Genomic DNA, 57,671 nt, shown 5'->3' with positions numbered 1-57,671 from the left:
GATACGCTGAGCCCTCAGCAGTGGTGGCTGGTTATTTCTAATCATCGCAGCTGGACCGATATCTTTATCCTGATGATGGCCTTGCATCGCCGTATCCCAATGCCACGTTTTTTCCTAAAGCGACAGTTAATCTGGATTCCCATTGTAGGGCTTGCCTTTTGGGCGCTTGAGTTCCCCTTTATGCGTCGCTATAGCCGGGAACAGATCACCAAACAGCCTAAGCTGGCCACCATTGATCGGCACTCCACAGAACAGATGTGTCGGCAAGCGCGCCATGCCCCCATCACTATTATCAATTTCATTGAAGGCACTCGGTTCACAGCGGTTAAGCGCGATGTGCAGCAAAGTCCCTATCAGCACTTATTGCGCCCTAAAGCGGGCGGGGTTGCACAGGTACTTGGCCTGCTTGGCGATCAATTGAATGGTATCCTTGACGTAACGATCAGTTACGCTAATCCGTCGCCGACTTTTTGGGGATTTTTATGTGGTAAGGAAGCGCCCATCACACTAAACGCGCACCAATTAGCCATTCCCCAATGGATGTACGAATCCAACTACCACGATGAAAAGCAGCACAAGGAACGCTTCCACGCATGGATCAATTCACTTTGGATGGAAAAAGATGCCCTGTTGGACAGCCAAACCGACCACGCCTAGCTGGCTGGCTTTGCACCTGTTTACTGATTAGCCTTTTGGCGGGGTGTGCGAGCTCTCCTTCTTCAAATCAACGCGCCGCTATACCGACTAACAGCACCAGTCAGCTGAACGGCAACTGGGTGGAAGTTCAGCGTGGGGATACCCTTGGAAAACTGGCTAACCGCGCCAATGTGCCTCTTGAACGCCTTGAGCGCTTTAATCCGGGGGTAAATACCCGGCGCTTGGCCGTTGGACAGCGATTGCTGATACCTACGCAACAAGAACGTGCTCCCTCAGGCGGCCCTTATCGCTATCAGATTCGCGCCGGTGATACCTATTCAAGTATCGCCCGCCACTTTGGTACGACCAGTGGGCGCATTCAGAGTGCCAATGCAGGCACGTCACCTACGGCCTTGAGAGTGGGCCAAATCGTGAGCGTACCGCTTAGCAGCAGTGCCCCGCGTAGTACGCCTGCCAGCAGCTCCGCTTCTTCAAGCTCAAGCCCAACGCCCCCACCGGCGGCTACTTCATTGCCTGCCTCCGCGCGCCGCTGGCCCTGGCCGCTTGAAGACTATCGCGTGGTTCGACGCTTTGGCACGGATAGCCGAGGAACATTACAGCCAATGTTACTCGCCACCCAGGCAGGTGCTCGCGCAAAGTCGGTCGCTGCCGGCGAGGTACGCTTTGCCGATGGCATGCGCCAGTTAGGTGAAGTCGTTATCGTGCATCATGCGGATAATCTACAGACGGTGTATGCGCTTTGCTCGCGCACGCTGGTTTCCGTAGGCCAGCAGGTGAAAGCGGGTGATGAGCTTTGCGAAATAGGTAAGAGCAACGACAGCCAGCGCTATGATCTGCTGTTTGACCTACGCCAGGGAGGTAAGCCTATCGACCCACGCCAGGTACTGCGTTAAGCGTTTGAGCCTCAAGTAAACCTTGAAAAGCCCTGGAAATATTCCGGGGCTTTTTTTGGCTTAAACTTTTGCGCTTTTAATCATGTAAGGCTTAATTAGCTGCGATAGATTGACGGAACCGCGATAAACTGGCTTAACCGCGAAAGTAGCTGGGCTTGATAAATGGCATGGACGTCACGGTTACGGGCAGCTGTTTACCACGAACTTCCGCAAATATGTTACTTCCCTGACTTTCCCACTCACGGCTGACATAGCCCATGGCTACCGGCGTCCCAACGCTTGGGCCAAATGTACCCGACGTCACCACACCAATTTCATTACCTGCTGCATCCAGCAGTATGGCACCTTCACGAATAGGCGCCCGGCCTTCGGCCTGAAGCCCAACGCGCTTACGTGAGTGATCTTTAGCATCAACTTGATGAAGAACCAGGTCAGCCCCTGGGAACCCCGCTGGGCGCTCACCGCCATGACGACGAGGCTTGCCAATGGCCCATATCAACCCGGCTTCCACAGGCGTCGTTGTGGTATCCATATCATGCCCGTAAAGACACAGTCCGGCTTCCAGACGCAACGAGTCGCGGGCACCCAGGCCGATGGCCTCGACTTCCGGCTCAGCCAGCAACCGCTCTGCAAATGCTTCACAAGCATCTGCTGCGATGGAAATCTCAAATCCGTCTTCACCAGTATAACCACTGCGGCTCACCCAAACCTCGTGCCCGTCAATGGTAAAGCGCTGATGCTGCATAAACACCAGTTCGCACGCTTCTGGGCAGAGTCGCTGCATAACCACATGTGCCTGCGGTCCTTGCAATGCCAGTAAACCGCGGTCTAGCGGCTCAATCTCATGAGTGGCGCCCAGATTGGTACGTAAATGTGCTAAATCTTGGTCTTTACACGCGGCGTTAACTACCAAATAAAAGTGATCGCCAGCGTTAACTGCCATCAAATCATCAATAATCCCGCCGTCCGTGCTGGTAAATAACCCGTAGCGCTGCTGGCCTTCTTGTAGGCCTACCAGGTCCGCCGGAATAAGCGTTTCGAGTGCGCTTGCCACATCAGGTCCTGACACCAGGATCTGACCCATATGCGATACATCGAACAAGCCGCACTGCTGGCGCGTATGTTCGTGCTCTTTTTTAACTCCCAGCGGGTACTGCACAGGCATGGCATACCCGGCAAAAGGCACCATCTTGGCGCCTAATTTAAGGTGCAATGCATGAAGTGGCGTATGCTTTTGATCAGTCATGAAATTTCCTTGGTTAAAGCGAGAAACGGGAAGCCATGGCCATAGCTTCCCGATTCAGTTACTGCGTAAGCACTAGCCGAGCAAATGTCAGACGCGGCTTATTTGTCATGATCCAGTTCTTCGCCTGCTAAAATCTCTTTACCGGCAAAGTAGTCTTTAGTCAGCTTGAATACCACGGGCGACAGCAGCGCCAAGGCAATCAAGTTGGGAATCGCCATCATGGCGTTGAAGGTATCCGCCATTAACCATATAAAGCCCAGTTGCGCGATGGCGCCCAGCGGAATGGCCAGTACAAACAGTACGCGATAGAGCATGATCGAGCGTGTTCCAAACAGGAATTGGAAACACTTCTCGCCATAAAACGACCAGCCTAGAATCGTCGTGAATGCGAAGATAGCCAAGGCAATGGCCACAATTTGGTTACCAAAGCCGGGGAGCGCCTGGTCAAACGAGAGCGCGGTCAGCGAGGCCCCCTCTTCGCCCGTTTGCCATACCGTTGAGGTCAAGATAACCAGCGCGGTAATCGTACAAACGATAATGGTATCAATGAACGTTCCCAGCATCGCAATAAGACCCTGGCGCACTGGGTTTTTAGTATTGGCGGCCGCATGGGCAATGGGCGCGCTACCTAGGCCTGCTTCATTGGAGAAAATCCCCCGCGCGACACCAAACCGAATAGCGGCCATCACCGCAGCGCCTGCAAAACCGCCGGCTGCTGCGATCGGGTTAAAGGCATAATAGAAAATCAGGCTGAACGCTTCGCCGATTTGGCTCGCATTGACGATCAGCACCAGTATCCCGGCAACTACATACGCAATGCCCATGATGGGCACCAGCTTACCGGCCACCTTGGCAATACGCTTGATCCCGCCAAGGATAACGGCCCCGGCCAGCACCATGATAACCACACCGGTCAGCCAGTGTGGAATACCAAACGTGGCATCCATGGCATCCGCCACCGAGTTAGACTGCACGGTATTGCCAATCCCGAAAGCGGCTACCGCGCCGAAAAACGCGAACAGACCGCCGAGCCACAGCCATTTTTTGCCCAGGCCATTTTTGATATAGAACATGGGGCCGCCCACGTGATAACCGGTACTATCGGTTTCCCGGTAACGTACGGCCAGTACCGCTTCAGCAAACTTGGTTGCCATGCCGACAAGCGCGGTAATCCACATCCAAAACACGGCGCCAGGGCCACCTAAGGCGATAGCAGTGGCTACCCCCGCGATGTTGCCTGTACCAATCGTAGCTGATAGCGCCGTCATTAATGCGTTAAAAGGCGAAATCTCACCGTCTTGACCGGCTTTTTCGGGCACGCTTTTCTGGGTCGATTTAGCATCACGCCCCTGCCAAAGCAGACTGAAGCCCATACCCAGCTTTCGAATGGGCATGAACTTTAGACCAATTTGCAGATAGATACCCACACCTAACAGCAAGATCAACATCAATGGGCCCCAAACCACCCCATTGATCGCCCCAAAAAGGCTATTTAAAGTTTCCACATGTCTCTCCTTACCCTGTTAATTCGCTTGTTTTATAAGTGTTTGACGGTCGAATCACCGACATTCGCTTTTATTTTGTCTAGCAAATCTAGCGCTGTCACGAATAACCCTTTCATGGGTATAACGCATGAAAGAGATGCTTCACATACTTAAGATCTATTGAGGGTTGCCGCAGCCTTGAGCGAAACAACAAAAGCCCTTAGCTGCCTAACCTGACTGTTTTACACCATTTCATAAGGGGTCTTCCATGCCTATGCTGCTTATACATGGCAGATGCGTAAGAGACCTCATCGCCTATTAGCCGGATGAGTAGCTAAAAATGCGCTCTTTTAGCCTCAATGGCGCATTTAAGAAATTTGTTTCCGATGAGAAACACGTTAACATGCTTAAAAATTCGCTTATTGCCTGGAAGGCTGACAGTCGCAAAGGCGACCGACAAGCGCTAGTATTCACCAGTCCAGACAATTGTTTCATAAAGGGAATCATCATGAGCAACCTTCCTGCTAACCTTCGTTACGCTAAAAGTCATGAATGGGTACTTGATCATCAAGATGGTACGGTCAGCATTGGCATTACTGATCATGCCCAAGAGGCGCTTGGCGATGTGGTATTTGTTGAACTGCCCGAAGTAGGCCAAACCCTTAGCCAGGGTAAAGAATTCGGCGTTATCGAATCGGTCAAAGCGGCCTCGGATCTCTACTCGCCGGTTAACGGTGAAGTCATTGAGGTCAACGAAGCGCTCGAAGACTCACCTGAAACGGTTAATGATGCGCCCTATGAAGGCGGCTGGATGATGAAAGTCCGCCTGACCGACCAAAACCTGGATGGTTTGCTTGATGCAGATGCCTATCAAGCCACTATAAGCGCTGACGATTAATTATGTTTGCTGAGCCTGCCTAATTGGCAGGCTTTGTATTTAGCCCCCCTGCAAAGCTTCTCTTTCACGCTCGGAATCTTCTCATGCCTTTTGAAACACGCCGCTTGGCCGAACTGGCCGACCACGATGCTTTTATCAAACGTCATAATGGCCCTAACGCCGCCGACGTAGATACCATGTTGAACGTGCTCAATATGCAGCGCATGGAAGATCTGATTGAGCAAACCGTGCCCAGCGACATACGCCTTGGCCGCGAACTCAATCTGGATGACCCCAGCAGTGAAGCAGAAGCACTGGAATACCTAAGCCAGCTGGCCCGTCAAAACCGTGTAGCCAAGAGCTATATTGGCCAGGGCTATTACGGCACCTATATGCCGGCGGTTATTCAGCGTAACGTGCTGGAAAACCCAGGTTGGTATACTGCTTACACACCTTATCAGCCGGAAATTTCTCAGGGTCGCCTGGAAGGGCTGCTTAATTTCCAGCAGGTCGTTATGGACTTGACCGGTATGGAGCTGGCTAACGCTTCCTTGCTGGATGAGGCCACCGCAGCAGCCGAAGCGATGGCGCTATGCAAACGGGCAAATAAAAAGAGCAAGTCAAACGTCTTTTTCGTTGCCGACGACATCTTCCCGCAAACCTTGGATGTGGTAAAAACCCGCGCCACATTTTTCGGTTTTGAGCTGGTGTCAGGCCCGGCAGATACGCTGGCCGACCACGATGTATTTGGTGCGCTGCTCCAATACCCATCGGCAAGCGGTGATGTGCGCGATCTAGCGCCCCTGTTAAAAGCGGCCGCTGAACGTAACATAATGACCTGCGTTGCCTCTGACCTACTCAGTCTGGTGCTTCTCAAAGAGCCGGGCGCACTAGGTGCCGACATTGTGGTTGGCAACTCGCAGCGTTTCGGTGTGCCCATGGGCTTTGGTGGCCCGCACGCTGCTTTCTTTGCTACCTCTGACAAGCTCAAACGCTCAATCCCCGGCCGGATCATCGGCGTTTCAAAAGATAGCCGGGGCAACACGGCGCTGCGCATGGCGATGCAAACTCGCGAACAGCATATACGTCGTGAAAAGGCCACTTCGAACATCTGCACGGCGCAGGCGCTTTTAGCCAATATCGCAGGCTTTTACGCGACCTACCATGGCGCTGAAGGGCTACGCAAAATCGCCGGACGCGTCCACCGCTTAACCACGTTGTTAGCCGAAGGCTTAACGCAAGCGGGTATCACTTTAGCGCATGACAGCTGGTTTGATACGCTGCGCTTAGCGCAGGTAGATGCAGGTAAAATCCATGGCCGCGCCATGACACACGATATCAACCTACACTATTTCGCCAATGGCGATGTAGGCATCAGCCTGGATGAAACCACGACTGCACAAGATGTTGCTACGCTATTTGACGTGCTGCTGGGCAACGAGCATGGGCTTTCCGTGGCAGCTCTTGACGAGCAGGCGATTGCCAAAGGCGCAACAGGCATTCCGGAAGCCTGCCAGCGTGAAAGCGATTTCCTGAGCCACCCCACGTTTAATCGCTATCGCAGCGAAACAGAAATGTTGCGCTATCTAAAGCGGCTGGAAAATAAGGACCTGTCGCTTGCCCATGCGATGATTCCGTTAGGCTCCTGCACCATGAAGCTAAACGCTACCAGTGAAATGATCCCGGTTTCCTGGCCTGCGTTTGCCCACCTGCATCCGTTCGCGCCTCGCGACCAGGTGGCAGGCTATCATCAAATGATTGATGAGCTCGCTGCGTTTCTGGTGGAAATCACAGGTTACGATCATATCTCGATGCAGCCTAACTCAGGTGCTCAGGGTGAATATGCGGGTTTGCTGGCCATTCGTCGCTATCAGGATGCCCAGGGTGAAACGCACAGGACTGTGTGCTTGATTCCAAGCTCTGCCCATGGCACCAACCCGGCAAGTGCGGCCATGGTCGGCATGGACGTCGTGGTGGTTGAGTGTGACCAAAACGGCAATATTGATATTGATGACTTAACAGCTAAAGCTGCGCAGTACAGCGACAAGCTTTCGGCAATTATGATCACCTACCCCTCTACTCACGGCGTCTTTGAGTCTCACGTGCGTAAGGTATGTGAAGTAGTACACCAGCACGGCGCGCAGGTGTACGTAGATGGTGCCAATATGAATGCCCAGGTAGGGTTGACGCGCCCCGGCGATTTCGGAGGCGACGTATCACATCTTAACCTGCATAAAACCTTTTGCATTCCTCATGGCGGCGGCGGCCCGGGCATGGGGCCCATCGGCGTTAAAGCCCACTTGGCGCCTTATGTTTCCAATCACGTGGTTACCCCTATTAACGGGGTTAACGCTGATAGCGGCGCCGTTTCAGCGGCGGCATTTGGCAGCGCCTCAATCCTGCCTATCTCGTGGGCCTACATCAAGATGATGGGTGCGCGCGGCCTGCGTGAAGCGACGCAGTTAGCCATCCTCAATGCTAACTACATCGCCAAGCGTTTGGAGGAGTCCTATCCCATTCTCTACCGTGGAACCAGCGGACACGTGGCCCACGAATGTATCATCGATATTCGCCCGCTTAAGGCTACGTCTGGCATTAGCGAGGAAGATATCGCCAAACGTTTGATGGACTATGGCTTCCACGCACCCACTATGTCATTCCCGGTGCCGGGAACATTGATGATCGAGCCCACGGAATCCGAGTCCCTTTACGAAATCGACCGCTTCTGTGATGCCATGATTGCCATTCGTGAAGAAATCAAACGTGTCGAAAATGGCGAGTGGACGCTGGAGAACAACCCGTTGGTTAATGCTCCGCATACCCAGGCAGACATTATGGACAGCCAGTGGGAGCGGCCTTACGACCGCCAGCTGGGCGCGTTTCCGTCAGAGGCGGTGATGGGAGCCAAGTACTGGCCAACGGTCAACCGCGTGGACAATGTATTTGGGGATCGCCAGCTTATCTGCTCTTGCCCCAGTATCGATGAATATCGCCGCTAAGAGTACGGCAAACCAGTAAGCAGCTAATGAACGCCTTTGATCGCTTTTATTCGGATATCAAAGGCGTTCTTTCTTGAATACGCTGCCTATAAAAGCCGTCTAGCAGCTTTTCATAGCGTTTAGGCAGCACAGAGTCACGGCGACGCAACAGATACAGCTCTTCATTAACCGCATTGGGCAATGTCAGCGCCTTTACCTGGCGCTGCCAGGGTGAGGTTTCAAGTACCAATAGTGATACCACCGTGAAACCCAGCCCCCTCGCGACAGCGTCCAGCACCATACTCACCTCATTGGTGAATCCTTGATGGCGAAAATGCGTCATTGAGCGAAACTCATCCGGATAGTTAGCTCTCAGCAACGCATTAGCGTGGTTAATGCCGTCGTAATAGTTGAGAAATCCTATCCCCATGAGATCGGACAGCGTATTACCAGCAAAATCCGCCGGCACTACCAAGCATAAAGGCTCTTTATGCCAGAGAGTGCAGGTAAGCTCAGGATTGTTAACCGCTTCGGTGACGATTCCAATATCGTAGCGCCCCTCCAGCAGGTCATTCACAATCTCATGATTAAAGGCAAAGCTATAGTTGACGGTTAAATTAGGGTGCATTTGCTGCTGCCCTAAAATATACGGATAAAACATGAGCCCGACACTGCCCGGCGAAGCAATCCGGCAGTCGCCGCTATCCAGCGAGTCATCATCTAAACCGTGGCGAAACTGCTCATGTTCGGCAAATAACTTTAAGGCGTAATCGTAAGCGCGACGCCCTGACTCGGTTAACGTGAAACTGCGCCCTTTGCGTTCCAGCAGCGTCTTATCGAGATACGTTTCCAATTTACGAACGTGTTGACTGACCCCCGGCTGCGTCATTTCCAGGCGGTGTGCCGTTCGGGTAAAACTACCAGTCTCTACCAAGGTAATAAATGTCCGAAAATACAGGGCATTAAACATAATAAAACGCCATCTTCTTTAGCCACCATGTGCGCGCATTTTGCGCATAGGGTAGCACAGTAAGGGTTAACGCTGGTGGCGCTGTACCCTCTGCTATAGCGTGGTAGTATGCGATAAGATGAAAAATGACCAGGAAACGATGCACTAATGACCTTACCTATAACACCTCGCGCCACTATCTCTAGCATTATTTCTCCCGAAGGGAGCTTGGAAGTATTGTCTCAGCAGGAGGTCAATCGCCTTCAGAATACGTCGCAAAATGGTTTACACGACTTACTGCGTCGCTGTGCGCTTGCGGTATTAAATTGTGGCCAGCCTACCGATGATAGTGTCGCCATTCTTGAGGCTTACAAGGATTTCGATATAGAAGTGCTGCAGCAGGATCGCGGGATTCGCTTAAAGCTGACCAATGCCCCGGCAGAAGCCTTTGTCGATGGTCAGATGATCCGCGGTATTCGCGAACATCTCTCGTCTATCATTCGCGATATTGTCTACGTCTATAATGAAATTCAGCACCATAATCGGTTTGACCTTAGCACTGCAGAAGGTACGACTAACGCCGTTTTTCATATCTTACGCAAGGCAGGTACCTTAAAGCCGGGCCGCGACCCCAGCCTGGTAGTTTGCTGGGGTGGTCACTCTATTTCTCGTGAAGAGTATGAGTACTCAAAAGATGTGGGCTATCACTTAGGCCTACGCGATTTAGATATTTGTACTGGCTGTGGCCCTGGCGCCATGAAAGGGCCCATGAAAGGTGCGAACGTCGCCCATGCCAAACAGAGACGTAAGGATGGCCGCTATCTAGGGATTTCGGAGCCGGGCATTATTGCCGCCGAAGCGCCGAACCCCATTGTCAATGAGCTGGTGGTAATGCCCGATATTGAAAAACGCCTGGAAGCGTTTGTTCGCCTAGGGCACGGCATTATCGTTTTCCCCGGTGGTGTGGGTACAGCCGAAGAAATTCTCTATCTACTCGGCATACTTCTGCATCCGAATAACAGCGATATCCCCTACCCGCTTATTTTTACAGGACCTGCGGACTCAGCGGCGTATTTCCAGAAAATAGATGAGTTTCTGGTTTATACCCTGGGCGAGGACATTCGTCGCTATTACACGATCATTACCGGTGACCCAGTGGCGGTGGCCCGAGCAATGCGTCAGGGCATTGACACTATCAAGGAGTTTCGTCGTAACCAACAGGATGCCTTTTACTATAACTGGCGCTTGACCATCGCCCAGGACTTTCAGGCAACGTTTGAGCCCACCCACGAAGCCATGCTTGGGCTTGCTCTGCACCGTCAGCAACCCAAGCACGAGCTTGCCGCGAATCTGCGCCGGGCGTTTTCGGGCATTGTGGCCGGTAACGTTAAAGAGCAGGGAATACGCGCCATTGAAGCGCATGGCCCCTTTGTACTCACGGCAGAGCCAGCTTTAATGCAGCGCCTGGATGAGCTACTTACCTCGTTTGTCGCTCAAGGGCGAATGAAGCTGGATGGTCAGCCCTATACACCCTGCTACGTTCTTAAATAATACGTTCTCAAAAAACGTACTATTGCGCGATAAACCTTACGCATTGCAGCCGTGATAACGGCTGTAATGCGCTATAGAAGCCAGGACAAAACCTTGTTAATCGCTCTGCTGACTCTTTTTGCCGCCGGTATTGTAAAAGGCGCTATTGGTTCTGGCGTACCAGTACTCGTAGTTCCGGTGCTAACAATGCTTTATGACGTCAAGCTCGCTATCGCGGTGCTTGTTGCACCTAATTTATTTAGCAATATGCTGCAGGTATGGCAGTACCGGCGTCATTTATTACCTCTTCGCTTTCTGGCAGCTTTTTCAGTAGCTGGCGCTCTAGGAATTATTTTAGGCACGTGGGGGTTAGTAGCTCTTTCTCCGGAAATACTTTCGTTAGGCGTTGCGGGCGCTATCATCCTGTACTTAATTATTAAGCTGACGAGGCGACGTTTAGCCATGCCATATGCGACGGCTTCACGCATTGTCATTCCAGTAGGCTTATTAGGCGGCGTGCTTCAAGGCGCAGCGGGCATGTCGGCCCCTGCCTCCATTACGTTTCTTAATGCAATGCAGCTGGAAAGGCCCGTCTTTATCGGCTCTATTTCAGTCTTTTTTGTCTCAATTACCTGCGTACAAATCCCCGCATTGCTCAGTGCTGGTATATTGACTCCACAACTTTCCCTTTACAGCGTGTTCGCTTTGGCAATTATTCTTATCGGTATGCCTTTGGGAGCCCAACTAGGCAAGCGATTGCCCCATCGCTGGTTCGATAATCTGATTATGCTGCTACTAGCGGGCATTGCGACTAAAATTATTATTGATGCATCACTTGCCTCTTGAGCGCCTAAACCTAAGACACATAAGCAAAAAACAGTAAACGATCTACACTATACGATGTCATGTACGGTACAGAGGCGTTCGTTTAAGGCTTGCACCCTTAATCACAAGCCTTCGGGCTAGCTGATGCATGTCCCGATATCTACCAAGGAAAGGAAAAAGTTATGACGATGATTGATCAATTACGTGATGGCAAGACAAAAGCATTCGCCAAACACTGCTTTGAAAGTGGTTCCGTTGAAAAACTCCGCGCTGCAGCCGAGGGTAGCGCAGATCAAGCAGAAATGGAGCATTGGGGCATTACGGAGGGTCAGTGGGAAGAAGCCGTTGCTGCGGCACTGGCGGACCATGAAGCGGCAGAGTAAATCTGCACTTTGCTAGGCTTTGCATTTAAAACCGTCCGCTTTACGCGCTGACGGTTTTTTTAATTATGCTTTTTTCTTAAATTATTAATAAGTATTAAAACAGCATTTTTATAAGCGTTACCTAGCAAATCGGTGCAACCAAAGTTTGCTCATAAAGTCATAGAACCAGAGAATAATGCAGATCAAGGAGAAAGATAATGTCCATTATGATTGACGACATTTTAATGCTGCCAAAGACGGACTTTGATAAAGAACTTTCGGTAGGCGATGAATGTGAAAATTATGGCCTAAAGGATAAACGCGATGAGTACAACCAGGTTTCACGAGACGTTACCCTTAAAGTAGTCGCTGTCCATGACGATGATTACGAAGTCAAAGTTATCGATATATTGACCGAATAAACCGCGACAAGCACTGATGAGCTACATCAGTAGCGTAATCAGTGCTTTCTCTTAGCCCTCTACTCTTCTACTGTGACTTTTCGCAGGTCATCTACGCTAACCCCTTCCGGCAATTCAGATGCATCGGTGGGCAGCCATACAGGCGATAGATCGCTATCCTCACGCCCATTCTTGTGAGTATGGCCGGGTATACGATAAACCACCTGGCCTCGACGATCATCCCAGGCAAAAATGCGGTCCATATCGCGTTCCTCCATTCAGCTACATTTTAATGTGGGAGTTGAGTAATGCGGCATTATCATTACTCATTATATTTAGTCGAGCACTAGCGCAGACGCATCTTCTACGCTCAAAACAGCAGATATTATATACCGGGTATAGTGTATCGGGCTGACCGTCAGCGAGTTTAGCGCCGACTTTGCTCTTACAGCAGCAAGGGCAGGAATGCATAACGGCCACGCACAATGACAGTGTAGTCGAGGCGATTTTGAAGGCATAAAAAAACGCCGCTCGGTGTAACCCGTAAGCGGCGTTTTTTACTTAATTGGTCGGAGTGACAGGATTCGAACCTGCGACCTTTGCAACCCCATTGCAACGCGCTACCAAGCTGCGCCACACTCCGATGTCTCGTTGGCATTTGCCTTAAGACGGTGCGTATACTAGCGTTTTACGAGGCAAATGAAAAGCTCTTTTTGCGCTTTCTTTTCAAGTATTTGCCATGACAACGAGTTGCCTTTGTCAACCGAGGGCTTATCACTGACTGGCATCGAGCAGCAGCCGTTCCATCGCCTGGTATACAGCTGGCGCAGCTACCAACAACTCCTTGGGGTATAAATCGGCAGGCACGCCTTCAGGAATTGCTGCGAGATGCCCAACAGTAGCGCCAGCCTCACGCGCAATCACCCAGCCGGCGACAAAATCCCAGGGTGAAACCGTTTCGTAATAAGCGCCTAGACGACCACAAGCGACATCGCATAAATCAAGTGCGGCGGCACCGTTACGTCGGACGTCACGACACTTGGCCAAGACAGCCCCCAATCGAGGCATCAAAGCTAGCCGGGCCTCTTTCTGATAAGGAAAACCGGTACCCACTAGTGTCTCAGCTAATAAACTTACCTTGCCCGCCTGGATAGGCTGCTGGTTGCAAAAAGCACCTAGCCCTTCTGCCGCGCTAAATGTTTCATTCAAGAAAGGCGCATGCACCACTCCCACTTTGCCAACGCCCTCTTCCATCCAACCAATAGACACGGCAACATGCTTTAAACCCTGGGCAAAATTGACCGTTCCATCGATAGGGTCAACGACCCAGAGCTTTGCAACGTTGGCATCTAGCGCACGCTCTGGCGCCAACTCTTCGCTCAGTAGCGCCTCGCCAGGGAAGTAACCATTCAAGCGCTGACGTATGAGCTGATCGACGGCTACGTCAACATCGGTGACCAATTCTTCGTCAGCCTTTAAGCGTTGCGAGAACGACTGTTCTGCGCGAGCCTTACGAATGAGTTCCCCCGCTTCTTGAGCGATTGAAATCGTTAGCGCTAAACGTTCTTCCAATGTATGCATGCTCTTCTGTCCTTTAAACACATGGCTAAAATTTCAGAGCATAGTCACACACTATGACTTTTTAAGTCACGCCCCGCAGTAAGAGCGTAAATATTAACGAAGTGCGTCCACCAGTATATCAACCACTATCCGCGTTGCTGCCTCGATCAATACCACATCGTGGCCGACATACTCCCACTCATAGCCGGGGTAGCTGGGTAATTGAGTGGCGATTGACCTATCAAAACGCTTAGCGATGCCCGGAGGCAAAGGCTTGCCCCGTTCAAGCTGGCGCTGAATGCCCGGCGGCAATGAATCTGTTGCCGGTGCATTGAACTCACGCAATAGACGTATCAGCTCGCGCTCGTTCACACGTGGTAAATCAACATACTGATCGTTGCGCTCATTACGTGATGGGCGAGCGTCTTTATGATGTCGCTGTTCGTGGTGCCCATTGTTATCACGTGCACCATGTGCCGGAGCATGGGCAGGCTGCGCAAAAGCGGTATTTACGCCAAGAAGCAACCCTAAAATACTCAATAAGACCATATAGTTAGCATGTTTCATCGTAAGCTCCCAGCCTGACACAGAAGCCTACAGTGTAGAGAGGAAATACGCAGACAGTGTGGAAATAAAATGACTTATCTAGGTAAATCCGTCAGTTATGACCTGATTAATATCAAGAATTTTCAGGCATAATATTGCCAGCTTGAATCTTGATACTGCCAGCACTCTCACCACGGTAGGTTCTAATATCGTCTACGTCATCGGTTGGCTCTCTGCTTATAAAAGCCGCAGCTAAATCTTTCTTGCTAACTGTCGATGCATCAATGACACAGGAATTAAAATCAAAATCATTATAAATTTCCGCATCAACCTCTGCTGTCTGCGAGAGGGCATAATCAGTCAATATTACATTGCGAAAGGAAGCCAACTCGCCTTCACAGGCTGTTAATGAAGCTTTATCAAGATAATTGCCATATTGCGGCACCGCCACCATCATTAAAATACCGATAATGGCAATTACGACCATTAGCTCTATAAGAGTAAAACCACATTGAGAACTCACGTCGCTGATATTCTTAGCATATTTTTTCATCCCGCCCCCCCCTTGAATTACGTAGAAAAAATTCCCTCTACAACTCTCACCATAGGCGCTGCGCTCTAATAAGCTTTCTACTACGCCTCCCAAACAATAAAGCAAACCAAATAATAATTAACCAATATTTTAATAAAAATATTGTTTTTGATGTTCTACCATAGGAACATGGTTATTAGTTATACTTTATATAATCAATAAATATACTAATATCAGCACCTTATAAAATTACTTTCTTGAGCTAACAATGAATTCAGGACTGGCTAGTCGTTTAATCAAAAATAAGCTTTTAAGCTATGATCAGGCAGAAAAAGCGGGCATAGCCTCCCAAGCATCGGGCATATCGTTATTACAATATGTCGTTGAGCAAAAGCTAGTCGGCTCGATTACTGCAGCCACAGCGGCGGCTTACGAATACGGTTTGCCGATTATCGATTTAGACGCTGTACAGCTGCAGGCACTACCTGAAGCCTCTATATTTCCTTCTCGCCTGTTAAAATCATTAAAAGTGCTCCCGCTAGCACTTCAGAAACGGCAATTAATCGTGGCTGTTTTTTGCCCATCGGTGCTATGCCAACTTGACGAGTTAAGATTTGCATTGGATGTCATCTGTATTGAGGGCATTCTTGCGCCCCTCGACCAATTAGAAGCTGTACTAGATAGCTACCTTAATCATCATCGCTACGCTGCATTAAAGAGCACAAATGATGAGGTGAGCCACCCCTCTTCTATTGACGTTCAAGAAAGCGCTACGCTTGATGATGCAACACTGAATGTCGATGATGGCCCTGTCGTTGAACTGGTTAATAAGGTGATCCTGGACGCTATTGATCGAGGCGCCTCGGATATTCATTTCGAGCCCTATGAACAACTTTTTCGAATCCGATTTCGTATTGACGGTGTGCTTATTGAAGTCGCCCAGCCACCCAAAGCAATGCGCCATCAGATAGCCGCCCGCTTAAAAATTATGGCTCGTCTCGATATTTCCGAGCGGCGCCTCCCTCAAGACGGCGCCATTAAACTGGCACTGTCAGACGCTCGGTCATTGGAGCTGCGCATCAATTCTCTCCCTACAGTGTATGGTGAGAAAATTGTGCTTCGCTTACTCGATCCTGCGGCCGTGCAATTGGGAATTGACCAGTTGGGTTTTACCGACGATCAGCGAGCGCTGTATGAACAGGCGCTAAAGCAACCGCAAGGCATGATTTTGGTAACCGGTCCTACGGGGAGCGGTAAAACGGTCTCGCTGTATACGGGCATTACGCTACTTAATAAAGTAGAACGCAATATTTGTACTGCTGAAGATCCTGTTGAAATCAAGGTGCCGGGCATTAATCAGGTCAATGTTCTGCCTAAAATCGGCCTGGATTTTGCCCATGCATTACGGGCTTTTCTTCGCCAAGATCCTGACGTGGTTATGGTGGGTGAAATACGCGATTTGGAAACCGCGGAAATAGCGGTAAAAGCAGCGCAGACGGGGCACCTGGTACTTTCAACGCTACATACTAACTCTGCGGCACAGACACTGACTCGCTTATCCAACATGGGTGTTTCAGCGTTTAATATCGCAAGCTCTGTTAGCCTTATTATTGCTCAGCGCCTTGCCCGCAAACTGTGTAACCACTGCAAAGAACCTGCTGACATTCCTATCGAAGCGCTGTACAGCGAAGGCTTTATGAACGCTGATATTCAACACGCTACCTTCTATCACGCTGTTGGCTGTAAGAAATGTACACAAGGCTATAAGGGAAGAATCGGTGTTTATGAAGTCGTGCCCGTCTCAGAAGCCGTCCGGCAACTGATTATGCAAAATGCACCGGCTATTGATATTGATCAGCAAGCTAAAAAGGAAGGATACCCAGGGCTTCGTCAGAGTGGTTTCCATTACGTTACCCAAGGCGTTACCAGTCTTGAGGAAATCAACCGGATCAGTAAGGAGTAACGCATGGCCCGGCATACCGCTAAACACAAGGCGCATTCTCCTCGACTGTATCGCTGGAAGTGGACAGGCCTTGGACCTCAAGCACGCTTATTGAGTGGAGAAACCATTGCCCATAACAAAGCGGAGGTTATCGCTACACTAACCAAACAAAATATTAATGTTCGCCGTATCCATAAACAAAATGGCCTGCGTAGCCATGGCCGAATAAAACCTTATGACATCATGATTTTTTCACGCCAAATGGCAACCATGATTCAAGCAGGCATCCCGCTTCTGCAAGCTTTTCGAGTAGTCGCGGAAAGTCTTAAAAAACCAGCCCTGGTCGCCACGGTTCACAAGCTATCCAATGATGTAGCCTCAGGAACAAGTTTTTCGGATTCCTTACGACGCCATCCGCAACACTTTGATCGCTTATTCATCAATATGGTGAATGCAGGCGAGCAGTCAGGTACCCTCGCTAAAATGCTTGAGCGCAACGCTCTTTATAAAGAAAAGGTTGAATCACTCAAAGGCCGTGTAAAAAAAGCCCTCTGGTACCCCGCTATCGTGATGCTCACAGGTATCGTTATTACGCTGCTATTACTGATTAAAGTAGTGCCCCAGTTTGAAAGCATGTTTCAAAGCTTCGGTGCTGAACTGCCGGCGATTACCCAATTCACCGTTAATCTATCGGTGGCTGCTCAAGAGTACTGGCTACCCATGACAGCGCTACTATTAGCCGCTGTGCTCGTACTCAGATGGTTAACACGGCGGTCCCCAACGCTTGTCTTTCACCTACACCGTTTACTCTTACGCCTACCTATTATCGGTAGCATCATCGATAAAGCCGCCGTCGCCCGCTTTTCTCGCACACTGGCGACAACCTTCGCCTCTGGAATTCCCTTAGTGGAGGGACTGGAAACAGCTGCGGGCGCAACAGGTAATAAAGTGTATGAACAGGCAGTACACCAGGCCCAATCAGATGTAGCCACAGGTCAACAGCTGCATTTTTCAATGCGAATGACCAATTGCTTCCCCGCCTTAGCGATTCAGATGGTAAGTATTGGGGAAGAGGCTGGCGCGCTGGACACCATGCTTCTGCGCGTAGCCGATTACTATGAAGAGCAGGTCGACAACCATGTCGACGCGCTAACCTCTCTAATCGAGCCTTTTATTATCGTTGTGCTGGGAGCTCTAGTCGGAGGTATCGTGGTTGCAATGTATTTACCGATATTTGAACTGGGCAGTATTCTGTAGGCCTATTAAGGAGCGTTATGAGTTCGTCGGCATTGGGTATTGGTGTAGCAGTCTTTGTATTAGGACTTTGCCTGGGCAGTTTTTTAAATGTGGTGATTACCCGCCTTCCCGTCATGCTGATGCATCACTGGCGCCATGAAGCACGCACGGCACTTGAGCTGCCTATTGAGCACTCCTCGCGCTTTAATCTGGCAACACCTGGTTCGCTATGCCCGCGCTGTGAACAACCCATTGCCTGGCACGATAACCTTCCTCTGATTGGCTGGATCAAACGGCGTGGACGTTGTGCAAACTGCCAAACCACTATCAGCCCGCAATATCCTCTTATTGAGCTGATGGGGGGTCTGCTTGCCTTGGCCGTTACGTTACTCCATGGACTTAGCATTTCGAGCCTGTTTATTTATGCCGCGTGCATGACACTTTTAGCACTCGCGGTTATCGATTTTCGCACGTATCTTCTGCCCGATGTGCTGACACTGCCACTACTCTGGGCCGGCTTGTTATATCAACTAGTTTTTCAGCCCTTCTTACTGACTAATGCAGTCGTAGGCGCCATGGCGGGCTACCTGATACTTTGGAGTTTTTTTTGGACGTTTAAACTGCTTACGGGCAAAGAAGGCATGGGTTATGGGGATTTCAAGCTTCTGGCTGCTTTGGGTGCTTGGCTCGGGTGGACATTTTTACCGTTACTGTTATTACTCTCAGCGGGCCTTGGGGCAATTGTCGGCATTATTGCGCAAGCAAGTTTTCCACGCCTACGTGGTGCTCCTCTTCCCTTTGGCCCCTTCCTGGCGATTGCGGGATGGGTATGTTTATTAGTAGGTAACGATCTAATGGCTGTCTATCTCTCTTATCCCTAAGGCCTCAACACTGCTCCACTTCCTGGCCTTTCAATCATTGTTTATGGTCAGGATATCAATCGGAAGGTACCGACTTTCCACTCAAAAGCGCGTAAAATGAAACCTCAAAGAACGTATTGAAGGGCGGCTATGATTATTGGCTTAACCGGGGGTATTGGTTCAGGAAAATCAACGGTTGCACGCGCATTTGAATCGTTAGGTATTGGCTGGGTCGATGCCGACGATGTCGCCCGGGAAGTGGTTAAACCAGGCGAACCTGCACTAAGCGCAATCATCAATTACTTTGGTCCGCGTGTTGCCAAAACAGATGGCACGCTTGATAGAGCGATGTTGCGCTCGCTGATTTTCGAAGACCCATCTAAACGTCAGTGGCTTGAAGCGGTAACACATCCTCGAATCAGAGAGCGCCTGATCGAACACCTGACACATCTATCTGGTCACTCGCCTTACGTTTTACTCGTCTCACCGCTACTGTTTGAATCTGGCCAAGATGCTTTAGTTGCCCGTTCAATCGTGGTGGATGTACCGCCCGACATGCAGCTTTCACGCACGCTCGCCCGCGATGGGGTAAGCGCTAAGCAAGTTCACGCAATTCTTGCCGCTCAGCTTCCCCGTGAAGAGCGCTTAGCGAAAGCCGACGACGTGATTGATAACAGTGGTAACCATGCCCACTTGATGGAACAAGTCGAGCGCTTGGACAGAGCCTACCGTAACGGCTGACTTAATTTTTTAATTTTAGGATTTTTTTGTTATGTCTCATTCCGCCAATGATGCCCCGCTTGAAGTTAACTGCCCACAATGCGGCAAAGCGGTTGCATGGTCACCTGAAAGCACCTATCGACCGTTTTGCAGCAAACGCTGTCAATTAATTGATTTTGGCGCGTGGGCAGAAGAATCTCACCGAATCGCAGGCGAGTCCGCCATGGACGAAGCTGATCTAGACACCCTGTTGGCACAAGCTGATAAAGATGCGCCTCTTTCTTAACGGATTGTTGATCAGGTGAGGTAAATATTGGCCATGCTGGAACCCGACGTAACCGCTTATCGCTTATTGCATGAGCTTGATGATCGATTTGACCATCTGGTTGGCACTATTGAGGTGGCCCTGGTCCTGTACGAACGGCAGCGCCCGGCTACGTGGGTCCTGCATCAGCCCACCGTTGATTCCGACTGGCTGCGCCACGCGCTGCTGGATATGTGGCATCAGGAAGGCCAGGACGGGCGGGAAACACGTAATTACGTAGGGGTAATTGCCGCTGACGAACCGCTTATCGAAGCAGTAGACGCAATTAACCATGCTAAAACAGCGATTAGCGAATTAATTCAAAAAATAAAAGCGCTCTCTCCAAAAGCGTTTGGAGAAATTAAACACCGCCTACCGCAACGACACCCTCACGTAGACAATGTACTGCGGCGCAGTGGCTTTGCCAGGCTGCATCTTAAACAGTGCTGGCGACATCTACCTATCGCTGAGGCGCCCGTCTCACGCATACGGCTTGCCTGGTATAGCAGTGGCCGCTCTATCAAGCGGCTGAGTGTCCAAGAGGCGGAACGAAAATTAATGCTGCTGGATACCGAAGCGCCACACGTACGTATCCAGTTACGCAAGCTGGCCGCCCTGCCTAGCAATGAAATATTGGCTCAGGTGCAAGCACAAGCGCCTTTGATGCGAGCCAACCTCTTTTTTACTGAACCGTTGCTTGATGGGCATTCGCGACGGGCTCTTAATATTGCCATGCCCCTGTTTGTTCCCGCCCCTGATAAGCGCCTACCTCAAGTTAACTCGCCCTCTTTACAACCGCCCTTAGAGCGAACGCGGGCTAAAAGACGCGATGAGAAGATTGAGCACGACGCGTACCTACCTAGCTTACGTATTTATCGCTACCGTCAGTAAGGCCTGCGAACGGTTAGCGATAAACCATCAACAGACGTACACAAGCCCTTAAGGCGTAGAAATGGCGGGAGCTTCGTCTTGAGGCCAGAGGTCATATTCTAACAATGTTGAAATCAATTCATTTAATACTTGGTCAGACTGATCATATTCGCTCATTAGCGCTTTCAGCTGCTGCTCGAACAAACGATCTCTTACCTGCTGCTGTTCGACTGCATCGTCTTTTTCTAACGCGGCTAAGGAGCGTACGGGAGGCCCTGTTGGAATGTCAAAACCACTATTAGGATCTTCCAGCTGACGTAATGCCTGAGCAAATGCATCATCCAACTCACGAAACTTACGCAGCTTGTCACGCTCATCCAACTGTTTTGGAGCTTTGTGATATTTCATTGATGTTTCATTTACACCTTACTTGAAATGGTCGAAGCACCTGGTAGACAGGCATTTTCCACAAGTGTGTTCAATTGCGTAAAGTTAACCTAAAAATGACTATTTGCCTGATGGAATGTAACTAAAAAGCCATCATAACGCACAGCCCTATCAATGCGGATCTGTTGATGCAGGGTGAGGCAATTGCACATAACCTAGCAAAGAAAGGGAGAATGCCTGCCCCTGCAACACATGAGTATATATAGGCAATGATATACCCACTTGCCAGCAATACTATAGTTCATCAGATGTTCAATAAAGGCTAACAAGGCTGAAAACAATTCATACCGGTAGCACAAGCGCTCAGAAAATACATGGCCAACCCATGTGACGCATGATCATGCGACCTAAAAATCTGAGCTGTAAATACGCTTAGTAAAACGCCCTACAGCAGCAACTTTGCAAATTGTCTAACGTCGCCGACGGAGCGTCGACTCGCTCAACACAGAACCTAGTTTACTATTAAACTACTCTCAATTCTTCTTTAGCGGTGGCAATCAAGGTAAGTAGGCTATGGCAAACGTGACACAGCACCTGAGGCACCTGTACGTAGCTTCTGGCCCGTCAGCTCAATGTGCGGCGATAGGTCACGCCTTCTGCAGAGAGCTAAGCAACCCCAATCCCTTTTTATAGAGTTACTAATTAATAAAAGCAAATACGCTAAGTGTCTATTCAATGCCATCTTACCTACGATACGCCATAGGAGTATACCTTGAAAATCCCCACGATGGTTATCGTCTAGCGGTGCCGATCAAATAATGCAGAGGCGACATTTCCAATGTTTCCTCGATCAATTAACACAAAAAATAGACCGAAATTTTTCAGAGAAGCACTGTCGCTTCACAGCATGCCCTTCTCGCTAGATTAAGAATTCCGCTGCTATGCTAGCCGCTATCAACTAAGGATGGATCTTCAGGCTACTATTTTAGAGATTTAAACAACGATAAAAATGAAAACGGCATTTCCTAGTAGAAATGCCGATCATTACTATTTAGTCTTCCATGCTTTCCAGCCATGACTCTACGGCTTCGTCACCGTATTCGTCTTTCCAGCTACGCAAACCTTTATGGTTACCACCTCGGGTTTCAATTACTTCACCCGTTTTTGGATTTTTGTAAATTTTAAGACGGCGCTTACGGCGATTCGCATTATTACCTGCCGACGCTTTCGTACCACGCTGATCATTTGCAGGATCTAGCAGTGCAATAACATCTGCGGGACGTTTACCAAATTCGTTCATCAGCGCTTCAAGCTTAGCTTTGAATTCCAACTCGCTTTTTAAACGCTGATCGCCTTCAAGACGTTGCAAGTCTTCTTGAAGCTGCTTAAGTTGCTGCTCTTTTTGAATATATTCATTTAGAAGTGACATGGGGGAGTCCTTATACTTCAGGTTTATCTACTAGATACTGAATTGACCTGCACAATATCCATTAGTTCAGAATGCGCGCTCATTATTACTTTAAAACTACACTTTGACAATAGTCTAGACGGTTTTCATTCGACTACTAATATTTTTTTAAGTGTTTAATGTAATTTTATAAACGTTTAAATACGTCATTAGCGTCAATCTAATAAAACAACACTATTAGAAAACCATAAATTCACATACAAAAAAAAGCGCCGCCCATAGGGCGGCGCTTCTTAGAACCAGCGACTAAATAGCTTAGTCTTGGCCCATCTGCTGTTTGATAAGGTCACCGATAGTGGTCGGACCACCAGCTTCGGGTTCTTGATCACGCAGCTTTTTCAGGTTCTGACGGGTATCATCCTGCTCTTTCGCTTTGATCGACAGATTAATCTGACGGCTCTTGCGATCGACATTAATGATACGCGCTTCAACGCTGTCGCCTTCGTTCAGCACATTACGCGCGTCTTCAATACGGTCAGCACTGATTTCAGAGGCTTTGAGGATGGCAATAACGTCGGTTGCCAGCTCAACGTGTGCTTCTTTAGCGTCTACTTCAACAATACGGCCAGTCACAATGCTGCCCTTATCGTTAACAGACAGGTATTCAGCAACAGGATCGGAATCCATTTGCTTGATACCTAAAGAAATGCGCTCACGCTCAGGATCGATAGACAGAATAACGGCTTCGGCTTCATCGCCTTTCTTGAAGTTACGAACCGCTTCTTCACCAGTCTCTGTCCAGGAAATATCGGATAGGTGAACCAGACCATCGATACCGCCTTCAAGGCCGATAAAGATACCGAAGTCAGTGATTGACTTGATGGTACCTGAAACACGGTCGCCCTTGTTGTATTCAGCGTTAAACGTTTCCCACGGATTAGCAGTACACTGCTTGATACCCAGAGAAATACGACGACGCTCTTCATCGATATCCAACACCATGACGTCAACATCGTCGCCCACTTGGACAACTTTAGACGGATGGATGTTTTTGTTGGTCCAATCCATTTCAGAAACGTGAACCAGACCTTCAACGCCCTCTTCCAGCTCAGCAAAGCAGCCGTAATCGGTCAGATTAGTGACCACAGCATGTACTTTGGTGCCTTCCGGGTAACGCTGCTTAATGTTGACCCACGGATCTTCGCCCAATTGCTTCAGACCCAATGAAACGCGGTTGCGCTCACGGTCAAACTTCAGCACTTTAACGTTGATTTCGTCGCCAACAGCAACGATTTCAGACGGGTGCTTGATGCGCTTCCACGCCATATCGGTGATATGCAGCAGGCCGTCAACACCACCCAGATCTACGAACGCGCCGTAGTCTGTCAGGTTCTTAACGATACCTTTGATCTGCTGGCCTTCCTGAAGCGTTGCCAGCAGCGCTTCGCGCTCGGCACTGTTTTCAGCTTCAAGAACGGCACGACGAGAAACAACAACGTTATTGCGCTTCGGATCAAGCTTGATGACTTTAAAGTCCAGCTCTTTATTTTCCAAATGCGCAGTATCGCGAACCGGACGTACGTCGACCAAAGAACCCGGCAGGAAGGCACGGATAGAGTCGACGTCGACAGTGAAGCCGCCTTTGACTTTACCGTTGATCACGCCTTTGATGATTTCGTCTTTCTCGAAGGCGGCTTCCAGAATCTTCCAAGCTTCTGCGCGCTTGGCTTTTTCACGGGACAGACGTGTTTCACCGAAGCCATCTTCTACGGCTTCCAGTGCAACGTGAACGTCGTCACCGATAGCGATGTTTAACTCGCCATTTTCATCGCGGAATTGTGCCGCCGGGATCTGGCCTTCAGATTTAAGACCAGCATTGACGGTAACCCAGTCGCCATCGATGTCGACAACTTGAGCCGCGACGATAGCGCCTGGCTCCATGTTAATGTCGTTAAGGGACTGTTCAAACAGTTCAGCAAAGCTTTCGCTCATGGTTTTCCTACGTGATCAACGTTGTTGAGGCATAAATGCCTTCTCCGTACCACCAGCGAGTACGGGCCTAATGTCACTCTGCTTTTGGAGGTGTTAGCGCTGGTTAGACCTGACCGGGCTCACTGATATGAACGATCATATGAACTGCCGCCCTGCCACGTCGTGACACCTTTCCAAAAACGCCGCAAGGGAGAATCAGGTGTCGGATGCCAACCCTTTCAGGGCAAGCAATTCCGTCAGCCGTTCAACCACTTCCGGTATGCTCAGGCGCGTGGTATCAAGCGTAATGGCATCATCTGCCGGCTTGAGAGGTGCCACGCTGCGCTGCGTGTCGCGTGCATCGCGTGCCTGAATCTCCTTCAAAAGACTCGAAAGACTAGCATTCATGCCCGCTTCCTGCAACTGAAGATGGCGTCGACGCGCACGTTCTTCAGCACTAGCGGTTAAAAATATCTTTAATGGCGCATCCGTGAATACCACGGTTCCCATATCACGGCCATCGGCCACGAGCCCTGGCGCCTTCTGAAAATCCCTCTGTCGTTGAAGCAGAGCCGCACGAACGGCGGGTAGCGCAGCTACCTGAGAAGCCAACTCACCAGTTTGTTCGGTCCGGATCGACTGGCTTACATCATCACCTTCAAGCAGCGTACGGGGCTTACCGCCCTCAATGGGGAAAGCGACATCCAGCGACTCTGCTAATGCGGCAACTGCCTCTTCGTCATCAAGCGCAATACCGTGCTTCACCGCTGCGGTAGCCGTTAGCCTATAAAGCGCCCCGCTATCCAGCAAATGCCAGCCCAAACGTTCGGCAACCAAACTACTAATGGTTCCCTTGCCTGCCCCACCGGGTCCATCAATGGCCAGAACAGGGATACGCTTAGTCATGCTGCCCCTCCACGTTAACCCTCATGCCAATTTTATTAGCCAGTTCAACGAAGCTGGGGAATGACGTTGCCACATTGGCGCAGTCATCAATGATAATGTCGTCACTAGCCCGCAGTGAAGCAATCGTAAACGCCATGGCGATACGATGATCACCCAGGCTATCAATGCGTCCACCGCCGTAGCTTGGCACTTGTGCGTCAGCGTTACCCAGGATATCGATACCATCTTCAACTACCGTATGCTCAACGCCTAAAATTGCCAACCCATCGGCCATGGCCTGAATACGATCAGACTCTTTAACGCGGAGTTCTTCAGCACCACGCAAGCGCGTTGTTCCTTGGGCGTTAGCGGCGGCTATAAATAGCGCAGGGAATTCATCAATCGCAAGCGGCACTTGGTCGACCGGAATATCAATACCCTTAAGCGGCGCATATCGAATGCGAATGTCGGCCACCGGCTCGCCGCCCACTTCAGCTTGGTTAAGAAGCTCAAGATTGGCGCCCATCAGCGTAAGAATATTAATGACGCCAACACGGGTCGGGTTAATGCCTACATGCTCAAGGGTGATATCGGCCCCTGGCGTAATCGCTGCGGCCACCATAAAGAACGTCGCCGATGAAATATCGGAGGGGACGTCAATGGGGCCAGCGCTTAAGGTTCCGCCACCCTGCAACCAGCAGGTGTCACCTTCGCGTGACACTGAATAGCCAAAACCATTAAGCATACGCTCAGTATGATCACGCGTTGGCGCCGGTTCTCGTACGCGCGTTTCACCTTCGGCATAAAGCCCGGCCAACAGTAGGCATGATTTCACTTGGGCGCTAGCCATGGGCATATCGTAGAAAATGCCTTTAAGCGCCGTGCCACCTTTAATTTTTAGTGGCGGACGGCCACCCTCAGCCGTTTCAATAGAAGCCCCCATCAAACGCAACGGGTCAGCCACCCGTGCCATAGGGCGTTTGGTCAACGACTCATCACCAGTAAGCTCACTATCAAATGCCTGCCCAGCTAAAAGCCCCGCGAACAGCCGCATGGCGGTTCCAGAGTTACCAACATAAATTGGTCCGGCCGGTGCTTTAAGGCCCTTTATTCCCACACCGTGAATTGTTACACGCCCCTGGTGTGGACCTTCAATCGCCACGCCCATTTCACGAAAGGCTTGCAGCGTGGCCAGGCTATCTTCACCTTCAAGAAACCCTTTGACCTCAGTCACGCCTTCGGCGAGGGCGCCCAGCATAATGGAGCGGTGCGATATGGATTTATCGCCCGGTACGCGTAAACGGCCTTGAGCCTGGCCGCCTGGCCGTACTCGATAAGTTACCTTACCTTGTGGTTGCATATTATATTCCGCTTGATAGCTGGTTTTATTCAATAACGTATCAAAGTAATGCCGTGCGTGGCTGGCACGATCGAAGGTCGCAATAAGGGCATCGCTATCGCCCTGCTCAATCGCTTGGCGCAGCCGGGCAAGACCTGCTTCAAAATCATCCAGTGACGTCAGCACCGCCTCGCGATTGGCCGTAAAGATATCCCGCCACATCACCGGGTCGCTGCCAGCGATACGCGTAAAGTCGCGAAAACCTCCGGCGGCGTATCGAAATATCTCAAGACGCTCGTCTTGACGGGCAAGCGTATCAACCAATGAAAATGCTAATAGATGGGGTAAATGGCTGGTCCGCGCCAACACCTGATCGTGACGCTCAACGTCCATCTCCAGCACACAGGCACCGCAGGCCTGCCACAACGCGCGCACCCGCATCAAAGCATCTGGATCAACATCCGGCTCAGGGGTCAAAATAACGTTGTGGTGAACATAAAGCGCCGGGTTAGCCGCCGCCACACCGCTCTTTTCTGAGCCTGCTATAGGATGGCCCAACACCATATTGGGCGGCACTCGGCCAAACACACGCGCCGCGCAGTCTCGGATGGTCGCTTTCGTGCTACCTACATCCGTTAATACCACGTTGCTAGCAGCATGTGTGATCAGGTCTGCAAGCGATGCCATCACCGACTCCATTGCCAACACAGGTACCGCGATAACGATCATGCTGGCGCCTGCCACTTGATCAGCAAGCGCCACGCCACCGGTATCGATTAATCCCATATCGATACCGCGGGCAATTTCATCTTCGCTTGGATCACAGGCCGTGATCACACCCTTAAATCCTGAGGCACGCAAGGCCGCCGCCAAGGACCCGCCAATCAAGCCCAAGCCAACGATCAGCAGGCGCTGTTCGTGGCAGGAAGGCATACCATTTACCGGCAATACTGCAGCCGTCACAGCACGCCCTGCGGATAAGAACCCAAGACACGCAGCTCAGAGGCACGCAGTCGGACTTCTTCCAGCACGGCAGCGACTCGAGGCTCATCAGCATGGCCTTTAAAATCGATGAAGAATACGTAATTCCAGACACCGCTGCGTGACGGGCGCGTTTCAATACGCGTCAAATCAATTTTATGGCGATGGAAAGGCTCTAGCAGATCATGTAGCGCGCCGGGCAAGTTACGCATGGCCACCACAACCGACGTTTTATCGTCACCCGCCATGGGCACTTGCTGATTGCCGATAATTAAAAACCGGGTCGAATTATCCGGCCGGTCTTCAATTTTATCGGCAATACGCTCAAGACCGTAAAGCTTTGCGGCCATGTCGCCAGCGATTGCCGCGCTGTGCCATTCGGTTTTTACCAGCTTGGCTGCCTCAGCATTAGACGACACCGGTACACGTTCCGCGTGCGGATAATGCGCATCCAACCATTTGCGGCACTGTCCAAAAGACTGGGGATGGGAATAGATACGGGATATCTTATCGCGCCGCGTCGTATCACTAATCAACAGATGATGATGAATACGTAATACGACCTCGCCACAAATATGGATAGAAGAATCCATAAAAGTGTCGAGCGTATGGTTAACTACGCCTTCCGTTGAGTTTTCAACGGGCACAACACCGTAGTTAACCGCGCCGGCTTCCACTTCACGAAAGACTTCATCAATGGCCGCCATGGGCAGACTGATAGCGCTGCCGCCAAAGTGCTTTAAGGCTGCCTGCTGAGTAAACGTACCCTCAGGCCCCAAATAAGCCACTTTGACGGGCTGCTCAAGAGCCAAACACGCCGACATGATTTCGCGAAACAGCCGCGCCATCTCTTCAGAATCAAGAGGCCCCTGGTTTAGCGCCATAATACGCCGCAATACCTGCGCTTCGCGCTCAGGACGGTAAAACACCGCATCTTTGTCTTGAGCAAGCTTAACGTGAGCGACTTTCTGGGCGCAGTCAGCACGCTCACTGATCAGGCGTAGAATATCGCCATCCAGTTGATCAATACGCTGCCGCAGTTCGTCCAAATCGACCGGCGTGTCGGACATAGTTGTTAGCCCCTTCGTTTTTCAAAATCTGCCATAAAAGCCACCAATGCATCGACCGCTTCTTCGGGCACCGCATTGTACAAACTGGCGCGCATTCCTCCCACGCTGCGATGGCCTTTTAAATTTAGCAGTCCAGCCTGATCCGCTTCTTGCAAAAAGGCCTTATCGAGCGCTGAATCGGCTAGCACAAACGGCACGTTCATGCGTGAGCGGTTCTGCTCAGCAATCGGATTGCTATAAAAATCGCTGGCTTCAATGGCGGCATAGAGTTTGTCCGACTTGCGCTGATTGATCGCATCCATAGCCGTTAGACCACCGATATCATTGCGCAACCATTCGAAGACAAGCCCAGCCAAATACCATGCATAGGTTGGCGGTGTATTCACCATGGACCCGGCTTCCGCCAGCATTTGATAATCAAACAACGAAGGAATATCGGGCTTAGCGCGGCCTATTAGATCATCACGCACCACCACCAGTGTTAATCCCGCAGGGCCTATATTCTTTTGTGCTCCGGCGTAGATAACGCCAAACTCCGAGACATCAATTGGCTTGGAAAGAATGTTGGATGACATATCGCACACTAGCGGCACGGATTGACCATCCTTACGTGTCATGTGCGGCGTGTAATCAAACTCCAGACCACCAATCGTTTCATTGGAGGTGTAGTGCAGATAGGCAGCGTCTTTGCTGACCCGCAGTACATCATGCTCAGGCACAGCAACGTGCCCGTTAGGCTCGCTGCTGCCCGCCACATGACACGCATAGCCCAGCCGCTTGGCTTCGTTAAGTGCCTTTTTGCCCCAAATGCCTGTCTGGATAAAGTCAGCACTGCCACCCTGACCCAACAGGTTCATGGGCAGCATGGAAAATTGCAGGCTGGCGCCGCCTTGCAAAAATAGCACTTTATAATTTTCGGGCACACCGAGCAGCTGGCGAAAATCCGCCTCTGCCTTTTCAGCAATAGCGATAAACTCATCGCTGCGGTGGCTCATCTCCATAACGGACAAGCCACGTCCTTGATAGTCCACCAGCTCGCTGCGGGCTCTTTCGAGCACCGCAACAGGCAGGGCCGCTGGCCCTGCACAAAAGTTATAGTGACGTGTCATCAGTCCCAGTGTCCTGTGCGCTTGCGTCCGCGTTGTCTTGCTCGCCCTCTTCAACCAGTGTCTCCAGCTCACTGTCAACAGGCTCATCAACACGCACGGTTTTAACCAGTTTTTCTTCTTTACCCAGACGAATCAGCATGACGCCCTGGGTATTACGCGAAGTGGTAGAAACCTCTTCCACGCGTGTACGCACCAGCGTTCCACGGTCTGTAATCAGCATCATTTCATCGCTGTCATAAACCTGCATGGCGGCTACCAGCGAACCGTTGCGCTCACTGGTTTGCATGGCGATAACACCTTGACCGCCACGCCCACGCAGCGGGAACTCTTCCAGACGCGTACGCTTGCCGTAACCATTTTCACTGGCCGTCAGAATGTAGATCTGACCTTCTACCTGGGTGCTTTCAGTGGCGTTTTCTTCAACACCTTCTGCAACCACATCGGCATCGGCTTCCGCGTCAATCTGCTGGCTTTTGGGGATGATCAGGCTGATCACTTCAGCGCCATCCGCCAGACGCATGCCACGCACACCGCGAGCGGTACGGCCCATTGCGCGCGCCTTGCCTTCTTCAAAACGGATTGCTTTACCATTTGAAGAGAGCAGCATGGCATGGTCAGAGCCTGACGTAATGGCCGCGCCGACCAGACGGTCGCCTTCTTCCAGGTCGATGGCAATCAGACCCACGCTACGCGGACGAGAGAACTGCTCAAGGCTTGTCCGCTTCACGGTGCCATTGGCGGTCGCGAAGAAGATATAGTGCTCCGGATCGTAATCACGTACCGGCAGAATGGCGTTAACCGATTCGCCCTCTTCCAGCGGCAACATATTGACCAGAGGCTTGCCGCGCGAGCCGCGGCTAGCGGACGGCATCTCGTACACTTTCAGCCAATACACTTTACCGCGGTTGGAGAACAGCAGAACGGTATCGTGGGTTGAAGCAACGAGCAGATGTTCAATCACATCCTCGTCCTTCATCGACGTTGCCGACTTGCCGCGTCCACCACGCCGCTGCGCTTGATAATCCGAAAGCGGCTGGGTTTTGGCGTAGCCAGAGCGCGACACGGTAACCACCATGTCTTCTTCAGCAATCAGGTCTTCGATCGATAGATCCAGATGGCTTGCCTGAATTTCAGTGCGGCGATCATTGCCGTATTGATCGCGTACGGCATGCAGTTCTTCGCGAATCACTTCCATCAACCGGTCGGCCGAGGCAAGGATTTCGGTCAGCTCGGCGATTCTTTCCAGAATAGCCAGGTATTCATTGAGCAGCTTCTCGGTCTCAAGGCCAGTTAAGCGATGCAGCCGCAGCTCAAGAATGGCCTGCGCCTGGGCAGGCGATAGGCGATATTCGGTAGCCGAGGGATTAAGGCCAAAGCTTTCATCCAACTCTTCGGGCTTGCATGACGTGGCGCCCGCCCGCTCTAGCATCCCGGTGACCTGGCCAGGCTGCCACGTTTTCGTCAACAGCTTCTCTTTGGCTTCAGCGGCATTGGGCGAGGCTTTAATCATCTCGATGATTTCATCAATATTCGAGATGGCAACCGCCAGGCCTTCCAATATATGCCCGCGCTCACGCGCTTTCTTAAGCTCAAACAGCGTCCGACGCGTCACCACCTCACGGCGGTGACGAATAAACGCTTCCAGCATTTCTTTCAGGTTCAGCGTGCGTGGCTGGCCATTTTCAAGGGCCACCATATTGATACCAAACACGTTTTGAAGCTGTGTCTGGGCAAAGAGATTATTAACGACGACTTCACCCGACTCGCCGCGCTTAATCTCAATAACGACCCGCAAGCCGTCTTTATCAGACTCATCGCGCAGCTCGGCAATGCCTTCGATTTTCTTTTCTTTAACCAGCTCGGCGATTTTTTCAATCAGGCGCGCTTTGTTTACCTGATAAGGCAGCTCGGTAATGATGATGTGATCACGACCCGTCTTATCATGGTGCTCGATCGTGTGGCTGGCACGTACATAGATGCGCCCACGCCCGGTGCGGTAAGCATCTAAAATGCCGGCACGCCCATTGATAATACCTGCGGTCGGGAAATCAGGACCGGGGATGTACTCCATCAGATCGTCCACCGACAGCGTGTAGTCATCGATCAACGCCAAACAGCCGTCGATAACTTCGCGCATGTTATGCGGTGGAATATTGGTCGCCATACCTACCGCAATACCCGATGAGCCGTTAATCAGCAGGTTGGGGACTTTAGTGGGCAATACGGCAGGAATACGTTCGGTACCGTCGTAGTTATCGACCCAATCGACGGTATCTTTTTCAAGATCCGCCAGCAACTCATGTGCCAGGCGCGACATGCGCACTTCGGTATAACGCATGGCGGCGGCGTTATCGCCATCAATCGAACCGAAGTTGCCCTGGCCGTCGACCAGAACGTGACGCATCGAAAAGTGCTGCGCCATCCGTACGATGGTGTCGTAAACCGCACTATCACCATGCGGGTGATATTTACCGATGACATCGCCGACAACACGCGCCGATTTCTTGTACGGTTTATTCCAGTCATTACCCAGTTCATGCATGGCAAACAGCACACGCCGGTGAACAGGTTTCAGACCGTCACGCACATCGGGTAGCGCGCGGCCGATAATGACACTCATCGCATAGTCGAGATACGACTGTTTGAGCTCGTCTTCAATATTGACGGGCAAGATTTCTCTGGCGATGTCACCCATGAAAGTCAGATCCTTTGCACTGCATTGGCACTGCGAGAGTTGAAAGCGCTTAAATACCGCTACTGCTAGACAGCAAGACGGTGCGCAGATACTGCTACATCATACCACTGCATCCGCAGCAAGGGCAGCCGGGTACCGCGCATTGATTGTTATACCGAAAACTGCTCTTTGGTTAGTATCAATCCTTTAAGCGCATGACTCACGCTGCCTTCGATGGTCGCCGCCTTATTGGCCCGCATATCGAGAAGCACAAAGGTGAGGTCGGCTTGGGCAATCAGTACGCCATCGTCTCGATAAATTCGATGATGGCAAATGGCACTTCGCTCGCCCACCTCCACAATACCCGTCAATACGATTAAATCATCGCCATGCCCTGCTGCCGCGCGGTAATCAATATTCAGATTCACCACGACAAATGCACGCCCGGCATCATGAAGCTCGCTAATCAACGCCGGGTGTTCGTCAAAAAATGCCCAGCGGCCCTCCTCCATAAATTCCAGATAGCGGGCGTTGTTGACATGCCCGTAACCATCTAAATGAAAACCGCGAACGCGCAGATGAACGCGAGAGAGCGACTTGGACATAACAACTCCTTTGGTGGTTGTTCAATAAACTTAAAAAGCGACTGATAAGCCATTGACTTAATCAAACACAAGTTTAAAACACATACAATAAGCACCTATACAGTAAGGTGCTGGCAGGAATGCCCCGCTTTCGACATAATGTGCCACCTTTTGAACAGGATCGGTGACATGTGGTTTAAGCACCTGCATTTATATCGCCTACACGGCGCGCCAGAGCTCGACAGCACAACACTTTCTGATGCGCTACAAGCTCACGCAGCCAAACCGCTGGGCAATGCGGATGCCCGACGCCTGGGCTGGACAGCTCCCGCAGGACGGCTTAGCGGTGGCCAGTTGCTCCACGAGATTCAAGGCCAGCGTTTGCTTTCGGTATTGCGTCAAGAACGCCTGCTCCCCGCCTCGGTGGTGAAAGAAGAAGTTGATGAGCAGGTTGCTGACATAGAAGCCCGTGAAGGCCGCAAAGTCACCCGTAAAGAGAAGACGGCGCTCAAAGAGCAGGTAACCGAAGCGCTTCTTCCGCGTGCCTTTGTGCGCAGCCAGAAGATTGATCTGTGGTGGGATATGCGACGCCACTTGATTGGCATTAACGCAAGCTCCCGCACCCGAGCTGAAGATCTTCTGGATCTACTCCGTGAGACACTGGGCAGCCTGAAAGCCACGCCTTTATCGTCCCAGACGCTACCCATCCGCGCGATGACGACCTGGCTTGGCGACCCCGCCAGCCGCCCTGCGGATTTACAGTTGGGCGATCAGGTTGAACTTAAAGCCAAGGGCGATGATGGCGTACTCCGCGCCCGTCAGGTTGATCTGGATAGCGATGAAATTCAGCAACTGCTGGAAAGTGGACGTCAGGCAAGCAAGCTTGCGATGAGCCTGGAAGGCCGCTTAAGTTTTGTACTGCATGACGACCTCGCGCTTAAATCGCTACGTTTTGGCGATGCCTTGATCGAAGAAGCGGACCACGCAGACGATGGCGATGACGCCCTGGCCCGACTTGAAACCGACTTTATTTTAATGGCGCAGGCGTTATCCGATGACGTTGCTCGTCTGATAGAGTGGCTGGGTGGTGAAAACAAGCAGGAACCTGCGACGCCAGCAGATGCCTAACGTTTGATCTCGCTGCAATGAATTGATTTTTACTGTTTATCATCCAACGGATCGCATGACTCATCACAACGACGTAACCAACGCTCTGAATGCCACCGACCCGTGGGCAGATATACGCCCGTATACGGACACCGAAGTGGCCGATGTCCTTGCACGACTGGCCCGCGACAGCGAGCTACTGGATGCGCTTACCCGCTTTCGATTGCCCCGCATGGCACGCTGGGTTCCATCGCTTGCGCGCAAGCTTGCAAGCAATGCGATACAGCGTGAAGTAAAAGGGGTCACGACGGTACGCGATTTTCAAATGCGCATTGCCAGCTATATGGAGCGCATGATTCGCACCACGACAGATGCATTTGAAGTCTCAGGCCTGGATAAGCTCGATCCAGAAAGTGCCTATCTGTTTATTGGTAACCACCGAGATATATCGCTCGACCCCGCCTTTGTTAACTATGCGCTTTACCAGGCAGGGCGCGATACAGTGCGTATCGCCATCGGTGATAATTTGCTGAAAAAACCGTATGTCACCGACCTGATGCGGCTTAATAAAAGCTTTATCGTTCCGAGAAGCGCGCGCGGCAAACGCGCCATGCTGGCCGCCTACCAGCAGCTTTCCGCCTATATTCGCCACTCGATTACCAGCGATAACCACTCTATATGGATGGCGCAGCGTGAAGGGCGTGCCAAAAATGGCATTGACCGCACTGACCCCGCGATCATCAAGATGCTCACCATGGCCAAGCGTAATGCAGAGCGCGACATGGTGTTTGGCGACGCCGTGGCTGAGCTTAAACTCGTCCCGGTCTCCATCAGCTATGAATACGACCCCTGTGACCTGCAAAAAGCCCAGGAGCTGCATGACATAGCGAACCAGGGAAGCTACGCAAAAAGCGAATTTGAAGATATTCGCTCGATTGTCTCGGGTATTACCGGTGAAAAAGGCCGAGTACAGCTACGCTTTGGCACCCCGGTAGGTGCCGACATGGCCACCCCAGACGAAGTAGCGGCGGAGATTGATCGCCAGGTTATCGGCGGTTATCGGCTTTACCCAAGCCATTACCTGGCTCTGGAAGCACTCGGTGAAGCACCGGAGCTAGTGGCTCGCAAGACGATTACCCGCCAGGACCGTGAGCGCTTTAAAGCGCGTATGGAAAGCATTCCTGAGAACCTTCGGCCATACTGGTTAGCACAGTATGCCAACCCCGTTAAACACAAAGCGGGGCGTTTGACGCTTAAATAATAGGACTGCGCGATAGGCTTTGGACCCAGTCGAGCCATGCCCGCTCCACAAAAAAATGCTATGGTCAATGCATTGACTGGCCCCGCTTGCCAATATGCGCAAGCGCGGCGTTAAGGAGAGCTTTATGTCTGCATCGGAAATTCAAAAAACGCGTATTATTAATGAACTACGCGGCTTTATACGTAAATTGCTTCAAGACCCCAATATTCTTGAACAGTCGCTGGTGATCGCTCGTCAGCAATTAACTGAAGGCAGCAGCCCGACCGTTATGGCACGGATCGCCAATGAAATTTCGGACACTACCAGTGTGCATATTCCGGAAGATCCTGCCGAGCATTCAGAGGCCGACAGGCTATTTTTAGAACTTTTGAAAGAAGTCGTTCAAGAAGAGCAAGCGCTGTACTAGCTTCATGAAAAGCGAAGATACAGGTGTCCTATTCATCTGATCTGCTGGCATCTTCGCCACTTAATTACGCTAACCGGCTAAGCCGTCGGTTAACTTCGCCGTTTTATTGTCATCGCCTAATCGGAATTATCATTCACCATGTCTAACTCTGCCACGCGCAACATTCTGGTGACCAGCGCGCTCCCCTACGCTAATGGAGCTATTCACCTCGGTCACTTGCTTGAATATATCCAAACCGATATCTGGGTACGTTTTCAGAAAAGCCGTGGCCAGCAGTGCTACTACGTTTGTGCCGACGACGCTCATGGCACGGCCATCATGCTGCGTGCCGAGCAGGAAGGTATTTCACCGGAAGCCTTGATTGACCGGGTCTCGCAGGATCATCAGGAAGATTTTGCCCGCTTTGGCGTGGGTTTTGATAACTACCACTCCACGCATTCCGATGAAAATCGTCACTTCAGTGAGCTAATTTATAAGCGTCTGCGCGACAAAGGCCATATTGCTACCCGCGATATCGAGCAGATGTACGACCCTCAAAAAGGCCTGTTCCTGGCAGACCGCTTCATCAAGGGTACCTGTCCGAAATGCGGGACGGAGGATCAGTATGGCGATAACTGCGAAAAATGCGGCGCCACCTATACCCCAGCCGACCTAATTAATCCGGTCTCAGCTATTTCTGGCGCCATTCCTGAAGTGCGCAGTTCAACCCACTATTTCTTTAAACTGCCCGACTTTGAAGCGTTTCTACAGGCCTGGATAAACGATGGCCATGTTCAACCACAAATTCGCAACAAGCTGATGGAGTGGTTTGAGTCAGGCTTTAATGAGTGGGATATCTCCCGGGATGCACCCTACTTTGGATTTGAAATTCCGGATGCGCCAGGCAAGTATTTTTACGTTTGGCTTGATGCGCCTATCGGCTACTTGGCCAGCTTTAAAAATCTATGCGAGCGTGAAGGCATCGATTTTGATAGCTATTGGCATAAGGATTCCAGCGCCGAGGTCTATCACTTCATTGGTAAAGATATCGTTTATTTCCACGCACTTTTCTGGCCGGCCATGCTGCACGGTGCCGATTTACGCACGCCTACTGCGGTTAACTGCCACGGCTTTTTAACCGTGGACGGCGCCAAAATGTCTAAGTCCCGTGGCACATTTATCAAAGCTGCTACCTACGCCGACTACTTGAATCCTGAGTACTTGCGTTACTACTTTGCGGCAAAGCTCACCTCTAAAGTTGATGACCTTGACCTCAACCTGGAAGACTTTTCAGCGCGGGTTAATGCGGATCTCGTTGGCAAAGTGGTCAATATCGCCAGCCGCTGTGCCGGGTTCGTAAAAAAGATTGGTGGCGGTACGCTTTCCGCGCACTGCGCCGAACCGCAGATGGTCGCTCGGTTTATTGCCGCGGGCGATGAGATCGCCGAAGATTTTGAGGCACGCGAATTTAGCCGTGCCATGCGCAAGATCATGGAACTGGCTGATGAAGCCAATACCTATATTGCCGATAAAGAGCCCTGGGCACTTGCCAAGCAGGACGGCCGTGACGAAGAAGTACTCGAGATTTGTTCAGTAGGCATTAACCTTTTTCGCCAGTTGATGGTGTACTTAGCCCCAGTAGTACCTACCATGGCCGCCCAGGCACAAGCCTTCTTGAAGCTTGACTCACTTAACTGGGAAAGCCGTCATAGTGCACTGGTGAGCCATGAGGTGGAGAAATTCAAACCCCTGATGACCCGAGTAGAACGTGACAAAATCGACGCTATGATTGAAGCCTCAAAGGAGGATCTGGTGGAAGAGCAAAAGCTTAAGGAAGCTCCTAAAGGACCTCTGGCAGAAGCCCCCATTGCTGCCGAAATCAGCTTTGATGACTTTGCAAAGGTAGATTTGCGCATTGCCCGTATCACCAAGGCACAGTACGTAGAGGGCGCTGATAAGCTGCTGCAATTGACGCTGGATTTAGGCGGCGAAACCCGCAACGTATTCTCCGGCATTCGCAGCTCCTATGCACCCGAGGCGCTGGAAGGGCGTCTTACCGTCATGGTCGCCAACCTTGCCCCGCGTAAAATGCGTTTTGGCCTTTCCGAAGGTATGGTGCTTGCCTCGGCCAATAAAGACGGTATTTATCTGCTTTCACCTGACGCTGGTGCCGAACCCGGCCAACGTGTAATGTAGCCGACCTTTAAGCACTTCCAGGGGGTAGAGACGACCAGACTCTGCCCCCTTCTTGCGTGTATTGCTTAATAAACCTTTTACAAGACTCTCCGTTTAGGCCTGATTATGCTTCGGCACTTCTCTCAATCACTGCGTTTTCAATTTTTAGTAGCGTTGAGTGGTGTGCTATTGCTCGCTCTATGCTCATTAGTCGTGATGAGTAAATGGTTTATTTTTCCCGCCCTGCACGAAGAAGAGCGTGGCGTTATTAATCAGGAGCTAAAACGTGTTGAACGCAGTCTCGACTTAGCCCAGCAAAGCCTACTGGCTCAAGCGCGTGATTGGGCTCACTGGGACGATACTTATCAATTCGTTCAAAATAACTATCCACGCTACGCCGACGTTAATTTCAGCCCTGATATGATGAGAGAGATGCGCTACCAGTTGATAGCGTTTTTTGATGCTAACGGCGAGATCTACTTTCTTTCAGGCTTAGACCCTGACACTAACCAGTTTGCAATCTGTGCAGGCGTTACTGATGATTGCGCCTGGATGGCAGCGTTGATTGACAGTATCCAGCGTTCGATAGAAAACACCCCTGAACAGCAATATTTTCTTTCACCAGGGGTTAGCGCTCCGGCAATGGTCGCCATTACGCCAATTCTGCGCACTGACGGCAGCGGCCCGAGCGTCGGCTGGTTAGCCAAAGTGCGCTTAATGGATAAAAAATGGGTAGCGCAGATGGAAAATGTAACAGGCCTTCCGATCACCATTGAGCAGCGACCGACTTCTGAGGCCATACCGTTTACCAACATTGAGGGCGAGACGATTTACGCCCATCATTTACTGCCGACCAATGTGCCCACCATTAGCATCTTGGTGGGCACTCAACTTAACCGTACTCATTATCTAGCAAGCCTTAGTACCATTCGCTATGTATTAATCTGGACAGCTTGCCTCATGCTGTTTGTGATTGGCTTTGTACTCTGGCTTATGGAGCGCATGATTTTAAAGCCACTTAAAGCACTGGCCATTTTTGCAAAACAAACTATGAGTGAAGACAGTAATTTGGACTCTGCACTGCTTTGCCAGCGTAACGATGAAATTGGGCTATTAGCGCGAAGCTTTGATCAGCAGCTAAGTCGACAACGTGAGCTTAATGCTGAGCTTTTAAATCTCTCCACGCATGATTCTTTAACGGGCCTACCTAACCGGCGGCTGTTCGACCAGCGCCTTCAAGCGTCCATTCATGAAATGGAGGCGTCATCGCAACCACTCGCCGTGATGATGCTGGATATCGATCATTTCAAGCTTTTCAATGACCACTATGGGCACCAGAAAGGCGACCAGTGCTTGCAGCAGGTCGCCCAGACACTGCAAAAAGTGGCCACCACGCATGATTTTTTAATCGCCCGAACCGGGGGTGAAGAATTTAGCGCATTACTGCCCAATACCTCTGCCCAACAGGCAAAACATATTGGTCAGTTGCTGCATGACACGATAGATGCTTTAGCATTTCCTCATCTGGCCTCGCCCGTAGCGCCCTATGTTACTATTAGCGTAGGAATCGGGTCGCTGGACGAAGGCACCGATATTTCTCCGAATGTACTAATGAGCACCGCCGATCAAGCGCTTTATAGCGCCAAAGCGGCAGGACGCCACCAGGTCAAGATATTCACACCGCCTAATGCTGATTTTTTTGTCGTCAGCCACGATACGTCACTATGAGCGAGTTATTTATCATTCTGATCAGCACGGCGCTGGTCAATAATTTTGTATTGGTACAGTTTTTGGGGCTGTGCCCGTTTATGGGGGTTTCCAATAAGCTGGAATCTGCCATGGGCATGTCGCTGGCGACCACTTTCGTATTAACACTTGCCTCGGCTGCAAGCTACGTTGTCTATTACGGCTTGTTGGTGCCGCTGGATGTGACCTATCTGCGCACCATCAGCTTTATTGTGGTGATTGCCGCAGTTGTGCAGTTCACCGAGATTATGGTGCGCCATTTAAGCCCGCTGCTGCATCAAGTACTGGGCATCTTTCTGCCTTTGATCACGACCAACTGTGCGGTGTTGGGTGTCGCCCTGCTCTCGCTCAACCGCGAGTTAAGCTTTTTCCATACCACGCTTTACGGGCTTGGCGCGGCGCTGGGGTTTTCATTGATCCTGGTGCTTTTTGCCGCCATGCGTGAGCGTTTAGCCGGGGCGGATATTCCCAAGCCGTTCAGGGGTGCCGCTATCGCCATGATTACCGCCAGCTTGATGTCACTCGCCTTTCTCGGTTTTTCCGGTTTAACCCAAGGGTAATTCAATACCATGAGCGATACGTTCTCTCTCTGGGGTATTGTCAGCGCCATTGGCATACTCACTGGCTTAGGGGTTGGCTTCGGCGCTCTATTAGGAGCCGTTAGCGAGCGCTTCAAGGGCGACGAGCATCCGCTTGTTGACCAGATTGATGCGCTGCTGCCCCAAACTCAGTGCGGCCAGTGCGGCTTCCCAGGCTGCCGCCCTTATGCTGAAGCGATTAATGAAGGCGATGCCCTGAACAAATGCCCGCCTGGCGGCGAGGCAACCATTCATGCCCTGGCCGATTTGCTTGGCCGCGAGCCCGAGCCGCTTGATGGGGACGCCCCCAGCGAAGCAAAGGTAGCGTTTATCCGTGAAGCTGAGTGCATCGGATGTACCAAGTGCATTCAGGCGTGCCCAGTGGACGCCATTATTGGCGCCGCCAAACAGATGCATACCGTTATTGAAGATGAGTGCACGGGCTGTGACTTATGCGTCGACCCTTGCCCGGTAGACTGTATCGATATGCTTCCCAGGAGTACGCCCCTTAGCCAGTGGCAACCGATTGTGTCTCCCGCTCACAGTGTCATTGCAAGCGACCGTATACCAGCAACCGTACACCAACAACCAGGGGGCTAGATGGCACGCCTATTTGATTTCCCAGGCGGTGTTTATCCTCCCGAACGCAAAGCCCGTTCGGCGCAATCACCGCTACGCCGCGCTCCCCTACCTGCACAGGTAGTGCTCCCCTTGCGTCAGCATAGCGGCCGCCCGGCAACGCCCTGCGTTAGCCTCGGCGATAACGTCCATACGGGTAGCCTGATCGCTAAACGCGATGGCCTGATATCCGCCGCTGTGCACGCAACGGTCAGCGGCACGGTTAGCCAGATGGATGGCGATACTATCGTAATTGACAGTGATGGTCAGGATACCCGGCAAAACCTGCCCCCGCTTGATTGGCGCGCAACAGATGCGCCTATTCTGCTTACCCGCTTGGACGAAAGCGGTGTGGTTGGGCTAGGCGGTGCCGGGTTTCCAACCCATATCAAAGCCCGGGTGATTGAGCGCCACGCTATCGATACGCTGGTGATTAATGCCGCCGAATGCGAACCCTATATTACGGCCGATGACCTAACTCTGCGCTGCTACCCAAGCGAAGTGCTCGAAGGTGCTCAATTAATTGCCTCGTTGTGCGGCGCCCAGCAGATTGTTATCGGTATTGAAGATAATAAACCCGAGGCCATTGCCGCGTTAAAGCGCGCCATATCACAAAGCCAGCCTACAAGCGTTACGTTAACGGTTATTCCTACACGTTACCCAAGCGGCAGCGAGCGACAGTTAATTAAAAAGCTGTTGAATCGAACGGTGCCGAGCCAAGGCCTGCCGGCGGATGTGGGGGTGCTTTGCCACAACCCCGGCACGTTATTGGCAGCACTTTACGCGGTGCGTGATGGTCAACCGCTGGTTGAACGGGTAGTAACGCTAAGCGGGGAAGCCATTGCCCAACCGGGCAACTACTGGGTGCGTTTGGGCACGCCTATTGAGATACTTTTAACCCAAGCAGGGTTGGATAACGCCAGGCTCAGCCGCGTTATCCAGGGTGGGCCGATGATGGGCAGCTCAGTTGAAACGCTTGATTCGCCCGTCACAAAGACCACTAACTGCCTGATTGCAGCAACGCTTGAAGAGTTGCCTTCCGCACCAACGGAGTCGCCCTGTATTCGCTGCGGTGCGTGTGAAAACGTATGTCCCGCCCAGCTACTTCCTCAGCAGTTACACTGGTACGCCCGTGCCCAGGACGATGACAAGCTTGAGCGCTACCACCTTTTTGACTGCATTGAGTGTGGTGCCTGCAGCTACGTTTGCCCGAGCCATATACCGCTGGTTGATGATTACCGCGAAGCGAAAGGCCGTCTTCGTCACAACAGGATTGAGGCAGCCAAGGCCGAACATGCCAAACATCGCTTCGAGTTTCGTCAGGCACGCTTAGCCCGTGAAGAAGCCGAAAAGCAGGCGCGCCGCCAGGCCCGGTTAGCTCACAACAAGCCCACCGATGGGGATGTCAACAACGAGAGTGCCAGCGCTCCCCCCGTCGACTTGCGTAGCCTGCGCATTGCTCAAACGGCGGCCAAGGCGGCGGTTAGAAAAGCCGAAAAAGTCCTTGCACGAGCAGCCCAGCAAGAGCCACAGCAATCTCATGAAGATCTGGAAACGCTGCTGGCTACCGCCCAGGAAAATCTTAAAGCCGCCGACTTGCAGCTGGCGCAAGCGCGTGAAAGCGCTAAAGCACCTACCGCTGAGGACACTCCATGAGTATGTTTCACGCCTCGCAGGTCGATGATGCCTCGTCTCTATTAATGGCTCCGCCAACGGCCTCATTAATGCGCTGGGTGGTGATAGCCACGCTGCCCGGGGTGTTGGCCATGACGTATCACTTTGGCTTGGGCGTACTTAGCAATATTGCCCTGGCGTCGATAATGGGCGTCCTTCTTGAGGCGGCCATGCTGCATGTTCGTAGCCGCCCCATAGCGCCAGCGTTAACAGACACCAGCGCATTACTGACCGGTGTACTGCTAGGCGCTTCATTACCCCCGGCAAGCCCCTGGTGGCTAATAGGGGTAGGTATGCTAGCCGCCGTAGTGATCGCCAAGCAGCTTTATGGCGGCTTGGGGCATAACCCGTTTAATCCGGCCATGGTGGGCTATGCCCTACTCCTGGTCTCTTTTCCTACCTATATGACCCTATGGGCGCCGCCTCAGCCGCTGATTAACGATACGCTTTGGGCACAAATCCTGGGCACGTTACCTACTCCCCAGCTTGATGCGCTTAGCGGTGCCACGCCACTGGATGCGTTTAAACATAAAGCAGAGGAGCTGTCTGCCCAACAGTTCTGGTTAAGCAGCCCGCTGCCTGAAAAAACGCTCACCGCCTGGTACACCATTAGCCTCGCCTGGCTTGCGGGCGGTGTACTACTGCTGATTAAACGGATTATCAGCTGGCACATTCCCGCCGCCCTGCTGGGCAGTTTAGTGGCACTCGCAGCGCTATTTTATCTGAGCGACTCTGACCGCTTTGCATCGCCGATTTTTCACCTATTAACCGGCGCCACGCTGTTTGGGGCTTTCTTTATTGCCACCGATCCGGTATCCGCCGCGACCAGCCAGCGCGGCAAGTTGCTGTATGGCGCGGGTATTGGGGTGCTGATTATGGTGATTCGCAACCTGGGCGGCTATCCGGATGCCGTGGCCTTTGCCGTTCTGTTGATGAACCTTTGTGTCCCGCTGATCGACCTATACACAGTACCCCGCCCAACAGGGCACGCAAAAGACGCACCTGGAGTACCACGATGACACCCATGAGTGCCATGCGGCGCGGTGCTTTCACGCTGGGTGTCTTTGCGCTGATTACTGCGGGCAGCGTTGCCGTCACCCGCGCGTTGACGGCTGAGCGCATTACACAGCACCAGCAGGCCTATCAACACCGCCAGCTGCAGGCGGTACTGCCTCAAGCCTTCGTCGACACATCGATTGATCAGCTTCTGGAAAGTACATTTGACCTGCCTGATGCTGATGCCTTAGGCCATCGCAAACCCGCTATAGGCTGGCAAATAAGCCGTGACAATCACCGCGCCATTATTTTACCGGTCATTACCCGTCAGGGTTATAGCGGTGAGATTGACTTGTTAGTAGGAATTGATGAGCAGCAGCGCATTAGCGGTGTGCGGGTTACCTACCATCAGGAAACCCCAGGCCTGGGCGATAAGATCGAACGCCAGCGCAGCGATTGGATTACCCGGTTTAACGGGCTAAGTCTTGATGAGCTGCCAGCCAGCGCCTGGGCGGTTAAAAAAGACGGTGGGCAGTTTGATGGATTTACCGGGGCGACCATTACGCCTCGCGCTGTCGTTCAGGCAGTTTACACGGCCTTGCAGTATGTCGCCGAGATGCCGTTACCCACTAGCGCTGAGGAGCCCTCGCAATGAATCAATGGCAAACGCTAACCCATGAAGGCCTGTGGGCCAATAACCCCGCATTGGTGCAACTGTTGGGGCTGTGTCCGCTTCTGGCCGTCAGCACGACCGTGGTCAACTCGCTGGGGTTAGCCATTGCTACGCTGTTTGTGATGGTAGGCGCGAGTACCGCCGTATCGCTGGTGCGTCATCAGGTTCCCAGCACCGTTCGGCTCCCGGCGTTTGTGATGATCATCGCCGCCTTTGTTACCTGTGCGGAGCTATTAATGGCCGCCTATGCCTACCCGCTCTATCAGCTGCTGGGTATTTTCATTCCGCTGATCGTCACGAACTGCGCTATTTTAGGCCGTGCCGATGCGTTTGCCTCCCGCCAGCCTGCTGGTCTTGCCGCACTCGATGGCCTGATGATGGGCGTTGGGTTTGGTAGCGTTCTGGTGGTGCTGGGAGGGCTGCGCGAGCTGCTGGGTCAAGGCACGCTGTTTAGCGATATGGCGCTACTGTTTGGCCCGTTCGCGGCCAACTGGCAGCTTACCCTGGTAGACGATTATCAATTTCTATTTTTTGTTCTACCGCCCGGAGCCTTTTTCGTTGCTGGCCTGCTGATTGCGCTGAAAAACGTGCTGGACCAGCGCAGCGCCACGCGCGCCCTACCTGCGCCAGCCTCACCACGCACAGAACGCCGCGTCCGGGTCACCGGCATTATCAAGTAACCGTAGAGACACGCCATGAATGCCCAAAAGCGCCATGAAATTTTTGCTCGCCTTCAGGCAGCGGACCCGCACCCCACGACTGAACTCAACTGGACCACACCTTTCGAGCTGCTGGCGGCGGTGCTACTTTCTGCGCAAGCCACCGATGTCGGCGTCAATAAGGCAACCGCGCGGCTCTACCCCGTTGCCAATACGCCCCAGGCAATCATCGATTTGGGTATCGATGAGCTTAAAACGCATATCAAGACGATCGGCCTCTATAACACCAAAGCTGAAAACTTGATGAAGACCTGCCATATTCTGGTTAATCAGCACAGTGGCGTCGTGCCCGACACACGCATCGCGTTAGAAGCGTTGCCGGGTGTGGGGCGTAAAACCGCCAATGTGATTCTAAATACGGCGTTCGGGCAGCCAACTATTGCGGTCGATACGCATATCTTTCGTGTTTCAAACCGTACCGGTATCGCCAAGGGTAAAAACGTCGTCGAGGTGGAGCAAAAGCTGATACGCCATGTGCCCAAAGGATTCCGGCAGGACGCCCATCACTGGCTTATCCTTCACGGCAGATATACATGTATTGCCCGCAAACCGCGTTGCGGAAGCTGCATAATCGAAGACCTGTGCGAGTTTCCGGATAAAACCGAACTCGCCTAGCCTACTTTTACACTAGGATGCCCTTATGCCGATGCCTGCTACTCTGCTACATAGCCAACCCATTGAGCAGCGCATCGATGCTCTATTTGCGTTATCCCGCCAGCACGCTGAACACTTCTGCAGTCCCGGCGCCTGGCTTTCGCGCCAGCGCTATCTGGCGCAGCATCCGACATCCATCGTAGTCATGAAGTGCATGGATGGACGTATCCATCTTCCCCACGCCACCCGCACACCGCTGGGTATCATTACCCCATTTCGCAACCTTGGTGGAATTTTCGATTTAGGCTGGCCGTATCTGGGTGAGCTACTCACCGACACCGTCGTTGATGCCGCTAACGCTGGACGGGGCACGTTACTGCTGATCACCTATCACTTTTCTCACGGCAATCAAGCGCGGGGGTGTGCCGGGTTTGGTTGTGATACTCAGGCAGCCAAAGCGCACGCCTATGCGATTGCCCGCCAAGCAGGTCAGCTGTTTGGCGAGGACCATCAGCAGGTCTACCCGCTGGTATGCGGGTTTGAAACTGACAGCGACGCGTTGATACTTCATGGCCAGGATGACGCGGTTCTGGATATTCGCGAATGGCTCGGGCAGCCTATCGAAGCCCTGAGTGCTCATCTACAGGCCGTATGCCCCGACATGCCCGCCGATATGCGCCGGGACTTACTGCCGCTGCTTGAGGGTAATCTGGCTCACGTTAATGATCTGCAAGGTGTTGAGCGTGAACTGGATATCGAACATCGTGAGTGGGCGATTTGTATCGGACGTGGGTTCGACTTTTTACATTTGCCGAATACCGCACTCATTATTGGCCCTTACGGCCCCGATTTAGCCGAGCCGATCGGCACCGCTGCCACCATCATCGAAGCCAATATGCAGGCAGGCAGAATTCCTGATGACGGTTTTATGCTGCTGGCCTCAACGCCTTATCAGCATAGCGGCATTGACCGCGCCCGCGCGATGTTGAAGTCACGCTTTTTATCCGATTTCGCCGAGCAGGTGATTCGTCGCGAGCATCCCGTTCTTGCTCAAAAAATGCGCCGTCACACGGCTGTCGTTCACTGGCCAACGCGGCGCCTTGACTCACTTGTCTGACGCAACGCCTGCCATGTCCGGTGCAAGCAACGAACGATACGCCTCACGCCATGCAGACCACGCCCAAGCCTCGGTGTTTAAAACACTGGGGCGTGTTTCAGGGGTAGTAAGCCAGGCATGTAACCGCTGATAGAGACCTTCTGAAGTGCCATCGTAACGGTAGCTGTCAGTATATAGTTCAGGAAAGCATAGCCTGTCCGGCACTAACGGCAGAGCACCCTGCTGGGCGGCTTCCATAATCGCCAGCCCCTGAAATTCATGCCAGGTAGTTGATACCACGATACCGGCGGTCGCCAGGAGTTCACGGTATTCCTGCTCCGGCTGCGGCCCCCAGGCCACTATATGCGCTGCCAGCTTCTCCTGGGCAATATCAAAAATGGGCGGTGTTTGTCGAAAGCGCTGGCCCAACACGGCTAGCTCAAAATCAACCCCCTGCTCGCTTAAAGCGATTAACACATTAAAAAAATCGTCTGGGTTTTTGTCGTACTCCCAGCGGTGGTTCCACACAATACGCTGGGGAATCGAACCATTAGCGTTCGCTTCAGCAATCGGCGTAAGCGGCACGGGCAGTACGTGGGCACGCGAGCATAATGCTTCAAGGGGTTTTGCGGCAGGCAGGTTTTCGGGCATTTTCTTTAGAAATGCGCGTACGCCAGCAAAGAAAGAGTCGCGATTATAAGCGGTGTTAAATACAACGGTATCGGCGGCAAGCGCGGCGTAGAGGTTTACCATCTTGGCCTCTACCTGGGGCATCTGATCGCTGGACTCCGGGTAGGCAAACTGGTTTTCGTGAAAATAGACAATTTTCCTGGCCCGCCCTAAATGGGGAAAAAGCCCGATCAGCGTCGCCAGATCCACCATGGACGTTGCCAGCACCACATCATAGGGTTGGTTGAGCGTCTCATGCTCTTTTAGCCACCAGCTAAGCGGGTTACCGCGGATTCGCCAGGCAAAGTGACGCGGCGGTAAACTCAGCGTTTGCCACGCCACTTCAGGAAGATTAGCCATTAAACTGTCTGCCCAGTAACGGTGACTTACCGCTTCGTACGCTGAGAGTAATAGAACGCGCATCAAAACCCTTATTAAAAACCAGCATTAAAACTCGCTGTTAAAAACCCTGGTGCTCCAGCTTATCAGCCAGCGATTCTAACACGTCGATCCCTTGTACATCGGTCGCCAGCCAGGGCAGTGTGGGGCGAGGAAGATGCTTAAACAGCGTATCGATGCGCTCAAGGTAGGTCGCCTCCTGCACGCGTCGTGCCTGCAAAAAAGCACCATCTGCCTCTTCAGGTATCACCCGGTTAACCAGCACGCCCGCCACGTTAATATTAACCTCTTCCAAGGCGCCGACGGCGCGTTGTGTCTCGAGTATGGGCAGCCGCTCCGGCGTCATGACGAATAAAAAGCTGCACGCCTTGGCATCTTCTATACGCCGCCGTGCTTGGTGAAACAGCCGCCGACGGTTGATTAGCGTTTCCGCTACTTCTCGGGTCCGCTCATCCAGACCGGAAAGCGCATCTTCCGTGGGGTTATCAAAGGGGGTGGCGACATCCTGCCCGCGTGAAGGCGTGAGATGCTTTAACACGCCACTTAACTCAGCCGATTTTCGGTTGTGCGCCAGCAGTCCATCCGTCCAGGCTGCCATGGCTTCGGGCAGAGTTAAAAGGCGCAGCGTATGCCCGGTAGGCGCCGTATCGATAATGACCAGATCATACGGTGCGTCATCATCCAGCATCAGCCGAGCCAGCCGCTCAAGCAGGGCCGCTTCCTGAGTGCCGGGGGACTGACGCGTGAGGCGCATTTGACGCTCAAGCTCCTGCATCATTTCAGGCGCAGCGAAGCGGCGCATTTGCTGAGTGACTCTATTTAAATGCGCTTCAACCTCACTATCCGGATCTATTTCCATGGCATCCAGGTTCGGCAACAAACGGCGCGGCGTATCGCCTAACGTGCGATCAAACACATCACCCAGGCTATGCGCGGGATCAGTTGAAACCACCAGTACGCGCTTATTGCGCCTGGCCGCAAGAATCGCCAAAGAGGCCGCGACGGTTGTTTTACCCACGCCGCCTTTGCCGCCTACCCACAGTAAGCGGCGGTTGAGAACTGATTGCATAGGCTACCTATCTATAAGTTCATTTACCTATTTATAAGTTCATTTAGCTATCTATCTCTGAGGCCATTTATCCAGGATGTATTAACCCCGAAATGACGCGTTAGCAGCAGCGAAAATGATCCAGCGGCGAATGCTCCATGCCCATTCGCGTATGCCAGTCGTGAAAACGCTCAAGCAACAGCGGCTGAAGCTCCAGCGTGTAATAGGACGCGGGATTGGGTACTCCCATCATTTCTGAAAAGACTAACAGCATGAACAGGTCATCTTCATCACGGCGCGCCCGTGCAATAGCTCCACGGTAGCGCGCGCTGTAGACCTCTTCGGTGAAAAAACGGGCCTGCCCCAACCAGGCCCGCAACGTATCACGCTTGGATGACGCCACTTTATCCGAGTCATCGCGCATTATGATGCCCTCTTATTTAGTCGCCTTGGGCCGCCATTTCAGCGCGCGAGCGTTTAAGCGCTGCGGCACACTCCATCGCAACCAAAATCGCCGCCATCAGCACCACAATATCCAGCACTAACAGGAACATGTTGCCCTGATTCCAGAAGGTACGCAGCTGGATAAGAAGCGCCAGAATAGTCATGACCAGCAAGAAGCACAGAGGCGCCAGGGTGTACCACATGGGGCGCCGCAGGCGTACCAACATAACCGTAATCACCAAGAGCGTTAGCCCGGCCAGCAGCTGGTTGGTGGTGCCAAACAGCGGCCAGATAATCAAGCCACCGGAGCCATTCGCACCGCCGGCGCCAAACGCCAGTAAAAGGCAGGTGCCAACGGCAAGTGCGGTTGCTAGCGAAGGTTTTTTCATCCATTGCTGGTTATAGATATCGCCCCACTCTTGGAAGATATAGCGCTGCAAGCGTAAGCCGGTATCCATGGTAGTGCCTGCAAACAGCGCGGCCATGACGGTTAAAAGCGTCGCCGCGGTAGCCTGGGGCAGCCCAAGGCCGTTATGGATGATAAATGCCCCGCCTTCTACAAACGCATTTACCCCACCTTGGCCAAAGGCGCTGTACATGGCCTGCCAATCGCCAAATGTCGCAAACCCTGCGGTGGCTGCCAGAATAGCCGCTAGCGCCAGCATGCCTTCGCCTACCGCACCAAAGTAGCCTACAAACCGCGCGTCGGTTTCTTTATTGAGCTGCTTGGAAGTGGTACCTGAAGAGACCAGCCCGTGAAAGCCTGATATTGCACCGCAAGCAATCGTTACAAAAAGCAGCGGTATCATCGAAGGCGTGCCGGCAGGCACATTGTCATTAAAGGCAGGCGCGACCAACGTTGGGTTAAGCAGTACCAGCGCTCCGTAAAGAATCAGCAGGCCGATAAATAGCTGCAAACCGTTGATGTAGTCCCGTGGCTGCAGCAGCATCCATACCGGTAAAAGTGATGCGATGGCCGCGTAGCCAAATAGAATTATGATCCAGATCGCATTACCCGACATCCCGGCAACTTCGGCTGGCATTTGTACGGGCACCATAGGACCAATGCCAATCAGCGCATAAAGAGCGATAACGCCTACTACAGATACCACCGCTAGGCTCATTATCCGCCGATAGATCAGTTGGCCAATGATCAGGGCCACAAAAATCGCGCCCCACACCGGCACCACCGCACTGGGGAAATTCATCATCAACCCGGCAATTACCACGGCAAACACGGCATTGACCATGAGCAGCACCAGGAAGATCACGATCATGAAAATGCTGCGGGCCCGCTTACCCACCACATCGCCCGTCAAGGCGCCTACCGATTTGGCTTTATTGCGCACGCTTGCCCAAATAGCGCCAAAATCATGTACACCGGCAAAAAAGATGGTGCCAAACACCACCCATAAAAACGCGGGTGCCCAGCCCCATATTACTGCAATAGCAGGCCCTACGATGGGTGCCGCCCCAGCAACCGAGGTGAAGTGATGCCCCCAGAGCACGAAGCGGTTGGTCGGTACATAGTCGATACCGTCTTCGAATTCATGGGCAGGGGTTTTGAAATTGGGGTCTAACTTATAGATCTTTTGAGCAATAAATTTGGAATACACAAAGTATCCTAAAGCCATTGCCCCAAGTCCGATTAATAGCAGGATAACAGCACTCATATGCGCGGCTCCTTTGGTAATGATTGTTGTTGTTTATTAAAACCAAGGCACGTATAGGTGTTTCTGTTTACATGTTGGTACGGCTTATTGAATACGTCTATGCCTAAATTCCTTTAAACCCCACTCTTCATCCAAAAGTCTTAAGCTGGCGTCCGCATTGGCTTTCTATTCGGCCAAGGTCGTCTTGGCTCGTCCTGCTTGGCTATCTACACTCTTAATGGTGTAGCGTATTTTAAATAACAACCGATTAGGTGGGCTCCATGGCAAAAGTGCTGGTGGTCGATGACGAACCGAACATTGTGCTATCGATCGAGTTTTTAATGGAGCAGGCAGGGTTTGAAGTTACCAGTGCAGCCGATGGTGAACAGGCACTTGAACAGGTAGCGACCCATACGCCAGATGTCGTGCTACTGGATATCAGCCTTCCAGGCATTAGCGGGTTCGATGTGTTAGAAGCACTGCGCACCCGCTCGGCGACGGCATTACTACCGGTTATCATGCTCACGGCCCATGGGCGAGAGGTAGAGCGAGAGAAGGGATTTGCGCTGGGCGCTAACGCCTACATTACCAAGCCGTTTTCAACCCAGGCCCTTGTCGATCAAGTGCAAGCCGTGCTGGCAGAGAAAACCTTATGAAGCCCAAGGGGCTGCCTAAACGACAGCGCTTGATTGGCGCCTGGTTGTTACTAACCGCTTTTAGCCTGCTAGGCGGCGCCCTGTTTGCCGTGTGGCTGGATAGCCAATTGGAAGTGACCGGCGTCTATCAGCTGCTGCTCTGGCTGGGATGCTTTTCAGGTGGCGCCACAATATTTGCAGTGGGTTTATTGCTTGAACGCATGCTGTTTAGTCCTGTGCGTCAGCTACAGGCGCAGCTCGCCCGCTTGGTTGCCAACCCTGATACTGAAGATTTCTCGCAACCACAGGGCTGGCTGAAAGGATTAGCTCCGGACTTGCGCCGCGCGCAGGAGAGCTGGCAGTCAGACCGACGTAGCCTGCATAGAGCCCATGCGGACGGCGCCAAAAGCGCTACCCGCATTCGAAAAGAGCTTGAGGCCTTGCTTCAAGTGCTGGAAACGCCCCTTCTGCTTTACGATAAACACCGCCGCTTGATGCTCTTTAATCAGGCGGCCGAGCAGTTTTTTGCTGGCACACCTAGCTTGGGTCTGGGTAAGCGGCTCGAAGCGCTGTTTCCACTGGCGAGTTTGCAACAAACCCTAAGCCAGTTGCCAGCCGATGGTACCCAGCGAGAACTCCTGGTGCCTTGCGATTGCCGCTGGCTGAAAGTAATCGTACGCCGCGTGCCCGAAAGCCAGGATGAAACGCTGATTACCTGTAGCGATGCGACAGCTGCCTGGTCAAACGAAAGAGGCGTTCGTGCGGAGCTTGCGCAAATGCTCACCCCGTTGCGCCAACATACGGCAAGCCTGGTAACCGCCACCGACGCACTTAGCCAGCTGCGCCAGCACGATCATACAAGCGGCTCCCTTGCCCACCGTCTGGAGCAGGTGGCGAATGAAGAAAGTATCGCCCTGAGTGAGACAGTGGCCAGAGTTGGCGGGCTTATCGAAGCCATACAGCAACAAGGCGAGCGTCTTACCTCCATATGGTCCAATGATTTCTGGCAAATGTTGGACGACTACCTGGACCCGGCCCACCGCCTGATTACTCCGATTGGGGTGCCTGCATGGTTTAAAGGAGATGCCCCGGCCCTCATGGCACTGTTTAATTCGCTGGTTAAACACCTTAGCGATTATTTTAAAAACAATCTCAATGACAATATCAAAAACAGCATCAAGAGCAGCATTTTTGAGGGCGAAGTCTCTATCAGCTCCAAACATACCTACCTGGACCTTATATGGTTGGGCCCGCCAATACCCGAACGCGAACTTAACCAATGGCGCCAACAAATATTGGATGCCCTTCCTCTAAGCCCTAGTGCTGCCGACGTACTGCGTCAGCATGCCAGTGACGTATGGAGTATCCAGGACGCCGACGGTCAGCATGCACGTCTTCGCTTACCCTTGCCTTCTGTTGAGCAAAGTGAGGCACCGCGCGTCGTTACTCCCCGCCCTGAATTTCATGACTTTGGGATTGCCGATTTACCCCCTCCGGACGCCGCCTTGGCCAATCGCCCCTTACGTAGCCTGGAGCTGGTTATTTTTGATACTGAAACAACAGGGCTCGAGCTTCGCCGGGGCGACACCGTCATTAGCTTAGGCGCCTGCCGTATCGTCAACGGGCGCTTATTGGCCAGCGATGTGTTTGATCACTACGTTAACCCGCAACGGCCGATTCCTGCGGCAAGCACCGCTATCCATGGGATTACCGATAATGATGTTATCGATGCGCCATCACTAATACCCGTACTGGCACACTTTCATGATTACATCGGTGACGCGGTGTTACTTGCCCATAATGCCGCCTTTGATATGCTCGCAATTAGCCAAAATAGCGTTTTATTCGATATGCCCGTGCTGGATACCTTGCTAATTTCACGAGCATTAGATGAAGCACTCGACGGCCATGACCTGGACAGCCTTGTACAGCGCTATGGATTAATATTTCCCACGGGAATGCGCCATACGGCGTTGGGTGATGCCCGGGTGACCGGAGAGCTTTGGCTTGCTCTATTGCCTCGGTTGGAAGCGCGCGGTATTACGACGCTTGAGCAGCTACTGCACTTTCAAGCAAGCGCGTTTGACCGCGAGGATGCCAGCGCCTCATGAAGCCTTCAAACCCACGCTATCGTGAAAGGCTGTTGGTGCTGGTCATTCTGGCACTAATACTTTTTTGCCCGCCGTTATTACTAGTGATCGACCGCCTCCCAACGTTAAGTATTGGCTGGTTACCGATGTATCTTTTTTGTAGCTGGGCCTTGATTATTGGCCTGACCGCGTGGCTGATGGAACCTACTACAAGGCGATAATCATGCGAACGGATGCGCTGATACTAAGTGCGGTGTTCGGTTATTTAGGGCTGCTGTTTCTGGTGGCGGCCTGGGGTGATCGACGCGCCGAACAGGATCGTTCTATCATTAATTCGCCGACTGTCTACGCACTTTCCATTGCGGTTTACTGTACCGCGTGGACCTTTTACGGAAGCGTAGGGCGGGCAGCGCAATTTGGTCCAAGCTTTTTACTTATCTATCTTGGGCCAACGCTTGCGATGATGCTATCACCGTTTATCATCCGCAAGATGGTACGCATTGCCGCGCGCCAGCGGCTGACCTCCATCGCGGATTTTATTAGTGCGCGATACGGCAAAAGCGTCGGCCTTGGTGCGTTAGTGGCACTCATATCGCTGATTACCATTACGCCCTATATCGCGCTGCAATTAAAAGCGATTACGGTTAGCCATGCAGTGCTGATCAATTATCCCCAAAGCGCCGATTCGATACTGTATAACGAGCGCTTCTGGATGGATCGGTCACTCTGGGTGGCCCTCGTATTAGCCGTATTTATCATTTTATTCGGTACCCGCCATCTGGACGCCAGTGAACGCCACGAAGGCATGGTGGCAGCCATTGCCCTGGAATCGCTGGTCAAGCTGATGGCCTTCTTAGCGGTAGGCATTTTTGTTGTTTTCATTCTATTTGAAGGGCCAGGCGCGCTTTTTGCCCAGGTTGCCCAAACGCCTGCGTTAAGCCAATTAATGCAGTTGGAGAGTGTACCGGGTGGAGCAACCGGCTGGGTGGGCATGTTGATTCTCGCCTTTCTGGCGTTTTTAACCTTGCCACGCCAGTTTCAGGTGCTGGTGGTGGAAAATGTCGATGAACAACATCTGGCTCGCGCCAGCTGGCTGTTTCCCCTTTATCTACTGCTGATCAACCTATTCGTTATACCCATCGCACTGGCGGGATTACTACTCGATGCGGGGGACCCAGACAGTTTTGTGCTTACGCTACCGCTTTCTGCAGGGCTCGAAGGCCTTCCCCTTCTGGTTTTTATTGGCGGGCTTTCTGCGGCCACCGGCATGGTCATCGTTGAAACCATTGCACTCTCTACCATGGTCAGCAACCAATTGATCATGCCACTTTTATTACGCTCCAAAGCCCTGCATGTAGATAGCCACGGAGGCCTTGCCCGATTGCTGCTAAGAGTGCGCCGGGTAGCCATCGTGCTTATTTTGCTGCTTGGCTATCTCTATCACGCACTCATTGGCGATACCTACAGTTTGGTTACTATTGGGCTGGTCTCTTTTGTCGGCGCGGCACAGTTTGCGCCAGCACTTCTGATTGGCCTTTATTGGCGTGGAGCAACCCGGCTGGGCGCAATGTATGGGTTAATCGCCGGTTTTTTAATCTGGGGCTATACGCTGCTTCTGCCCGGTTTTGCTCAATCCGGCTGGCTGGACGCAGCGCTGCTCACCGATGGCCCGTGGGGGGTTGGCTGGCTAACGCCCTATGCACTTTTTGGGTTGAAGGAATGGGATATCTATAGCCATTCACTCCTGTGGAGTATGCTCGCCAATGTAGGACTGTTAGTGGGAATTTCGCTATTTATGCGCCCCACCCCGCTTGAACAAACCCAGGCGGCATTGTTTACCGAGGCGCTCCACCCCAACTTGCAAACAACGCCGCTCCAGCGCGGCCAAACCACCCAAGGCGCGCTTTATGAGCTGCTGGTTCGCTACTTGGGCTTTAAGGTTGCCTTGCGGGTTTTCTCAAAACGCACCCATAATTTTGAATTAACCCAGCCCCATCTACCCGCGTCGGATGACGTTATTATGCGCGCTGAGCAGGCGCTCGCGGGCTCGCTGGGCAACGCCTCGGCACGCATCCTGATCAACTCGGTGGTAAGAGGTGAAGCGCTCGATATTGAATCGATCCTGAGCATGCTGGATACCACCACGCAAACGCTGGAATATAACCGTCAGTTAAAGCAGAAATCAGACGAGCTTGCGCGCATAGGACAAGACTTGCAAAGCGCCAATGACCGTCTCCGTGAGCTTGACCGCTTAAAAGATGAGTTTGTGGCCATGGTCAGTCATGAGCTACGCACGCCGCTTACTTCCATTCGTGCGTTTGCCGAAATTCTCGCAAGCCATCAGGACATCCCAGAAGCCAAGCGGCAGCATTTTTTGCAAGTAATGGTATTAGAGAGCCAGCGCCTATCACGCCTGATTGATGAAATTCTCGATCTGGCTCGCCTGGAAAGCGGTCGCATGCCTCTTAATGCCGTGCCGCTAGATTTGGCGGCAATTGCTGATCATAGCCTTGAAGCCATTGCGAGACTTCAGGAAGAACGCAACGTGAGCCTTACCGTTGCGATTGATGAACGGCCCGCCCACGTTATCGGCGACCCCGACCGTTTAGAGCAAATCATTATCAACCTATTGGATAACGCCAGTAAGTTTGCCAATCATGAAAATCCACGCGTTTTACTGCGCCTTTTCAAACACGATCAGCATATCTATCTATGCGTAGAAGATAACGGCATGGGTATTGAAGAGAAGGAGCGCGAGCAGGTATTTGAAAAATTTAATCAACTACTATCTAGTGATAAAGCAACGAGTAAGCGCCCAAAAGGCAGCGGCTTAGGGCTCCCCATAAGCCGGGCAATTGCTACGCATCTCGGTGGCAGGCTTTGGATAGAAGATGCCCAGGTGTTAAACGGCGCATGTTTTGTATTAGAGCTCTCTGAAGCCGTTAACACGTAATGACCATGTATTGACATAACAATGACAATCGCACTAGCGTTAAGCAACCCACTTAAGCTATTCTTTTACTAATTAAGCTTCATTCAAAGTGGTTGTTCACGGAAGATCTGATGCAGAATCAACAAGACCAGTCTTTTAATGAGAATAGCAACAATTATACTATTGCGATACAGCCTATTGTAGATAGCAACTTACAACATGTAGCAGACGAACTGTTGTATCGTTCTAGCGACGCTTGTAATTCAGCCCACATTGATGATGATGTCCAAGCAACAGCGCGTGCATGCGCCGTTGCTGTCTATGAAATTGGGCTTGAGAATCTTTGCGGATCACGTCAACTTTTTATCAATGCCTCTTACGGTTGGCTTACCAATCCCAATTTGCAAGGCTTGCCGAGCCAGCAAATTGTTATCGAAGTGCTTGAAAATACGCCTGTAAATCAAGAAGTGCTTACGTCTTTACAGTCTTTAAAGCAACAAGGTTACACGATAGCACTTGACGATTTTATATTAGATAAAAACAATGAGAAGTTATTACCTTATTGCGATATTGTCAAAATTGACATTTCAAACCCAATACAAAAAGAAGTCATAAAAAAATTGGTGTCTCAAGGTTTTACATTACTAGCCGAACGCGTAGAAACACAGCATGAATTTGAACTATGCCAATCCTTAGGCTTTACGCTATTTCAAGGCTATTTTTACGAAAAACCTAAAACTCAGGCATCTGGCTCGATTCGACGCACGGCCTCTCGGGCTAATCAACTGCAACTTTTAGCTTGTCTTTATAGTGAAAATGCTAGCTTAGCAAATATTGGATCTTTGATCACAAGAGATCCTTACTTATTAAGCGCAGTATTTAAACGGGCAAATTCAGCTGAAAAAGGAGCCGGCAAGCCTACCACCAAACTCATCAATTGCTTGCAAATGATTGGTTTGAAAGAACTTAGAACACTTGTTTCAATACTCATGTTAGCTAG

Annotated in this window: 51 protein-coding genes and 1 tRNA gene (1 of these 52 running past the window's edge); 31 read left to right on the top strand and 21 right to left on the bottom strand. The window is 51.8% G+C overall.

Annotated features, from left to right (window positions below; all coding sequences use genetic code 11):
• Together ACT3R7_RS05115 and ACT3R7_RS05110 are read left to right on the top strand one after the other, a co-directional pair.
• Positions 1-657 carry the 3' portion of a 1-acylglycerol-3-phosphate O-acyltransferase, YihG family gene (locus ACT3R7_RS05115; protein ID WP_192538693.1) on the top strand. The gene continues 225 nt to the left of window position 1, outside the view, so only the last 657 of its 882 coding nucleotides appear in the window; its start codon lies beyond the left edge, outside the window; its stop codon occupies positions 655-657.
• Positions 658-776: 119 nt separating this feature from the next.
• Positions 777-1,550 (top strand): murein hydrolase activator EnvC family protein, encoded by a 774-nt coding sequence (locus ACT3R7_RS05110; RefSeq protein WP_192538694.1) that lies wholly within the window; start codon positions 777-779, stop codon positions 1,548-1,550.
• A 133-nt stretch (positions 1,551-1,683) separates the two neighbouring features.
• On the opposite strand, the gene gcvT is transcribed toward ACT3R7_RS05110, so the two are convergent.
• Positions 1,684-2,796 (bottom strand): glycine cleavage system aminomethyltransferase GcvT, encoded by a 1,113-nt coding sequence (gene gcvT / locus ACT3R7_RS05105; protein ID WP_192538695.1) that lies wholly within the window; start codon positions 2,794-2,796, stop codon positions 1,684-1,686.
• Positions 2,797-2,894: 98 nt separating this feature from the next.
• Positions 2,895-4,301 (bottom strand): alanine/glycine:cation symporter family protein, encoded by a 1,407-nt coding sequence (locus tag ACT3R7_RS05100; protein WP_192538696.1) that lies wholly within the window; start codon positions 4,299-4,301, stop codon positions 2,895-2,897.
• Positions 4,302-4,788: 487 nt separating this feature from the next.
• On the opposite strand from ACT3R7_RS05100, the gene gcvH reads away from it, so the two are divergent.
• Positions 4,789-5,178, top strand: coding sequence for a glycine cleavage system protein GcvH (gene gcvH, locus ACT3R7_RS05095; protein WP_018916074.1), 390 nt, complete (start codon positions 4,789-4,791; stop codon positions 5,176-5,178).
• An 83-nt stretch (positions 5,179-5,261) separates the two neighbouring features.
• Positions 5,262-8,156, top strand: coding sequence for an aminomethyl-transferring glycine dehydrogenase (gene gcvP, locus ACT3R7_RS05090; RefSeq protein ID WP_193091988.1), 2,895 nt, complete (start codon positions 5,262-5,264; stop codon positions 8,154-8,156).
• 46 nt (positions 8,157-8,202) lie between these two features.
• Here the strand turns inward: gcvP and ACT3R7_RS05085 are convergent, their stop codons facing one another.
• Positions 8,203-9,105 carry a LysR family transcriptional regulator gene (locus tag ACT3R7_RS05085; RefSeq protein ID WP_018916072.1) on the bottom strand — a complete coding sequence of 301 codons (903 nt, stop codon included), beginning with the start codon at positions 9,103-9,105 and terminating at the stop codon, positions 8,203-8,205.
• 147 nt (positions 9,106-9,252) lie between these two features.
• Between ACT3R7_RS05085 and ppnN the strand changes: the two genes are divergently transcribed.
• The 4 genes from ppnN (at position 9,253) to ACT3R7_RS05065 (ending at position 12,223) form a co-directional block, all read left to right on the top strand.
• Positions 9,253-10,635 (top strand): nucleotide 5'-monophosphate nucleosidase PpnN, encoded by a 1,383-nt coding sequence (gene ppnN / locus ACT3R7_RS05080; RefSeq protein ID WP_226940170.1) that lies wholly within the window; start codon positions 9,253-9,255, stop codon positions 10,633-10,635.
• A 93-nt stretch (positions 10,636-10,728) separates the two neighbouring features.
• Entirely contained in the window at positions 10,729-11,460 is a 732-nt protein-coding gene (locus tag ACT3R7_RS05075; protein WP_417419928.1) for a TSUP family transporter, read from the top strand.
• A 161-nt stretch (positions 11,461-11,621) separates the two neighbouring features.
• Positions 11,622-11,822, top strand: coding sequence for a hypothetical protein (locus ACT3R7_RS05070; RefSeq protein ID WP_018916069.1), 201 nt, complete (start codon positions 11,622-11,624; stop codon positions 11,820-11,822).
• A gap of 197 nt (positions 11,823-12,019) precedes the next feature.
• The gene (locus tag ACT3R7_RS05065; RefSeq protein WP_192538699.1) at positions 12,020-12,223 is read left to right on the top strand and encodes a hypothetical protein; all 204 of its coding nucleotides are present in this window, start codon (positions 12,020-12,022) and stop codon (positions 12,221-12,223) included.
• Between the two features lie 59 nt (positions 12,224-12,282).
• Here ACT3R7_RS05065 and ACT3R7_RS05060 read toward each other — a convergent pair whose 3' ends face one another.
• The 5 genes from ACT3R7_RS05060 to ACT3R7_RS05040 form a co-directional block, all read right to left on the bottom strand.
• A complete protein-coding gene (locus tag ACT3R7_RS05060) occupies positions 12,283-12,465 on the bottom strand; it encodes a hypothetical protein (protein ID WP_192538700.1) in 183 nt (60 codons plus the stop codon).
• A 303-nt stretch (positions 12,466-12,768) separates the two neighbouring features.
• Positions 12,769-12,845 (bottom strand) — tRNA-Pro (locus ACT3R7_RS05055).
• 131 nt (positions 12,846-12,976) lie between these two features.
• Positions 12,977-13,783 carry an inositol monophosphatase family protein gene (locus ACT3R7_RS05050; protein WP_192538701.1) on the bottom strand — a complete coding sequence of 269 codons (807 nt, stop codon included), beginning with the start codon at positions 13,781-13,783 and terminating at the stop codon, positions 12,977-12,979.
• A 93-nt stretch (positions 13,784-13,876) separates the two neighbouring features.
• Positions 13,877-14,329 (bottom strand): anti-virulence regulator CigR family protein, encoded by a 453-nt coding sequence (locus ACT3R7_RS05045; protein WP_417419927.1) that lies wholly within the window; start codon positions 14,327-14,329, stop codon positions 13,877-13,879.
• 112 nt (positions 14,330-14,441) lie between these two features.
• Positions 14,442-14,861, bottom strand: a complete 420-nt coding sequence (locus tag ACT3R7_RS05040) for a type IV pilin protein (protein ID WP_417419926.1) — start codon at positions 14,859-14,861, stop codon at positions 14,442-14,444.
• 247 nt (positions 14,862-15,108) lie between these two features.
• Here ACT3R7_RS05040 and pilB point away from each other — a divergent pair, with 247 nt between their 5' ends.
• The 6 genes from pilB to ACT3R7_RS05010 all read left to right on the top strand — a co-directional run bounded on the left by pilB (position 15,109) and on the right by ACT3R7_RS05010 (position 20,793).
• Complete coding sequence (gene pilB, locus ACT3R7_RS05035) at positions 15,109-16,803, top strand: type IV-A pilus assembly ATPase PilB (RefSeq protein WP_417419925.1); 1,695 nt, start codon at positions 15,109-15,111, stop codon at positions 16,801-16,803.
• A 3-nt stretch (positions 16,804-16,806) separates the two neighbouring features.
• On the top strand, positions 16,807-18,039 hold the full coding sequence (locus tag ACT3R7_RS05030) for a type II secretion system F family protein (RefSeq protein WP_417419924.1): 1,233 nt from the start codon (positions 16,807-16,809) through the stop codon (positions 18,037-18,039).
• A 17-nt stretch (positions 18,040-18,056) separates the two neighbouring features.
• Positions 18,057-18,899: a prepilin peptidase gene (locus ACT3R7_RS05025; RefSeq protein ID WP_192538705.1), complete on the top strand. Its 843-nt coding sequence runs from the start codon at positions 18,057-18,059 to the stop codon at positions 18,897-18,899.
• Positions 18,900-19,028: 129 nt separating this feature from the next.
• Complete coding sequence (gene coaE, locus ACT3R7_RS05020) at positions 19,029-19,619, top strand: dephospho-CoA kinase (protein WP_192538706.1); 591 nt, start codon at positions 19,029-19,031, stop codon at positions 19,617-19,619.
• A gap of 31 nt (positions 19,620-19,650) precedes the next feature.
• Complete coding sequence (gene yacG / locus ACT3R7_RS05015) at positions 19,651-19,884, top strand: DNA gyrase inhibitor YacG (RefSeq protein ID WP_018916059.1); 234 nt, start codon at positions 19,651-19,653, stop codon at positions 19,882-19,884.
• 33 nt (positions 19,885-19,917) lie between these two features.
• Positions 19,918-20,793, top strand: a complete 876-nt coding sequence (locus ACT3R7_RS05010; protein ID WP_193091395.1) for a DNA replication terminus site-binding protein — start codon at positions 19,918-19,920, stop codon at positions 20,791-20,793.
• Between the two features lie 48 nt (positions 20,794-20,841).
• Here the strand turns inward: ACT3R7_RS05010 and ACT3R7_RS05005 are convergent, their stop codons facing one another.
• The 9 genes from ACT3R7_RS05005 to ACT3R7_RS04965 all read right to left on the bottom strand — a co-directional run bounded on the left by ACT3R7_RS05005 (position 20,842) and on the right by ACT3R7_RS04965 (position 33,201).
• Complete coding sequence (locus ACT3R7_RS05005) at positions 20,842-21,180, bottom strand: hypothetical protein (RefSeq protein WP_192538708.1); 339 nt, start codon at positions 21,178-21,180, stop codon at positions 20,842-20,844.
• Between the two features lie 1,030 nt (positions 21,181-22,210).
• Positions 22,211-22,588, bottom strand: coding sequence for a histone-like nucleoid-structuring protein, MvaT/MvaU family (locus tag ACT3R7_RS05000; protein WP_192538709.1), 378 nt, complete (start codon positions 22,586-22,588; stop codon positions 22,211-22,213).
• A 294-nt stretch (positions 22,589-22,882) separates the two neighbouring features.
• The gene (gene rpsA, locus ACT3R7_RS04995; protein WP_192537884.1) at positions 22,883-24,559 is read right to left on the bottom strand and encodes a 30S ribosomal protein S1; all 1,677 of its coding nucleotides are present in this window, start codon (positions 24,557-24,559) and stop codon (positions 22,883-22,885) included.
• A gap of 195 nt (positions 24,560-24,754) precedes the next feature.
• On the bottom strand, positions 24,755-25,444 hold the full coding sequence (gene cmk, locus ACT3R7_RS04990) for a (d)CMP kinase (RefSeq protein WP_192537885.1): 690 nt from the start codon (positions 25,442-25,444) through the stop codon (positions 24,755-24,757).
• Entirely contained in the window at positions 25,437-27,695 is a 2,259-nt protein-coding gene (locus ACT3R7_RS04985; protein ID WP_192537886.1) for a bifunctional prephenate dehydrogenase/3-phosphoshikimate 1-carboxyvinyltransferase, read from the bottom strand. The genes cmk and ACT3R7_RS04985 overlap by 8 nt, the downstream gene beginning before the upstream one ends.
• A 26-nt stretch (positions 27,696-27,721) precedes the next feature.
• Positions 27,722-28,813, bottom strand: a complete 1,092-nt coding sequence (gene pheA, locus ACT3R7_RS04980; protein ID WP_018916052.1) for a prephenate dehydratase — start codon at positions 28,811-28,813, stop codon at positions 27,722-27,724.
• A 5-nt stretch (positions 28,814-28,818) separates the two neighbouring features.
• The gene (serC, locus tag ACT3R7_RS04975) at positions 28,819-29,922 is read right to left on the bottom strand and encodes a 3-phosphoserine/phosphohydroxythreonine transaminase (RefSeq protein WP_417419923.1); all 1,104 of its coding nucleotides are present in this window, start codon (positions 29,920-29,922) and stop codon (positions 28,819-28,821) included.
• Entirely contained in the window at positions 29,906-32,617 is a 2,712-nt protein-coding gene (gene gyrA, locus ACT3R7_RS04970; protein WP_417419922.1) for a DNA gyrase subunit A, read from the bottom strand. The genes serC and gyrA overlap by 17 nt, the downstream gene beginning before the upstream one ends.
• A gap of 149 nt (positions 32,618-32,766) precedes the next feature.
• Positions 32,767-33,201 carry an acyl-CoA thioesterase gene (locus ACT3R7_RS04965; protein WP_192537889.1) on the bottom strand — a complete coding sequence of 145 codons (435 nt, stop codon included), beginning with the start codon at positions 33,199-33,201 and terminating at the stop codon, positions 32,767-32,769.
• Between the two features lie 168 nt (positions 33,202-33,369).
• Between ACT3R7_RS04965 and ACT3R7_RS04960 the strand changes: the two genes are divergently transcribed.
• From ACT3R7_RS04960 to ACT3R7_RS04900, 13 genes are all read left to right on the top strand, one after another.
• Complete coding sequence (locus ACT3R7_RS04960; RefSeq protein WP_417419921.1) at positions 33,370-34,308, top strand: recombination-associated protein RdgC; 939 nt, start codon at positions 33,370-33,372, stop codon at positions 34,306-34,308.
• Between the two features lie 55 nt (positions 34,309-34,363).
• A complete protein-coding gene (locus ACT3R7_RS04955) occupies positions 34,364-35,548 on the top strand; it encodes a 1-acyl-sn-glycerol-3-phosphate acyltransferase (RefSeq protein WP_193091401.1) in 1,185 nt (394 codons plus the stop codon).
• Between the two features lie 124 nt (positions 35,549-35,672).
• Positions 35,673-35,954, top strand: coding sequence for a hypothetical protein (locus ACT3R7_RS04950; RefSeq protein WP_192537892.1), 282 nt, complete (start codon positions 35,673-35,675; stop codon positions 35,952-35,954).
• A 138-nt stretch (positions 35,955-36,092) separates the two neighbouring features.
• Positions 36,093-38,129: a methionine--tRNA ligase gene (gene metG, locus ACT3R7_RS04945; RefSeq protein ID WP_417419920.1), complete on the top strand. Its 2,037-nt coding sequence runs from the start codon at positions 36,093-36,095 to the stop codon at positions 38,127-38,129.
• 195 nt (positions 38,130-38,324) lie between these two features.
• Positions 38,325-39,836, top strand: coding sequence for a sensor domain-containing diguanylate cyclase (locus ACT3R7_RS04940; RefSeq protein WP_417419919.1), 1,512 nt, complete (start codon positions 38,325-38,327; stop codon positions 39,834-39,836).
• On the top strand, positions 39,833-40,414 hold the full coding sequence (rsxA, locus tag ACT3R7_RS04935) for an electron transport complex subunit RsxA (protein ID WP_018916043.1): 582 nt from the start codon (positions 39,833-39,835) through the stop codon (positions 40,412-40,414). Before ACT3R7_RS04940 ends, rsxA begins: the two co-directional genes overlap by 4 nt.
• Positions 40,415-40,423: 9 nt before the next feature.
• Positions 40,424-41,032: an electron transport complex subunit RsxB gene (gene rsxB, locus ACT3R7_RS04930; protein ID WP_193091404.1), complete on the top strand. Its 609-nt coding sequence runs from the start codon at positions 40,424-40,426 to the stop codon at positions 41,030-41,032.
• On the top strand, positions 41,033-42,706 hold the full coding sequence (gene rsxC, locus ACT3R7_RS04925; protein ID WP_417419918.1) for an electron transport complex subunit RsxC: 1,674 nt from the start codon (positions 41,033-41,035) through the stop codon (positions 42,704-42,706).
• A complete protein-coding gene (locus tag ACT3R7_RS04920; RefSeq protein ID WP_417419917.1) occupies positions 42,703-43,743 on the top strand; it encodes an RnfABCDGE type electron transport complex subunit D in 1,041 nt (346 codons plus the stop codon). Before rsxC ends, ACT3R7_RS04920 begins: the two co-directional genes overlap by 4 nt.
• Positions 43,740-44,375 carry an electron transport complex subunit RsxG gene (gene rsxG / locus ACT3R7_RS04915; protein ID WP_441675803.1) on the top strand — a complete coding sequence of 212 codons (636 nt, stop codon included), beginning with the start codon at positions 43,740-43,742 and terminating at the stop codon, positions 44,373-44,375. The genes ACT3R7_RS04920 and rsxG overlap by 4 nt, the downstream gene beginning before the upstream one ends.
• A complete protein-coding gene (locus ACT3R7_RS04910) occupies positions 44,372-45,073 on the top strand; it encodes an electron transport complex subunit E (protein ID WP_417419915.1) in 702 nt (233 codons plus the stop codon). The genes rsxG and ACT3R7_RS04910 overlap by 4 nt, the downstream gene beginning before the upstream one ends.
• A 15-nt stretch (positions 45,074-45,088) precedes the next feature.
• On the top strand, positions 45,089-45,727 hold the full coding sequence (gene nth, locus ACT3R7_RS04905) for an endonuclease III (protein WP_192537900.1): 639 nt from the start codon (positions 45,089-45,091) through the stop codon (positions 45,725-45,727).
• Positions 45,728-45,752: 25 nt separating this feature from the next.
• Complete coding sequence (locus tag ACT3R7_RS04900; RefSeq protein ID WP_417419914.1) at positions 45,753-46,823, top strand: hypothetical protein; 1,071 nt, start codon at positions 45,753-45,755, stop codon at positions 46,821-46,823.
• Here ACT3R7_RS04900 and ACT3R7_RS04895 read toward each other — a convergent pair.
• From ACT3R7_RS04895 to ACT3R7_RS04880, 4 genes are all read right to left on the bottom strand, one after another.
• Positions 46,812-47,894 carry a tRNA-queuosine alpha-mannosyltransferase domain-containing protein gene (locus tag ACT3R7_RS04895; RefSeq protein ID WP_417419913.1) on the bottom strand — a complete coding sequence of 361 codons (1,083 nt, stop codon included), beginning with the start codon at positions 47,892-47,894 and terminating at the stop codon, positions 46,812-46,814. The two genes, ACT3R7_RS04900 and ACT3R7_RS04895, sit on opposite strands and share 12 nt — an antisense overlap.
• Positions 47,895-47,931: 37 nt before the next feature.
• Positions 47,932-48,939, bottom strand: a complete 1,008-nt coding sequence (locus ACT3R7_RS04890; protein WP_193091410.1) for an ArsA family ATPase — start codon at positions 48,937-48,939, stop codon at positions 47,932-47,934.
• Between the two features lie 100 nt (positions 48,940-49,039).
• Positions 49,040-49,342, bottom strand: coding sequence for a cory-CC-star protein (locus tag ACT3R7_RS04885; protein WP_192537904.1), 303 nt, complete (start codon positions 49,340-49,342; stop codon positions 49,040-49,042).
• Positions 49,343-49,358: 16 nt separating this feature from the next.
• Positions 49,359-51,035, bottom strand: coding sequence for a carbon starvation CstA family protein (locus ACT3R7_RS04880; protein WP_192537905.1), 1,677 nt, complete (start codon positions 51,033-51,035; stop codon positions 49,359-49,361).
• Between the two features lie 260 nt (positions 51,036-51,295).
• Between ACT3R7_RS04880 and ACT3R7_RS04875 the strand changes: the two genes are divergently transcribed.
• From ACT3R7_RS04875 to ACT3R7_RS04860, 4 genes are all read left to right on the top strand, one after another.
• Entirely contained in the window at positions 51,296-51,670 is a 375-nt protein-coding gene (locus tag ACT3R7_RS04875; RefSeq protein ID WP_192537906.1) for a response regulator transcription factor, read from the top strand.
• Positions 51,667-53,760: a 3'-5' exonuclease gene (locus ACT3R7_RS04870; RefSeq protein WP_417419912.1), complete on the top strand. Its 2,094-nt coding sequence runs from the start codon at positions 51,667-51,669 to the stop codon at positions 53,758-53,760. Before ACT3R7_RS04875 ends, ACT3R7_RS04870 begins: the two co-directional genes overlap by 4 nt.
• Positions 53,761-53,962: 202 nt before the next feature.
• Positions 53,963-56,692, top strand: coding sequence for a sensor histidine kinase (locus tag ACT3R7_RS04865; protein ID WP_192537908.1), 2,730 nt, complete (start codon positions 53,963-53,965; stop codon positions 56,690-56,692).
• Between the two features lie 110 nt (positions 56,693-56,802).
• On the top strand, positions 56,803-57,671 hold an 869-nt coding region (locus tag ACT3R7_RS04860; RefSeq protein ID WP_496198850.1), incomplete at its 3' end, for an EAL and HDOD domain-containing protein.

Source organism: Halomonas sp. AOP43-A1-21 (assembly GCF_052376775.1).
In the GTDB taxonomy this organism is placed as follows: Bacteria; Pseudomonadota; Gammaproteobacteria; order Pseudomonadales; family Halomonadaceae; genus Vreelandella; species Vreelandella colorata.
The sequence above is the reverse complement of the archived record's forward strand: the minus strand, read 5'-3'. Positions and strand labels throughout refer to the sequence as shown.

Bases quoted from the DNA above. Each gene is read 5' to 3' on its own strand.
- gcvT (WP_192538695.1), bottom strand. From the start codon at position 2,796: ATGACTGATCAAAAGCATACGCCACTTCATGCATTGCACCTTAAATTA.
- gcvH (WP_018916074.1), top strand. From the start codon at position 4,789: ATGAGCAACCTTCCTGCTAACCTTCGTTACGCTAAAAGTCATGAATGG.
- gcvP (WP_193091988.1), top strand. From the start codon at position 5,262: ATGCCTTTTGAAACACGCCGCTTGGCCGAACTGGCCGACCACGATGCT.
- ACT3R7_RS05085 (WP_018916072.1), bottom strand. From the start codon at position 9,105: ATGTTTAATGCCCTGTATTTTCGGACATTTATTACCTTGGTAGAGACT.
- ppnN (WP_226940170.1), top strand. From the start codon at position 9,253: ATGACCTTACCTATAACACCTCGCGCCACTATCTCTAGCATTATTTCT.
- ACT3R7_RS05070 (WP_018916069.1), top strand. From the start codon at position 11,622: ATGACGATGATTGATCAATTACGTGATGGCAAGACAAAAGCATTCGCC.
- ACT3R7_RS05065 (WP_192538699.1), top strand. From the start codon at position 12,020: ATGTCCATTATGATTGACGACATTTTAATGCTGCCAAAGACGGACTTT.
- ACT3R7_RS05060 (WP_192538700.1), bottom strand. From the start codon at position 12,465: ATGGACCGCATTTTTGCCTGGGATGATCGTCGAGGCCAGGTGGTTTAT.
- ACT3R7_RS05050 (WP_192538701.1), bottom strand. From the start codon at position 13,783: ATGCATACATTGGAAGAACGTTTAGCGCTAACGATTTCAATCGCTCAA.
- ACT3R7_RS05045 (WP_417419927.1), bottom strand. From the start codon at position 14,329: ATGAAACATGCTAACTATATGGTCTTATTGAGTATTTTAGGGTTGCTT.
- ACT3R7_RS05040 (WP_417419926.1), bottom strand. From the start codon at position 14,861: ATGAAAAAATATGCTAAGAATATCAGCGACGTGAGTTCTCAATGTGGT.
- pilB (WP_417419925.1), top strand. From the start codon at position 15,109: ATGAATTCAGGACTGGCTAGTCGTTTAATCAAAAATAAGCTTTTAAGC.
- ACT3R7_RS05030 (WP_417419924.1), top strand. From the start codon at position 16,807: ATGGCCCGGCATACCGCTAAACACAAGGCGCATTCTCCTCGACTGTAT.
- ACT3R7_RS05025 (WP_192538705.1), top strand. From the start codon at position 18,057: ATGAGTTCGTCGGCATTGGGTATTGGTGTAGCAGTCTTTGTATTAGGA.
- coaE (WP_192538706.1), top strand. From the start codon at position 19,029: ATGATTATTGGCTTAACCGGGGGTATTGGTTCAGGAAAATCAACGGTT.
- yacG (WP_018916059.1), top strand. From the start codon at position 19,651: ATGTCTCATTCCGCCAATGATGCCCCGCTTGAAGTTAACTGCCCACAA.
- ACT3R7_RS05010 (WP_193091395.1), top strand. From the start codon at position 19,918: ATGCTGGAACCCGACGTAACCGCTTATCGCTTATTGCATGAGCTTGAT.
- ACT3R7_RS05005 (WP_192538708.1), bottom strand. From the start codon at position 21,180: ATGAAATATCACAAAGCTCCAAAACAGTTGGATGAGCGTGACAAGCTG.
- ACT3R7_RS05000 (WP_192538709.1), bottom strand. From the start codon at position 22,588: ATGTCACTTCTAAATGAATATATTCAAAAAGAGCAGCAACTTAAGCAG.
- rpsA (WP_192537884.1), bottom strand. From the start codon at position 24,559: ATGAGCGAAAGCTTTGCTGAACTGTTTGAACAGTCCCTTAACGACATT.
- cmk (WP_192537885.1), bottom strand. From the start codon at position 25,444: ATGACTAAGCGTATCCCTGTTCTGGCCATTGATGGACCCGGTGGGGCA.
- ACT3R7_RS04985 (WP_192537886.1), bottom strand. From the start codon at position 27,695: ATGCCTTCCTGCCACGAACAGCGCCTGCTGATCGTTGGCTTGGGCTTG.
- pheA (WP_018916052.1), bottom strand. From the start codon at position 28,813: ATGTCCGACACGCCGGTCGATTTGGACGAACTGCGGCAGCGTATTGAT.
- serC (WP_417419923.1), bottom strand. From the start codon at position 29,922: ATGACACGTCACTATAACTTTTGTGCAGGGCCAGCGGCCCTGCCTGTT.
- gyrA (WP_417419922.1), bottom strand. From the start codon at position 32,617: ATGGGTGACATCGCCAGAGAAATCTTGCCCGTCAATATTGAAGACGAG.
- ACT3R7_RS04965 (WP_192537889.1), bottom strand. From the start codon at position 33,201: ATGTCCAAGTCGCTCTCTCGCGTTCATCTGCGCGTTCGCGGTTTTCAT.
- ACT3R7_RS04960 (WP_417419921.1), top strand. From the start codon at position 33,370: ATGTGGTTTAAGCACCTGCATTTATATCGCCTACACGGCGCGCCAGAG.
- ACT3R7_RS04955 (WP_193091401.1), top strand. From the start codon at position 34,364: ATGACTCATCACAACGACGTAACCAACGCTCTGAATGCCACCGACCCG.
- ACT3R7_RS04950 (WP_192537892.1), top strand. From the start codon at position 35,673: ATGTCTGCATCGGAAATTCAAAAAACGCGTATTATTAATGAACTACGC.
- metG (WP_417419920.1), top strand. From the start codon at position 36,093: ATGTCTAACTCTGCCACGCGCAACATTCTGGTGACCAGCGCGCTCCCC.
- ACT3R7_RS04940 (WP_417419919.1), top strand. From the start codon at position 38,325: ATGAGTAAATGGTTTATTTTTCCCGCCCTGCACGAAGAAGAGCGTGGC.
- rsxA (WP_018916043.1), top strand. From the start codon at position 39,833: ATGAGCGAGTTATTTATCATTCTGATCAGCACGGCGCTGGTCAATAAT.
- rsxB (WP_193091404.1), top strand. From the start codon at position 40,424: ATGAGCGATACGTTCTCTCTCTGGGGTATTGTCAGCGCCATTGGCATA.
- rsxC (WP_417419918.1), top strand. From the start codon at position 41,033: ATGGCACGCCTATTTGATTTCCCAGGCGGTGTTTATCCTCCCGAACGC.
- ACT3R7_RS04920 (WP_417419917.1), top strand. From the start codon at position 42,703: ATGAGTATGTTTCACGCCTCGCAGGTCGATGATGCCTCGTCTCTATTA.
- rsxG (WP_441675803.1), top strand. From the start codon at position 43,740: ATGACACCCATGAGTGCCATGCGGCGCGGTGCTTTCACGCTGGGTGTC.
- ACT3R7_RS04910 (WP_417419915.1), top strand. From the start codon at position 44,372: ATGAATCAATGGCAAACGCTAACCCATGAAGGCCTGTGGGCCAATAAC.
- nth (WP_192537900.1), top strand. From the start codon at position 45,089: ATGAATGCCCAAAAGCGCCATGAAATTTTTGCTCGCCTTCAGGCAGCG.
- ACT3R7_RS04900 (WP_417419914.1), top strand. From the start codon at position 45,753: ATGCCGATGCCTGCTACTCTGCTACATAGCCAACCCATTGAGCAGCGC.
- ACT3R7_RS04895 (WP_417419913.1), bottom strand. From the start codon at position 47,894: ATGCGCGTTCTATTACTCTCAGCGTACGAAGCGGTAAGTCACCGTTAC.
- ACT3R7_RS04890 (WP_193091410.1), bottom strand. From the start codon at position 48,939: ATGCAATCAGTTCTCAACCGCCGCTTACTGTGGGTAGGCGGCAAAGGC.
- ACT3R7_RS04885 (WP_192537904.1), bottom strand. From the start codon at position 49,342: ATGCGCGATGACTCGGATAAAGTGGCGTCATCCAAGCGTGATACGTTG.
- ACT3R7_RS04880 (WP_192537905.1), bottom strand. From the start codon at position 51,035: ATGAGTGCTGTTATCCTGCTATTAATCGGACTTGGGGCAATGGCTTTA.
- ACT3R7_RS04875 (WP_192537906.1), top strand. From the start codon at position 51,296: ATGGCAAAAGTGCTGGTGGTCGATGACGAACCGAACATTGTGCTATCG.
- ACT3R7_RS04870 (WP_417419912.1), top strand. From the start codon at position 51,667: ATGAAGCCCAAGGGGCTGCCTAAACGACAGCGCTTGATTGGCGCCTGG.
- ACT3R7_RS04865 (WP_192537908.1), top strand. From the start codon at position 53,963: ATGCGAACGGATGCGCTGATACTAAGTGCGGTGTTCGGTTATTTAGGG.